General features: G+C 67.3%; 31 protein-coding genes and 1 pseudogene. 8 read left to right on the forward strand and 24 right to left on the reverse strand.

Going from position 1 to position 42,301, the window contains the following annotated elements:
* Positions 1–81: 81 nt before the first annotated feature.
* The 17 genes from HUW62_RS15810 to HUW62_RS15890 all read right to left on the reverse strand — a co-directional run bounded on the left by HUW62_RS15810 (position 82) and on the right by HUW62_RS15890 (position 25,184).
* The gene (locus tag HUW62_RS15810; protein ID WP_176434937.1) at positions 82–3,168 is read right to left on the reverse strand and encodes a POTRA domain-containing protein; all 3,087 of its coding nucleotides are present in this window, start codon (positions 3,166–3,168) and stop codon (positions 82–84) included.
* A gap of 11 nt (positions 3,169–3,179) precedes the next feature.
* Positions 3,180–7,112, reverse strand: a complete 3,933-nt coding sequence (locus HUW62_RS15815; protein ID WP_176434938.1) for a translocation/assembly module TamB domain-containing protein — start codon at positions 7,110–7,112, stop codon at positions 3,180–3,182.
* Positions 7,113–7,117: 5 nt separating this feature from the next.
* A complete protein-coding gene (locus HUW62_RS15820; RefSeq protein WP_163865364.1) occupies positions 7,118–8,065 on the reverse strand; it encodes an ExeA family protein in 948 nt (315 codons plus the stop codon).
* A gap of 24 nt (positions 8,066–8,089) precedes the next feature.
* The gene (locus tag HUW62_RS15825; protein ID WP_176434939.1) at positions 8,090–11,305 is read right to left on the reverse strand and encodes a tetratricopeptide repeat protein; all 3,216 of its coding nucleotides are present in this window, start codon (positions 11,303–11,305) and stop codon (positions 8,090–8,092) included.
* Between the two features lie 188 nt (positions 11,306–11,493).
* Positions 11,494–12,879, reverse strand: a complete 1,386-nt coding sequence (accC, locus tag HUW62_RS15830) for an acetyl-CoA carboxylase biotin carboxylase subunit (RefSeq protein WP_163865366.1) — start codon at positions 12,877–12,879, stop codon at positions 11,494–11,496.
* A 67-nt stretch (positions 12,880–12,946) separates the two neighbouring features.
* Positions 12,947–13,531, reverse strand: coding sequence for an acetyl-CoA carboxylase biotin carboxyl carrier protein (gene accB / locus HUW62_RS15835; protein ID WP_163865367.1), 585 nt, complete (start codon positions 13,529–13,531; stop codon positions 12,947–12,949).
* A gap of 29 nt (positions 13,532–13,560) precedes the next feature.
* Positions 13,561–14,142, reverse strand: coding sequence for an elongation factor P (efp, locus tag HUW62_RS15840; RefSeq protein WP_163865368.1), 582 nt, complete (start codon positions 14,140–14,142; stop codon positions 13,561–13,563).
* Between the two features lie 135 nt (positions 14,143–14,277).
* The gene (locus HUW62_RS15845) at positions 14,278–14,640 is read right to left on the reverse strand and encodes a hypothetical protein (protein WP_163865369.1); all 363 of its coding nucleotides are present in this window, start codon (positions 14,638–14,640) and stop codon (positions 14,278–14,280) included.
* Between the two features lie 32 nt (positions 14,641–14,672).
* On the reverse strand, positions 14,673–15,308 hold the full coding sequence (locus tag HUW62_RS15850; RefSeq protein WP_176434940.1) for a hypothetical protein: 636 nt from the start codon (positions 15,306–15,308) through the stop codon (positions 14,673–14,675).
* Positions 15,309–15,344: 36 nt separating this feature from the next.
* On the reverse strand, positions 15,345–18,074 hold the full coding sequence (pilQ, locus tag HUW62_RS15855; protein ID WP_176434941.1) for a type IV pilus secretin PilQ: 2,730 nt from the start codon (positions 18,072–18,074) through the stop codon (positions 15,345–15,347).
* Positions 18,075–18,130: 56 nt separating this feature from the next.
* Entirely contained in the window at positions 18,131–18,706 is a 576-nt protein-coding gene (locus HUW62_RS15860) for a pilus assembly protein PilP (protein WP_176434942.1), read from the reverse strand.
* Positions 18,707–18,749: 43 nt separating this feature from the next.
* Entirely contained in the window at positions 18,750–19,331 is a 582-nt protein-coding gene (locus tag HUW62_RS15865) for a type 4a pilus biogenesis protein PilO (protein ID WP_163865373.1), read from the reverse strand.
* A 15-nt stretch (positions 19,332–19,346) separates the two neighbouring features.
* Positions 19,347–20,030 carry a PilN domain-containing protein gene (locus HUW62_RS15870; RefSeq protein WP_163865374.1) on the reverse strand — a complete coding sequence of 228 codons (684 nt, stop codon included), beginning with the start codon at positions 20,028–20,030 and terminating at the stop codon, positions 19,347–19,349.
* Positions 20,031–20,057: 27 nt separating this feature from the next.
* Positions 20,058–21,140, reverse strand: coding sequence for a type IV pilus assembly protein PilM (gene pilM, locus HUW62_RS15875; protein WP_141642888.1), 1,083 nt, complete (start codon positions 21,138–21,140; stop codon positions 20,058–20,060).
* Between the two features lie 197 nt (positions 21,141–21,337).
* On the reverse strand, positions 21,338–22,756 hold the full coding sequence (locus HUW62_RS15880; RefSeq protein ID WP_176434943.1) for a sigma-54 dependent transcriptional regulator: 1,419 nt from the start codon (positions 22,754–22,756) through the stop codon (positions 21,338–21,340).
* A 66-nt stretch (positions 22,757–22,822) separates the two neighbouring features.
* Positions 22,823–23,944, reverse strand: coding sequence for a sensor histidine kinase (locus HUW62_RS15885; protein ID WP_176434944.1), 1,122 nt, complete (start codon positions 23,942–23,944; stop codon positions 22,823–22,825).
* A gap of 16 nt (positions 23,945–23,960) precedes the next feature.
* Positions 23,961–25,184 carry an A24 family peptidase gene (locus HUW62_RS15890; protein ID WP_176434945.1) on the reverse strand — a complete coding sequence of 408 codons (1,224 nt, stop codon included), beginning with the start codon at positions 25,182–25,184 and terminating at the stop codon, positions 23,961–23,963.
* A 217-nt stretch (positions 25,185–25,401) separates the two neighbouring features.
* Between HUW62_RS15890 and HUW62_RS15895 the strand changes: the two genes are divergently transcribed.
* The 4 genes from HUW62_RS15895 (at position 25,402) to HUW62_RS15910 (ending at position 28,740) form a co-directional block, all read left to right on the forward strand.
* A complete protein-coding gene (locus HUW62_RS15895) occupies positions 25,402–25,995 on the forward strand; it encodes a type IV pilin protein (protein WP_176434946.1) in 594 nt (197 codons plus the stop codon).
* An 89-nt stretch (positions 25,996–26,084) separates the two neighbouring features.
* Positions 26,085–26,999 (forward strand): pilus assembly protein PilG, encoded by a 915-nt coding sequence (locus tag HUW62_RS15900; RefSeq protein ID WP_255203455.1) that lies wholly within the window; start codon positions 26,085–26,087, stop codon positions 26,997–26,999.
* A complete protein-coding gene (locus tag HUW62_RS15905; RefSeq protein WP_176434947.1) occupies positions 26,996–27,976 on the forward strand; it encodes an ABC transporter ATP-binding protein in 981 nt (326 codons plus the stop codon). Before HUW62_RS15900 ends, HUW62_RS15905 begins: the two co-directional genes overlap by 4 nt.
* Complete coding sequence (locus tag HUW62_RS15910; RefSeq protein WP_176434948.1) at positions 27,973–28,740, forward strand: ABC transporter permease; 768 nt, start codon at positions 27,973–27,975, stop codon at positions 28,738–28,740. Before HUW62_RS15905 ends, HUW62_RS15910 begins: the two co-directional genes overlap by 4 nt.
* A gap of 51 nt (positions 28,741–28,791) precedes the next feature.
* Here HUW62_RS15910 and HUW62_RS15915 read toward each other — a convergent pair whose 3' ends face one another.
* Positions 28,792–30,570, reverse strand: a complete 1,779-nt coding sequence (locus HUW62_RS15915) for a tetratricopeptide repeat protein (protein ID WP_176434949.1) — start codon at positions 30,568–30,570, stop codon at positions 28,792–28,794.
* Between the two features lie 194 nt (positions 30,571–30,764).
* Here HUW62_RS15915 and HUW62_RS15920 point away from each other — a divergent pair, with 194 nt between their 5' ends.
* Positions 30,765–31,874 (forward strand): glycosyltransferase family 4 protein, encoded by a 1,110-nt coding sequence (locus tag HUW62_RS15920; RefSeq protein ID WP_176434950.1) that lies wholly within the window; start codon positions 30,765–30,767, stop codon positions 31,872–31,874.
* 29 nt (positions 31,875–31,903) lie between these two features.
* On the opposite strand, the gene HUW62_RS15925 is transcribed toward HUW62_RS15920, so the two are convergent.
* The 3 genes from HUW62_RS15925 to HUW62_RS15935 form a co-directional block, all read right to left on the reverse strand.
* Positions 31,904–32,482 carry a class I SAM-dependent methyltransferase gene (locus HUW62_RS15925; RefSeq protein ID WP_176434951.1) on the reverse strand — a complete coding sequence of 193 codons (579 nt, stop codon included), beginning with the start codon at positions 32,480–32,482 and terminating at the stop codon, positions 31,904–31,906.
* Between the two features lie 72 nt (positions 32,483–32,554).
* A complete protein-coding gene (locus HUW62_RS15930) occupies positions 32,555–33,214 on the reverse strand; it encodes a methyltransferase type 11 (RefSeq protein ID WP_176434952.1) in 660 nt (219 codons plus the stop codon).
* 31 nt (positions 33,215–33,245) lie between these two features.
* Entirely contained in the window at positions 33,246–35,078 is a 1,833-nt protein-coding gene (locus HUW62_RS15935) for a hypothetical protein (RefSeq protein WP_176434953.1), read from the reverse strand.
* Between the two features lie 188 nt (positions 35,079–35,266).
* Between HUW62_RS15935 and HUW62_RS15940 the strand changes: the two genes are divergently transcribed.
* From HUW62_RS15940 to HUW62_RS15950, 3 genes are all read left to right on the forward strand, one after another.
* Positions 35,267–36,253: a glycosyltransferase gene (locus HUW62_RS15940; protein WP_176434954.1), complete on the forward strand. Its 987-nt coding sequence runs from the start codon at positions 35,267–35,269 to the stop codon at positions 36,251–36,253.
* Positions 36,254–36,879: 626 nt separating this feature from the next.
* Positions 36,880–37,584 (forward strand): hypothetical protein, encoded by a 705-nt coding sequence (locus HUW62_RS49975; RefSeq protein ID WP_176434956.1) that lies wholly within the window; start codon positions 36,880–36,882, stop codon positions 37,582–37,584.
* 909 nt (positions 37,585–38,493) lie between these two features.
* A protein-coding gene (locus HUW62_RS15950) for an IS3 family transposase (RefSeq protein WP_240357198.1) occupies positions 38,494–39,680 on the forward strand; the annotation gives its coding sequence in 2 pieces (ribosomal slippage) (positions 38,494–38,788 and positions 38,788–39,680; 1,188 coding nt in all).
* 50 nt (positions 39,681–39,730) lie between these two features.
* Here the strand turns inward: HUW62_RS15950 and HUW62_RS48770 are convergent.
* The 3 genes and pseudogenes from HUW62_RS48770 to HUW62_RS15965 form a co-directional block, all read right to left on the reverse strand.
* A complete protein-coding gene (locus HUW62_RS48770) occupies positions 39,731–40,432 on the reverse strand; it encodes a transposase (RefSeq protein WP_368670422.1) in 702 nt (233 codons plus the stop codon).
* A 440-nt stretch (positions 40,433–40,872) separates the two neighbouring features.
* Positions 40,873–41,685, reverse strand: coding sequence for an ExeA family protein (locus HUW62_RS15960; protein ID WP_163871142.1), 813 nt, complete (start codon positions 41,683–41,685; stop codon positions 40,873–40,875).
* Positions 41,682–42,301: pseudogene (locus HUW62_RS15965) on the reverse strand (integrase core domain-containing protein); the annotation flags it as partial. The gene HUW62_RS15960 and the pseudogene HUW62_RS15965, both read right to left, overlap by 4 nt.

Here is a 42,301-nt window from a genome sequence, read left to right on the forward strand (position 1 = left end):
AGATGTGTATAAGAGACAGACCCCGCCCACCGCCACCACCAGCGCCACGAGCCATCTGGACGACGTGCGCATCCCGCCTCCTCAGAACGTACCGATGCTGAAGTGGAACTGCGTCCGCGCCTCGTTCACTTCCTCGTCCGGATCCAGATTGAAGCCCACGTCGAAGGCCAGCGGACCCACGGGCGTCACATACCGGAAGCCGATGCCCGCCGCGTACCGCAGCCGCTCCAAATCCAGCCGCGTCCGGTCCAACCACAGGTTGCCCGCCTCGAGGAACAACCCCAGGTCCACCGACGTGAGCGCCGGCACCCGCAGCTCCACCTTGCCCAGCGTGAAGAGCTCTCCGCCCTGGCTCCCCGGCACCTGCCCCGCGAGCACCGCCTTCAGCTCTCCCGAACATCCCGACGGGCTGATGAGCGAGCGGCAGTCCCGCAGTCGCTGATGCAGTGCCTCGCGCACGTCTTCCGGCAGCACGCCGTCCTCGCGGAAGCCTCGCAGGCTCGACGAGCCACCCAGGTAGAACAGCTTCGAGCCGATGGTCTGCGCGCCCGTCTCCAGCGGGACGATGGTCCCCGCGCGCGCCGACAGCGCCAGGCTCGCCCGTCGGCCCAGGGGGATGTAGCCGCTCAGGTTGCTCGACAGCTTCACGCCGTTGATGGGGAACGCCGCCACGGCATTGCCCGCCACGTCCGTGGGATTCACACTGATGCCCTTCGTGAGCTCCGCGCTGCTGATGAGCACCAACCCACGCCGGGGGTTCGTCGGGTCATCCCGGAAGTCGAGGGTGATGGACGGCCGCAGCGAGTGCAGCGCGAAGTCGCCGTAGGGATAGCGCAGCCGCTCCTGGTCGGCGCGGTTGAGCAACTCCAGCACGCCCGCGCGCGAGCGCAGCCGGTTGTTCTCCACTTCGTACGACAGCGAGACGTTGAACCAGGACGCCACCGCCCAGTCGAGCGCCGCGGCCGCCGCGAATCGCGAGGACACATACGAGGGCCGATGCACCCGCTCGGCAATCAGGTCCAGACGCGCGCCCACTTCGAAGGGCAAGAGGAAGTACAGGCGCGGCTGCGACAGCGCGAGGTTGCCACGGCCGCCCAGGCCCGCCAGCCCCTGGAGCTCCACGTCGCAACCCGCGGACGCCGCGCCTCCGGACTGCTCACAGGCGATGCGCCGGTCCGCGGACAGCGCCTCCGCGCTCCAGCCCGCGTAGTTCACCTTCCCGCGCGCCAGCAGGTTCAACCCCAGCCCATCCAGGTTGCGATACGTCGTGTCCAGGGTGATGCGCGGACCGTCGACGAGGAAGTAGCCGCCGGACACCTGCCCATCCAGGCGTGCCCGCTCGTGCACCGTCACCACCACGTCCTTGGATGGCTCGCGTCGGGTCGGGTCCGCGAGCGAGACATCCACCTGCCGGAACAGCCCCAACCGGGCCAGACGCCGCTGGCCCTCCGTCAGCGCATCCAGCGAGAGCGGCTTCCCCTCCTCCAAGTCGAGGTTGGCCATGATGAGGTCCGGGTCCGTGCGGGTCAGCCCCTGCACCAGCACCTTGCCCACCTTCACCTGGGGCCCCGCATCCGCGCGGAACACCACCGTCGCGGCCCGTCCATCTTCTCCGACGGACGACTCCGTGGTGACACGAGCGAAGAGATAGCCCTGCTGCCCCAGCCCGCGCTCCAGGACCAGGCGCGCCGCCTCCACCGCCTCGAAGCTCAGCGGCAGGCCCTTGTGCACCCCCAACCCCGCCCTCGTCGTGAGCGGCGCCGTGCCCTCCGGCAGCCCCTCGTAGCGAACGTCCACCACGCGCGCCTGCGGGCCCTCCTCCACGTCGAAGTCCGCCACCGCCGTGCGCGTCCGCGCATCCACCGACAGCCCGCGGAACACCACGGACGAGGACAGGAAGCCCCGCTCGCGGTACGCCTCGTTCATCTCCTCCGTCGCATCCAGCCACGCCTCTTCCACGTACACCGTGGACGGGTCCGGTACGGGCTCCAGCGCCGTGGCGCGACGGCCATGGCGCCCCTCCGCGTCCAGCGGGTCGTCCTGGAGCCGCAAGTCCAGCTCCGGCTGGAGCTCGCCCGCGCGAATGCGCTCCGCGAGGAACTCCCGCAGCGTCCCCGAGCCCAACGAGGCGTTCCCATGGAAGCGGACCTCTTCGACGCGCAGGGGCTGGCCCTCGTCCACGTCGAAGGCCAGCGCGGCCACCTCGCCATCCGGGCGAATCACCTCGCGCGAGCGCACCTTCGCGTCGTGGAAGCCACGGTGGCGATAGAAGGACTCCACCCGCCGCGCCAGCCGTCCGGCCACCACCTCGTCGAGCGGCTCCGCCGCGTCATGCGCCAGCACGTCCTCCAGAATCTCCGCGGAGAAGCGGTGGTTGCCATGGAAGCGCAGCGAGTACCGCGGCCCCGCCGACAGCGGCACCGCCACCGACGCGGAGCTCCCCTCCACCAGCACCGAGGGCGTGCCCACCTGCGCCCGCCAATGGCCCTCCTGCCGCAGCAACATGCGCAGCTGGTCCAACCCCGCATCCAGGCGCGCCCTGTCGAACACCTCGCCCGGCTGCATCGCCAGCACGCTCAACAGACGCGGCAACGGCAGGCCCGGGCTTCCCGAGAAGCTCACCTGGCGCACGAGCGTCGGCTGGCCCTCGGCGATGAGGAGCAACACCGCCACGCCATCCGTCACCGGCTCCTGCCGCGCCGTCACCTTCACCGAGTCGTAGCCCTTGCGCTGGTACGCCTGCAGCACGGAGGACACCGCGCCCTCCAGCTCCTCGCCGTCGAGGGGCCCACCCTCCAGCAGGCCACTGGCATCCAGCAGCTCCGCGTCCGACAGCACCCCATTGCCGTCGAAGCGCAGCCGGGCCAGCCGTGACACGGGTGTGAGCTGGAACACCAGCTTCACTCCACCGGGCACGTCCTCCGCGCTCGCCACCACGTCCGCGAAGCGCCCCGTCGCCCACAGCCGCTCCACCGAACGGCGCACGTTCCCCGGCGTCAACGCCTGGCCCTTGCGCACCGCCACCAGTCCGCTGAGTCCCTCCGCGTCACCGCCGCCCTGGAGGTGCAGCTCCACGGCCACCACTTCGGGGCCGGGGACGTCGACCTCGCGAAGCTGGGCTCGCGCCGGCCCCGCGCACAGGACGCAGAGCCACAGCACCAGCGCCATGGCGGCGCGGGCTACTCGACCTCCCAGCTCAGCTTCAGCTCGAGCCCGAGGTTGCCAAACGAGGCTTCGCTGTTCTCGTTGTCCCACTGGGCCTGCGCGGAAAGTCTGTCGTCGAAGCGGTACTCGGCACGCGCCCGCGTTCCTCGCCCACTCACCGGTTGAGTCATACCGATTTTAAGCTGCTCGCTGAGGAACTTCGACTCCAGTTGCGCGGTGGGCTCCGCTTGACGTGTGGCGTCGTTGTAGGTCGTGGAAATCTGGAGGGACAAATCCCGCAGCACCGGATTGCTGGGGAGGAACCGCTGGACCTGCCGATCCAACCCCGACACGTTGAAGAGGGCCTCGGCCGCCAGCCCGGCGCCCGCGCTCGCCGCTGTCTCCTGGTCCGACGAGGTGAAGCCCAGCGTCAGCAGGGAGACGATGTCGCCTTCCACCAGCGCCGGCTCCGAGGACAGGAGGACCTGGGGGTCCGTGGGCTTGCCGAAGGCGTGGAGCTTCACCACGTACTCGCGCACCTGCGTCTGGGCCTGGACCTCGAAGACGGGCTCCAGGCTGGTGGCGTCCTGGAACTCGAGCTGACCCTGACTGATGGTGAAGGGGTTGTTGCGGAAGAACGCCTGGCTGCCCTCCGCCAGCTCCACCCGGCCGAGCAGGCCCGGCCGCAGGTCCGTCCCCGTCAACCGCACGTCGCCCAGCATCCGCGCCTTGGCCAGGTTGTTGTCCACGCGCACATCCCCGAAGTGGACGTTCACATCCCAGATGACCCAGGGCTTCTGCTGCTCGCCCGTGACGGCGTTCGCCGACGAGGACGCCGCGTTGGCGCGCTTCTGCATGGACTTGAGCAGGGACTCCACGTCCAGCGCCTTCTGGTAGCGCATCTTGACGATGTCCATGCCTCCAGTGACGGTGAAACCCCGGGGCGGTCCCACCACCTGGAGCAAGCCGGAGAACGTCGCCGGCAGGTCTTCCGTCAGTCGGTAGGGCACCTCGTCGAGCTGCACCGTGAGGCCCAGCCGCTGCGGCAGGAAGCGCGCGAGCCGCACGTCTCCGCGCGCGGAGATGCGCCCCTCGTTGAGCAGCCCCTGGAGGTGCTCCAGCAGCACCCGCTGCCCCGTCAGCTCCACGCGCCCGGACATGCCTCGGATGTTGACGGGCAAATCCCTCATGGCGAGGCGCATGTCCAACAGCTCCGCGCTGCCCACCACGGACGGCGCGTCCAGCGTGCCCGTGGCCTCCGCGTCCACCGTGACGCGGCCCGTGGAGCGCTCCACCATGGCCGGCATGAGCGACTCCAGCAGGCGCAGGTCTCCACCGCCGCGCAGGGTGAAGGCGATGCCGCCGCGCGTGGTCATCCACCCGCCCAGGTTCAGGTCGACGTAGGGCCCGAGGAAGCGGAACGGCTGCACCTCCACCCGACCCTTTCCGTAGGAGAGGGAGATGGGCGCCGTGTTCTCGCCGCGCACATCGCCGCGGGACAGCACCAGCTTGTCCACCGTCGCGCTCAAGTGGGCCGCCTCGGGTTCCATCAGCGGCCCCTTGGCGGTGAGCGAACCGGACACCGCGCCCGACACGCCGGCCCACAGCGGCTCCGAGGGAAGCAGCGGACGAATCTCGGGCAGGGCCAGCGTCAGTGACGCGTCGTAGGGCCACGCGTCCTGCACCTTGAGCTTCACGCGCCCGTTGGCGTCCTGGAAGGGCCGTCCCCAGACCTCGAGGTCCTTGCCCACCAGTCGCCCGGTGAGGTCCATCGCGCCCAGGTTGCGGTCGGCGAACGTCACGCGCGGGGCGCGCAGCGTGACGTCGACGACGGGCAGGTCGGACGTGCCGGACACGACGCCATCCATCACCATCGTCCCCTGGATGCCCATGCGCCGCGCCAGCTCCGGCTCCACCGTCTCCGCCAGCGACAGCCCATCTCCGCCGAAGCGGTAGTCCAGCCCGCCGGCGAACAGGAGCGTGCCCTCCGCCCACGTGCGCCCCAGCGGACCGCGCAGCTCCGTGCGCTCCAGCACCATCGCCTTGCCATCCACGAAGCGCAGCCGCGCCGAGCCATCCCCCATGCGACGGCCGTAGTACGTGGTGTCCTTCACGTCGAAGGCCACCAGTCCCTCCAGCCGCTCGATGGGGCTGTCTATCTCCACGCGGCCGGAGGCCGTGCCGCCCAGCGTGCCCTGCATCACCGCCAGCGACGGCGTCAGGCCCGCCACCACGTCGATCAGGTCCTCGGTGCGTCCCTGGGGGACATTCACCTCGAGCTTCAGGTTGAGCACCCGCCCGAAGCCCACGGCGGCCTTGCCGTAATACTGCGTGCGCCCCTTCTGGCCGGTGAACGACGGGAAGGCGAGCACCCCATCGGAGTAGTTCAGCTTCCCTTGCAGCACGCCCATCGAGAAGCTCCAGAAAACGAAGTCGCGGAACGACAGTCCGGACTCCACCTTCACCTCCGACACGGGCCCCGTAATCGAGTACGTGGCGTTGCCCCGCCCCGCCCACTTCAGCCCCGCGATGTGGCCGAAGTCCGCGAGCTCCAGCTCTCCCTTGCCGTGGATGTCCAGCCCCAGTCCGTTGCCGATGAGCAACCCCACGTCGCCCTGGACGTGCGAGCGGCCCACGTCCGCGGAGACGTGGTTGAACGACACCCGGTCCGCTTGAATCTTCACCTGCGCCTGCGCGCGTCCCTTGTCGAACTCCAGGATGGTGATGCCGTCGGACGACGGCGCGTCATACGCCCGCGTGGCCAGCGTGAAGCGGCCGATGCGCAGGTCCAACGGACCTGACAGCGAGAAGCGCGGCAACAGGTTGCCCGTGAGCTGCGCGTCGAGCGTGGCTGGGAAGTCCACCCACGCGCCCTTGATGCCCGCCTTGTCCAGGATGCGCGCCAGCGACGCGTCCTCCGTCTTGAGCGTGAGTTCCAGGGGGAACAGCGGCGTCAGCCCCAGCTTGCCGGTGGCGCGCACCCGGCCGGCTCCCACTGGCACCACCACCTCCTCCACCCGAAGCTCGTCTCCCGAATACGACAGGCGCGCGGAGATGTTGGCCGGGCCGTACCTGTCGTAGCCCAGCCCGTTGCCCGACAGCTCCAGCGAAATCGCGGGAGACTCCGCCTTGCCGGCGATGGACACGCGGCTCCACAGGTGCCCCGTCGCGGGCTTCGGCAACAGCTTCGCCTGGGACAGCGTGCGCAGCGGGAGGAAGACCTGCGCGTCCAGCGCCAGGTGCGGCTCGCACAGCGAGTCCACCCGTCCCGACACCGTGGTGCTGATGTCATCCAGGGACACTTCCGCGCGCTCCAGCTCCAGCAGCGCCTCGTCGGGGTCCACGGCGCCGGCGAAGGCCAACCGCTGCAGCGCCAGCTCCTTGCCGTCCGGGCCCAGCCGCACGAGTCCCCGACGCGCCTCCGCGTCCAGCTCGATGACGCCCCAGCGCTCCGTCCAGCGCACGTCCAGGTCGGCGACTTCGACGCGCCGGCCCTCGGGCAGTGCCAGGCGCAGCTCCGCGCCGGTGATGTCCAGGTGAGCAATCCGCACCCGCTCGAGCGGATCCAGGAAGCAGCCCTCGGACTTCTTCGCCGGCTCCGTCGAGGGCTGGGACAAGTCCAGCGTCACGCGGGGCCGCTCGGCGCGCACCAGCGCGAGCGTCAGCCGGCCGGAGAAGGGGCGCAGGAAGCCGAACTGCACCTCCGCGGTGTCCGCCGCCACCAGGGGCGTGTCCTCGCCCGGCAGGAAGAGCGAGAAGCCGTGCACCACCACGCGCGAGCCCAGCGGATCCAACTCACAGCGGCCAATGCCCACGTCCAGCCCGAGCACGTCAGGCAGGTGCCGCCGCGCGACGGTGCAGGCCACTTCCCACGTCTGGGGCATGCGCAACGCGAGCACACTCCCCGATAGAACGAGGAGCACGAGCAGCAGCGCTCGAAGCGCACCGTTGCGGCTCTGTGTCGCCAAAGCCCCTAGAGCTTACCCAGCCCTTCGAGGTAGCGGTCTATCTCCGCCAGGTCGAGCTTGTTGTTCGACGCTCGGGGCAGGTTCGTCGCAGGGGCGGTGCTCGCTCGCTCGCTCGCTCCGGGAGCAGCCGCGTTGATGCCCTGGAGTCCCAGGTTCTTTCCGATGCGATGCACCAGCTCCGCGGAGACGGTCTCCGCGCGCGCGAGGAAGGCCTCGAAGAGCGCGTTGTCGCACAGCGTGTTGATGACACGCGGCGAGCCGGACGAGTGCTCATGCACCGCCAGCAGGGCCTCCGGAGAGAACGGCATGCGGGGGCAGCCCGCGAGCCGGAGGCGGTGCTTGATGTAGGCCTCGGTGGACTCGGCGGTGAAGGGCTCCAGCTTGTAGCGCATGGCCACGCGCTGGGCGAGCGGCGGGTCCAGCTTCAGGTTCTTCTCAATCTCGGGCAGGCCGAAGAACACGAAGGAGATGAGCTTGCGCTCCGGCACTTCCAGGTTGAGCAGGCCGCGGAACTCCTCCATCAACTCCCGCGTCTCCAGCATCTGCGCCTCATCGATGAGGACGACGGCCTTCTTGCCGGACTCGTAGATTTGCAGGAGCCGCTGGTAGAGCTGCGACAGGAGCGCGAGCTTCTCCTGCGCGGGGTTCTCCACGCCCAGTTGCAGGGCGATGCGCCGCAGGAGCCAGTTGGCGGTGATGCCCGAGTGGATGATGACCAGCAGCGCGGCCTCGTACTCGGACTCGGGCAGCGAGTCGAGCATGCGGCGGGCCAGCGTCGTCTTCCCCGCGCCGATGTCGCCGACGAGGATGGACAGGCCCTTCATGTAGCTCACCGCGTGCATCAGTCGGGTGAGCGCCTGCGAGTGCTGCGCGGAGTTGTAATAGAAGCGGCTCACCGGAGCGTTGGAGAAGGGCTCCTGCGTGAGGTCGAAGAAATCGAGGTAGGTCGTCATGGGCTCGCCGGACCTCGGGGGCAACTACACGTAACCGACCTTGCGCGCCTTGGGGGCGCCGGCCGCTGGCACAGGGGGATTCGCCACCGCCGCGGCGGGTGCTGCGCCATGAGACCTGGCGCCATTCACCGCGGTGGGTGCCGGGGTCGGCAGGGGGTCGTCTTCCGGCTCCGTACTCGCCGCGAGGCGGGACACCTGCGTGCCCACGTCGCGGTACTTCGCATCCATCGCCGCCACTCGCTGGTAGTGGAAGAGCGCCTTGCCGGGCTCGCCATTGGCCTCGTAGGCCAGCGCCAGCTCGAAGCCGAGCGCCTTGGCCGCCTCACCCGTCGCATACGGGCTCGCGAGCCCTTCACGGAAGGTCTCCACCGCGGAGCCTCCGTCGCCACGCAGCAGGTGCAGCATGCCCATCATCGTGAGGCAGTCCACCTCGCGCTTGGTGCCCGCGGAGCCCTGCCGGGCCACCTCGAACTCGTGGAGCGCGTCGTCCAAGAGGCCCATCTCCTTGTAGGCGATGCCCAGGTCGTAGTGGGTGTCCACGTCCTCGGGCTTCACCACCTTGGCCAGGCCCTTCTTGAACTCGGAGAACACCTCCTCCACCGAGTACTGGAAGTCCTCTTCCGCGGGCGCCGGGGCGACGGTGTCGTCACCCAGGTTGTCGATTTCGCCGGCCAGCTCCGCCGCCAGGTCGAACGCGTCGCGCTCCGCGCCCGCATCCGTCACCGGCTGCACGGAAGGCACGGAGATGGGCTCCAGCGGCTCCTCTTCGGGCGCCGCCCCACCGCTGGCCTCCATCGCCTCCAGCCGCTCCATCATCTCGGTGGCGCGCGCGTGGCCCGGGAAGGCGATGGTCACCGTCTCCAGGATTTCGCGAGCCTCTTCCAGCAGGCCCTGGTCCAGGAAGAAGGCGGCCTCGTCACACTCCTCGGCCGCGGGCTCTTCCTCGTCACCCTCGGTGGCGCCGTCGGCGACCAGCTCGGCGGAGGCCTCCTCGGGCTCCTCCACGGACTGGAAGTCGGTCTCGTCCTGAGGCTCCGAGCCGAAGTCGGCCTCGGCTTGCGGCTCCTCCACCGACTGGAAGTCGGCCTCGTCCTGAGGCTCCGAGCCGAAATCGGTCTCCGGGTCCTCCTCCGGCATGTCGTCCAGCGACACGATGGCATGCGAGGCGGTGGGCTCCTCCTCCTCGAACGGATCCCCCAACGAGGGCATGTCCGAGCCCGGTGCCTCCTCCAGCTCGTCGAGCATGGAGGCATCCAGCGGAGCGATGCCCACGCGCGTGGGCATCTCATCCACGTCCAGCGGGGCCTCTTCCACGTACACCGGCTGCTTGCGCGTGTTCGGCGCGGCCTCCTGGAGCAGGGCCCGCGTGGGGGCGCGCACCATCGTCGGAGGCGGCTCGTCCTCGTCTCCGAGCGACAGCGCCGCCATCGACGTGGCCTCGTCCTCCGAGTCCCCCAGCGACATGCCCTCGTCGCTGGCGTACGACGCATCCAGGTCCGCCGACTCGACGAGGGGCTCGTCCTCCGAGGACGCGAGGCCGGGCTCGTCCGTCAGCATCAGCCCGTCGTCGTCTCCGGAGACCAGCGTCTCGTCCGCGGAGTCCGAGGCCAGGTCTTCCGGCGCGGGCGTGTCGAAGATGTCGTGCTCACCCGAGGTGATGGCCTCGCCGACGAGCGCCTCCTCGCTGACGACGGTGGCGTCACTCTCATCGTCGATGACCTCGTCGGAGTCGCTCGAGGGCAGCGTGGCCAGCGCCAGCTCGTCGCCGGGCGGGTGCAGCAGCGCGTCCTCGGGAGGCGGCGCGACGAGCACCTCGTCGTCGCTGGAGTCCACGAGGATGGCGTCCTCGCCCACCGACTCCACCACCGTGGCCGACGGCGCCACCGCCACCGGGCCCTCCACGCGCAGCACCGACAGGAACGCCGGCACCTCCGGGTGGGAGGGGTTCTGCTGGAGGATGGTCGCCAGGTACGGCTGCGCGCGCGTCGAGTCCGCCGCGCGAGTGCACAGACGCAGCACGTTCAGCAGCTGCTCGGATGCCTGCGCCGCGTTCCCGGAGGCGACGTAGATTTGATACGCCTTCTCGTGCGCATCCAGGTTCTCCGGGTCCACGGAGAAGACCTTGCGCAGATGCTCCAGCGCTTTGTCGTGGAGCCCGTACTTCACGTAGACGTCGGTCTCCGTGAGCAGCTTGGAGAGCTGCTCGCGGGCCAGGCCCCCCGGCTGCTGCGCGGGCGGCGCCGCCACGGGAGCCGGAGCGGCCTGGGGCGCGGCGCGAGCGGCGGGCTGGGGCGCCGCGGAAGGCGCGGGCTGCTGCGCCTGTGCGGGCTGCGGCGCCGGTGCGGGTTGCGGCGCGGGAGCACGGCGCGCGAGCAGATCCGGGTCCTGCGGATCCAACACTTCAATCTGCGTCCAGACGGCCTCCGACTCGGTCTGCCGGCCGCGCTCCTGGTGGATCTTCGCCAGCTCCTTGTAGACGGACACCGTCTTCGAGGTCTGCCCCAGGCCCTGGAAGGCCTGCGCCAGGAGAGACAGCGTCTCCACGTCGCGACCATCCGCCTTGAAGCACACCTGCAGCTTCGCGAGCGCGCGCTTCTGGTCACCGCGTTGCAGATACGAAGACGCCAGTTCCTTCGCGAGCGGCAGGTTGTCCGGCTCGAGCGTGGACAGTCTTTCGGCCACGCGGGCCCAGTCTTCGCCGCGGCTGTTGCGCTTGAGGTATTCGGCGGCGCGCTTGAACTCCTGGATGGCTTCGCGCGTCATGTTCTCGCGGGCGTAGAGCTCCGCGAGTTTGATCTTCGACGCCACGTTCTCGGGGTCGAGATCCACCATCTTCTTCAAGGTATCGAGCGACGACTTGGTGTCGCCCGCCTTGTCGTAGTGGTTGGCGACGATCTGGAAGTACGCCATCGCCTCGGACATCAGCCCGAGCTGCTGGTGAAGCTCCGCCAGCTTGAGGTTCACCTCCAGCAGGTTCGGGTTGAGCTTGAGGACTTGCTTGTAGAGCGCGACGGCCTTGAGGAAGAACCCGTCGGAGGAGTAGCTCTCGGCGACCTTGGTGAAGAAGTGCGCCGCCTGGGCGTTGTCGTTCTTCTTGACGTACAGCTCGCCCATCTTCTGGAGGACCCGGATGTCTTTCGGGTCAACCTCCAGGACCTTCTGGTACTCCTTGATGGCTTTGTCGTACGCGCCCTTCGCGACCAGTTTCGCGGCGGCTTCGATGATCTTGTTCTTGTCCATCGAGCGTGGGCTTCCGGAAAGCCGAAACCCCTTGGAACTTCGCGGGTTTCTATCTTCAAAAGGGGGAGAGTCGGAGGCTAACGGAATCCTCCGACGCGGGTCAAGAAACAGCCCGGCTCCCCCCGGGGCCAGCTCACCTGCTCGCATGCCCGCCCCACGGGCGGGAACGCCACGTAGGCGGACGTGTGCTACGGCGTCTCTTCAACTGCTTTTTTCAGCCGGCGAGAACCCGTCTCGCTGGCCAGGAGCCGCTCCACGAAGCGCGTGTCGTAGTTGCCTTCCTGGAACGACTCGTCCGCCAGCGCCGCGCGGTGGAAGGGGATGTTCGTGCGGATGCCTTCCACGACGTACTCGCCCAGCGCGCGCTGCATGCGGCGGATGGCCGTCTCGCGATCCTCGGCATGGACGATGAGCTTGGCCAGGAGGCTGTCGTAGTACGGCAGCACCGTGTAGTTCTCGTAGGCGCCTGAGTCCACGCGCACCCCGTAGCCACCCGGGACGCTGTAGCCGGTAATCTTGCCGGGCCACGGCGCGAAGGTAATCGGGTCCTCCGCGTTGACACGACACTCGATGGCGTGCCCGCGCATCTGGATGTCTTCCTGCTTGAAGCGCAGCGGGTGGCCGTAGGCCATGCGGATCTGCTCACGGACCAGGTCCACGCCCATGACGAGCTCCGTCACCGGGTGCTCCACCTGGATGCGCGTGTTCATCTCCATGAAGTAGAACTCGCCGCGCTCGTCCAGCAGGTACTCGATGGTGCCGACGTTGTTGTAGCGCAGCTTGCGCATCGCCTCGACGGACACCTCACCCATCCGCTGCCGCAACTCCGGCGTGAGCGCGGGTGACGGGCACTCCTCGATGAGCTTCTGGTGTCGGCGCTGGACCGAACACTCGCGCTCGTTGAGGTGGATGACGTTGCCGTGCTCGTCGGCGACGATCTGGATTTCGATGTGGCGCGGCTTCTCCACGTACCGCTCGATGTAGAGGTCGCCGTTGGCGAAGGAGGCCACCGCCTCCGCCTGCGCGGTGGAGAACGCCTGGGCCAGCGCGCTCGGCTCGCGGACGATCTTCATCCCCTTGCCACCACCACCGGCCGCGGCCTTGAGGATGACGGGGAAGCCAATCTCCCGGGCGAACGCCTCCGCCTCGCGGGGGTCCTTCACCGTGCCGGGACTGCCGGGCAACAGCGGCATGCCCGCCTCGCGCGCCGCCTGCCGCGCGCGGACCTTGTTGCCCATCATCCGCAGCATCTCCGGACGCGGACCGATGAAGCGGATCTTGCAGTTCTCACACACCTCGGCGAACTCGGCGTTCTCAGAGAGGAAGCCGTAGCCGGGGTGGATGGCGTCCGCGCGGGTGATTTCGGCCGCGGAGAGCAGCTGCGGGACGTTGAGGTAGCTCTCCTTCGACGCCGGAGGACCAATGCAGACCGCTTCATCGGCGAAGCGGACATGCAGGGCGTTGGCGTCCGCCGTGGAGTGCACCGCCACCGTGGCGATGCCCAGCTCCCGGCAGGCGCGGATGACCCGCAGGGCAATCTCCCCGCGGTTGGCAATCAGCACCTTCTTGAACACGGGGGTGTCTCCTGAAACGGCCGGCTCGGGCGCGCGCCCCGCTGGATGCGAAGGCGCGCGCGCCGCGTCAAGCCGGCTCGATGCGGAACAGCGCCTGGCCGAACTCCACCGGGCGACCGTTCTCCACGAGGATCTCCGCCACGCGGCCGGACACCTCGGACTCGATTTCGTTCATCAACTTCATCGCTTCGATGATGCAGAGCACCTGGCCCTTCTTCACCACCGAGCCCGCGTCGACGAAGGCGGGCTGATCCGGCGCCGGCGTCCGGTAGAACGTACCGACGAAGGGGCTCGTCACGACGTGGCCGGGCTTCTCCGGTGCCTTCTCGGCGACAGAGGCAGCGGCGGTAGGAGCGGGGGCGGCCGGGGCCAGCCGGGGCGCCGACGGAGCCGCATACTCCACGGCCGGGCCCACCTGGACGGCCGAGGGGGCCGAGTGGTGGACGATGGTCGTCTCCGGGGCGTGGCCACGACGGATGAAGAGCTTCTCTTCCCCGCGCTTCCACACCAGCCTCGTCACGTCCGAGGCCTCCAGGATGTTGACGATTTCCCGCAGGGCATCCACGTCCAGGGACGTGTTGCCCGCGTCTCGCGCGCTCGAAGGCGTGCTGGTGGGCGCGGACGCCCGGGTCGACTTGCGCTTCGTTGCCATTTCTCGCGTCCCTCCGAGCGGAGTCTGCGCTAGCCCGCGGTGGCCACGCGGGTCAGGTACTTGCCCCCGTCGCGCGTGTCGATCTTCAGGACGTCGCCCTCGTTGATGAACAGGGGCACGTAGACCTCGAAGCCGGTCTCCAGCGTGGCGGGCTTCAGCGCACCAGACACGGTGTCGCCGCGCACGCCCGGGTCGCACTTGACGACCTTGAGTTCCACCGAGTTCGGGAGCGTCACGGCGATCGCCTTCCCGTTCCAGAACAGGATGGTGGCGTCGATGTTCTCCTTCAGGAAGTTCTTCGCGTCGCCGAGTGCCTTCTCGCTGATGAAGGTCTGCTCGAAGTCGCGCTTGTCCATGAAGTAGTAGTCGTCACCCTGGACGTACAGGTACTGCATGTCCTTCTCTTCGATGTCCGGCTTGCCCACCTTGTCGCCGGACTTCAGCGTGGGCTGAAGGACGCGACCGGTGGTGAGGCTGCGAATCTTGGTGCGGACGAAGGCGGACCCCTTGCCGGGCTTCACGTGCTGGAACTCGACGATGACGAACGGCTCGCCGTCGATTTCGATCTTCATGTTGTTGTGAAACTCGGACGTATCGATGACACCGGCCATGGGGACCGACTCCTTCAGACTCGAAATTACGGAAGCTTGAAAAGTCGGGGGTGTCTAGCCCATGCCCCCTTCCATGGGAAGGGGAAACCGGCGGAGCGGCGCGTCGTCCGGACGACTGGTTTACAGCGGACGAGGCTACAGCTCCGCGCTCACCTTGGGGGCCGTCACGCGCAGCACATAACGGCCCTTTCCGTAGTTGCCGTCCGCGCGCAGCGCCAGCACCAGGAAGTACTCCGGCGACACCAGCCGCATCAGCGTCAACACCTTGTCGCTGTTGACGCTGACCTCACTGACCGCGCCCGTCTTGAGCGTCTCCGCGGCGTTGCGCAGCTGCGTGAGGAGGTTGGCGTATTCCACCCAGGCACCATTCAAATCCAGCTCGCTCGTATCCTCGCGCTGGAAGGTGTCCACGGAGATGCCATCGAAGCCCATCACGCTACAGGCGAGGGCTCCATCCACCTGGTTGACCACTGACTCGAGGTGCGTGCGAAAGGACATGGGCTCTCAGGGCTCCTGGGTGGACGCGCCGTTCAAGGCGCTTCGCAGGTCGGAACGGCGCCGTTCTGCCCGCGCTGGTCACACTGCGCGATCCGGGCCGAGGGGACCTCACCCGGCTTGGGGCAGACGAAGTTTTCCGTCGTCACGGCGATGGCGTAGGAGAGTTCGTTCGTCTCCACCGAGCCCCCCGTGATGGTGTGGCCACGAACCCGCAGGGTGACGAGCACGTCGACGATGGCTCCACCCGCGGTGGCACTCAACAGCGCGTTCTGTGCGTCGCGCGTCAGAATCTCCATCAACACGGTCGAATCTTCGTTGGCCCGGAAGGCCGTGTAGATGGGCAGCGTGACGCTGGGGATGTTGAGTTCCGGCTCCGTCCGGTAGCTCAGGTCAAGCTCCGTCAGGTAGACGGTGTTTGAGTCGGGGTCCGCCACCTGCCCCTCACCCACCACGATGGGCGTGGAAGTCAGGTTGGAGGCGACGACGAACCCCAGGCTGTAGTTGGTGGACAGGTCCATGTTGAGCGACCCGCTCAGCAACGACCGGTCCTCGGGGACCGTGCAGTCCTCTTCCGGTGGCGTGGCCCAGAGGAGTTGGAGCTTCGGGATGTTGTCGACACAAGAGACCGTGCCGAACGCCAGCAGCGCGGCGAGATAGATGGGCTTCATGAGCGAACGCTCTCCTGCATGAAGAGGCGCGGTGCCTTACAGGCTCTGCGCGATGGTCTGCCGGTTGAGGATGCGGGGCGTGATGAAGATGAGCAGTTCCTGACGCTCATCGCGCTCCGAGTAGTTCTTGAACAGGAGGCCCAGCACCGGAATCTTCGAGAGGAAGGGCACGGCGTTGGTGGTCGTGGCACCCCGGCGGACGTAGATGCCGCCGATGACCGTGGTGTCCCCATCCTTCACCAGCACCTGGGTGTTGGCTTCCTTGCGCTGGATGGACGGCTGACCATTCGCTCCCGTGTTGGACTGGTCCGGCTGGTTGTTGGAGGCGTTGATGGACATCAGGATGCTGCCGTCCTGGGTGATGTGCGGCGTCACCTCCAGGGACAGGCGGGCTTCCACGAAGGTCGTGTTCACGCCACCGGCCGAAGTCTGGCTGAACGGGATGGACACACCCTGGCTGATTCGCGCGGTGTTGTTGTCCAGCGTCGTCACGCGGGGCGCGGAGATGGTCTTCACCGTGCCCTCGTTCTCCGCCGCGGACAGCCGCAGGTTGAGCTGCAGCGCGCCACCCGCGGAGCCGAAGACGAACCCGAGCGCGCCACCGGCACCCTCAGCCACCGCCGCCGGCAGGTTCACCGCGAAGTTCGGCGCGGCGGGGAGACCCGCGGCCGTTCCCGGCGTGCCGCCCGTGACGCCGATGTTGTTCGGGAAGATGAGGCCCGTGGGATTGCCCGTCGCCGCGGAAGCGCGCGCCTGGCCACCCCACTGCACGCCGAGCTGACGGCTGAAGGCGGTGCTCGCCTCCACGATGCGGCTCTCGATGAGCACCTGCGGGGTCTGCGTGTCCAGGCTGCGCACCAGCGCGCGGGCCTTCTCCGTGTTGGAGCGCACGTCCTTGACGATGAGCACGTTGGTGCGCGTGTCCACCGTGACATTGCCGCGCTCGCTGAGCACGTCCTTCACCCGCGCGGCCATCTCGCCCGCCACCGCGTAGTTGACCGGGATGAGGTTGACCAGGAGATCTTCCTGCTGCTGGAGCGACTTCTTGCGCTCCTGACGCAGCCGGGCCTCCTCCTCCAACGTCTTCAGCGGGGCGATGCGGATGATGTTGCCGAACTCCTCCTTGCCCAACTGCTTGGTGCGCAGGATGAGGTCCAGCGCCTGGTCCCAGGGAACGTTGCGCAGGCGGATGGTGACGCGACCCGAGACATCGTCCGCGACGACCACGTTCTTCTTGGAGATCTCCGCGATGACCCGCAGGAGGTTCTGGATGTCGATGTCCTTGAACTCGAAGGAGACGCGCTTGCCACGGTAGCGGGCCTGCTGCGGCGCGCCCTCGGCGGCGTAGGCGGGCGCCTCGGCGGTGAAGCCGGCGGTGCGCTGCGCCACGGAGACCTCGTCCGTCTTCACGCCCTTCACGTCCAGTCGCCAGGAGAGCGTCCCGCCGTTCTGGCTGACCTTCTCCTCGATGGCTCCGTCGGCGGCGACGACCACGCGCACCTTGCGGCCCTCACCGGGGACGCTGAAGGCACTGATCATCTTCACCGGCGTCTCCAGCGCGCTGGTGTCCAGGCTGCGCTCCAGCTTCTTCGGCAGCCGGGCGTTGTCCAGCGTCAGCACCGCGCTGCGCGGGTCGGGACGGTCCACCTTCCAGGCGGCCGTGCCAGACAGCTTGAGCACCACGCGACCACCTGCCCCACCCTCCTGGAAGGACAGGTCCTTGACCTCCACCAGCGAGGCCGTGACAGGCGCCTCCACCGGCTCGGGCGCGGGGCGCAGGGGCTCCACTTCAGCCACCGATGCGACGACCTCTTGCGGCGCGGGCGACGGCGCGGCCTTGCGGGCCACCGCGCCCCCCAGCACCACTTCCAGGCCCTTGTCGGCCCGGTCCACCCGGTAGGCGGGCATCTTGCCGCGCACGTCGAGCACCAGCCGGACCTTGTCCGAGTGGGCACCCACGCGCACTTCCCTCAACGTCGCGCCATTCACGCGGGGCGCACGGGCGGAGAGCCCCACGCCATACAGGTCCACGGCGAGCCGCGGCGGGTCCGCCAGCTCCAGCACCTCGTAGCGGGCGATGTCGCCGTCCGCGCGGATGCGGAGCGTGTCGTCGGAATAGGCCAACTGGGTGATGCGTTGAGCTGGCTGAGCCACCTCTCGCTCATCCGCCTCGGCGGCGACGACGTTCTCTGGCAGCGCGGGCTTTTCAGCGGCGGGCTTCGCCGGCGCTTCCGACACCATGACGGCGGCGGGCGCGGCGGGCTTGACCTCGGCGACCGGTGCGGGCGTCGGGGCGGCGGGAGCCGTGGCGACAGGAGCGACAACGGGCTCCGGACGCTTGGCCTCGGCGGCGGGCATCGCGCCATCCACCGAAATCACCACGCGGTTTCCATCCGCCCGGACGTCGTACTGCGACGCCTTGTCCAGCGCCAGCAGCACCCGGCCGACGCTCGCGCGCTCATCCGAGAACTGCGACGCCACGACTCCGGCCACGGGGCCAGAGCCGTCGTGGTGGCCCTTGATACCCGTCGCGTCAGCCGACGAGAGGTCCACCACCAACCGCTCCGGACCACTCAGCCGGAACACGGTGAAGGTGGGGGGCCGGGTTCCGGTCACCACCACCTGGGCGCCCGAGCCGGTACGGGACACATCCAGGTCCCGAAGCGTATTCAGTTCGGCGCCATTGCTGCTGGCGCCCGCAAGGACGACCGCGAAAGCGGTCGCCAACATCCACTTGCCCCTCGTCACAGCGCTCCTCTCGAGCATGCGTCCCCTCACCAAGTTGGAAGCGGGCTGCCGCCCGCGGGCGCGCCACGGGGGCGCTACTCCCCGTAGTTTTTGCCCGTCATCAGATTGTAACTAGGGTCCTGCCGGTCATCGGCCTTGAGCTGCAGAGTCACCGGATTCTTGATGATCTCTCCGTTGCCCGAGAAAACCTCGGTCACCGTCAGCGAATCGCGGAGGATTTGCGTGACCTTCCCACCCTGGCGTCCAACCCGGGTGTTGCGGCGCACGATGTGGCCTCGACCCAACGGGTCTTCGACCATCGCCAGTGGATTGGCGTCACCCGTGACGACCGCGACCAGCTTCAGCTGGTCCAGGTCGAACGCGCACAGAGGCTCCGTGCACGTCGTGACGGGATTCACCTGGGCCACCGGGCCCAGCTCTTCCAGCGGACTGCGGAACGGATCCCGCTTCCCCACCGGGTTGTAACTGTAGATGTATGGCGCCGGCGCGGCGGCGGCGTCGACCGGCGTGGGCGCCGTCTCCGCGGGTGCCGCGGCCTTGGCCGCGGGAGGTGCCGCGGCCACCGGCGGAGGGGGCAGAGGTGCCTCCTCGCAGGCAGCGAGCGTCAGCGCGAGCGCGGCGGTCGTCATGGTGGCCTTGAACATCTTCATCCTCAATCCCCTTGTCGCCCTACTTTCCGGACGGATCAAGTTTCTAGTTCTTGGTCTCGACGAACCGGAAAGTCGTCGCCAGGAAGCTGCTCTGCAGCACGACCTTCTCGTTCTTCAGGGTCGGCTGGCCCAGGTTGATGTTGTTGACGTTCACGATGCGGCGCATGTTCGCCATCTCCTGCAGGAACATGGCGATCTCATGGTAGTTGCCGCTCACCGTCATGCGGATGGGGATGCGGGCGAAGAATTCGCCGCCGCCCACGTACTCGCGGTCGGGCTGCACCAGGGAGATCTCCAGACCGCTCTTCTTGCCGATGTCGTTGATCTGCGCGAGCAACTCCTCGACGTCCTTCTTCTCCGGCAGCTCCGTGAGGGCCTCGGCGAGCTTCTGCTCCAGCACGTCCATCTCGCGCCGACGCTCGTTGAGGTTCTGGGCGATCTCACTCTTCTCCGCCAGATCCAGGTCCAGCGCGCGCCGCTCGGTCATCTGCCTCTGGATGCTCTCATCCGTGGGCTGGATGAGCAGGAAGAAGTTGGCGACGGTCATCAGGATGATGAGCGCTGCCAGGCCGCCGAACTTGACGGCCGGGGACGCCTTGACGAATTGGTCCAGGTACTTGTCCATGGGCAGTGGCCTCGCTCAGATGGCGTAGTTCGCGGTGAGGGTGATCTTGAAGTCGACCAGGGCGGGCGCGGCCAGAGGCCCGGTGGACGCCTTCGTCTGCACGGCGCTGGTCAGGTCGATGTTGGTGAAGAACGGAGTGATTTCCCCGGCGGGGAACTCCTCGATGGTGGCTTCGGCCGTCAGCAGCTCCACGCGGGACGTCTTCGAGTCGCGGCGCTGATCCACCAGGCGGCCCATGCCCTTGGGCGTCCACACCACGCCGTTCAGGCTGCGCATGAACTCGGCGACCTCGTCGTGACTGACGGCCGAGCCGTCGATGGCCACCGCGCTGGCGGCTTCGACGAAGCCCTTCACCCAGACCTTCTTCGGCGTGGCGGAAGCCAGCGCGTCCATCATCCGGACCGGACCGTTACGGCCCTTGCGCAGCGAGTCCAGCACGGCGAGCTTCTTCTCAACTTCCGTCTTGCGGGCGTTGATGTTCCTCACCTCGCCGATGACCTTCTCCAGCTCGGCGATCTTCGCGCGAGTCTGTTCGATGGCCTGGGCGTTGCGCTGGAACTCACTGTCGCGGTCGTCGTACCAGAGGTAGTTGCCCACGGCGGCGCCGATGAGCGCCAGCGCGAAGAGGACCAAAATCTGCCGGCCCTTCTGCTGGGTCTGAACCTTCCGGACGGGAAGCAGGTTGATGCGAATCATCATGTGCGTCGTCTCCAGGAAGTGGACGGTCTAGGCCAGCTTGTCGCCAGGACGCCGGAGCGCCAGTCCCACGGCCACCGCGGCCATGGGCGCCACGTCCATGATGAACGCGGGGTCGAACTTGCGGTTGTCCACTTCAATCTTGCGGAACGGGTTGAGGATCTCCACCGGCACCCCGGTGCGCGCTTCAATGGTCTTGAACAGGGCCGGAATCTTCGCCGTGCCACCGGACAGGTAGACCTTGGTGAAGTTCGAGTCCGCCGCGGTGCCCGCGTAGAAGTCCAGCGAGCGCTGGATTTCACCGGCCACCTGCTCGGCGACGCTGGACAGCACGCGCTCGACTTCCTGGGGCACCACGGCATCCGCGTCCGCGCGGTTGCCGCCGATCTTCAGCGCTTCCGCCTCCTCGTAGGAGACGTTGAGCTGCTTCTGGATCTCCTCGGTGAACTGGTTGCCACCGATGGTGACGTCACGGGTGAAGACCGTCACGCCGTTGGCGATGATGTTGATGTTCACCACCGAGGCGCCCGCGTTGATGAGGACGACGGTCTCCTTCTCCGGCAGGTCGTAGTTGACGGAGAACATGTTCTGCACTGCGAAGGCGTCCACATCCACGACCACCGGGGCGAGGCCCGCCTCGGAGACCACCGTGGTGTAGTCGTTGATCATGTCCTTCTTGGCGGCCACCAGCAGCACGTCCATCTGCCCGGTGGCGTCGTTGCCGCCCCCGTCGAGGATCTGCGTGTCGATGTTCACGTCCTTCACATCGAACGGGATGTACTGCTCGGCCTCCCACTGGATGCTCTCCTCGAGCTCCTCCTGGGACATGCGGGGCATCTGAATCTTCTTGATGATGACCGAGTGGCCGGACACCCCGATGGCGACATCCTTGCCCTTCACCTTCAGCTCGGACATCAGCTCCTGCACCGCCTGGACGATGGCGGTGGAGTTCATCAGCGCGCCATCCACGATGGCCTCGGGAGGCAGCGGCTTCATGCCGAAGCTCTGCAGCGCGAAGCCCACCTCGCCCCGCTTGCGCTGCTCCTTGAGCAGGATCATCTTGATGGAGGTCGATCCGATGTCCAGACCGAGTGCCAGTTTGCCCTTCGCCATGCTTGACTCCGTCGAGAGGCGTCCAGCGTAGCACTGGCCGTCAACCCCTCCTAAAAAGTACCCGGAGCCCGCCTGCTCTCCGTTCGGCCGGGACCCCTGCGTCCAAACTGCGCCGGGCCCCCCACCACGGTCGCGGAGGCCCGATTTTCCGGCTCCGGACGCGTTCCGTCAAATGCCACCCGGCGGATTCCCCTGCCTCAGCTCCGCTCGGCCTCCGCGTCCGGGTCGATGCCGTACTCCTTGATCTTGTACAGCAACGCCCTGTGGCTGATGTCCAGGACCTCCGCCGCCCGGGTCCGGTTCCCCTTCGTCCGTCTCAAGGCCAACCGGATGTAGGACTCCTCCAGCTCCCGGATGGCTCGCTTGAGCGACAGGTCGCTACCGACCTGTGGCATCGCTCCGGCGTTGGAGCCCGTCGGTCCGGGTGCGGGAGCGGCCCACAGCCTTTCGGGCAGGTTGGATGGAAGGATGTGCGGGCCATCCGCCAGGAGGACCGCCCGCTCCATGGCGTTCTCCAGCTCGCGCACGTTGCCCGGCCAGGCATAGGCGGACAACAACGCCTCCGCCTCTGGGGACAGTCCTTCGACGGGCGACTCGCGGTTGAGCTCGCGGTTGAAGCGGTGGATGAAGGCATTCGCCAGCAGGGGCACGTCCTCGCGGCGTTCGCGCAGGGGCGGCACCCTCACGTTCACCACGTTGAGGCGGTAGTAGAGGTCCTCGCGGAACTCGCCCTTCTCCACCAGCTTGCCCAAATCCCGCAGCGTGGCCGCCACCACGCGCACGTCCACCTTCTCCACGCGGTTCTCGCCCACCGGGCGGATTTCGCCTTCTTGCAGCACGCGAAGGAGCTTCACCTGCGCGGGCAGCGGCAGCTCGCCCACTTCGTCCAGGAAGAGCGTGCCGCCGTCCGCCTCCGAGAAGAGGCCGCGCTTGGCCGTGCGCGCATCCGTGAAGGCGCCCTTGGCGTGGCCGAACAGCTCGCTCTCGAGCAACCCACCAGGAATGGCGCCGCAGTTGACGGCGACGAAGGGCAGCGCGGCCCTCGGGCTGCGCGTGTGCAGCTCCCGGGCAATCAGCTCCTTGCCCGTCCCGCTCTCCCCACTGATGAGCACCGTGGTGTCCACCGGCGCCAGGCGCGCCACCTGCTTGAGCAGCGCATGGAGCGACTCGCTGCCCCCGAGGATGTGCCCCTGGGGCGCGGAGGGCAGACCGCCCTGCTTGAGCCGGCGATTCTCCCGCAGCAGCCGCTCGCGCTCTTCGGCCTTGCGCAGGACGAAGACAATCTCCTCGGGCTTGAACGGCTTCTGGACGTAGTCGTACGCGCCCGCCGATACGGCCTCCAGCGCCTGCTCCTGCGAGCCATAGGCGCTCATCACCACCACGGTGAGCGCCGGGTGCGCGGCCTGCGCCTCGCGCAGCAGCGTCAGCCCGTCCTTGCGTGGCATGCGCACGTCGGAGACGAGGACGTCGTAGTCGCGCGTGGCCAGCTCGCGCAGCGCTTCCTCTCCGTCCGCGACGGCACGCACGTCGTAGCCCTTGTCGGTGAGCACCAAGGTGAGGATGTGCCGGATGGAGGGCTCGTCGTCGGCGACGAGGATGGTGCGGAACAGGGACATGGGGGCCTTCCGGCATCATCCTCCAGTCCTGGGGAGGGAGATAGCTTCTGGCCGGACGGCGCCCGCTCACACGGCGGGCAGGGACACGGTGAAGCGCGCGCCACCTTCAGGCAGGTTCTCCGCGCCCAGACGACCGCCCATCACCTGCGTCAGTCGCAGCGACACCGCCAGCCCCAGCCCCGTGCCCTGCCGTCCCTTCGTGGTGAAGAAGGGCTCGAACAGCCGGGGCATGACCTCGGGAGGAATCCCCGGACCCTCGTCCCTCACCATCAACTGGACCTCGCCCTCCAGGCGGCGGGTCACCACACTCACGCTCCCCTGCCCTCCCATGGCCTGCGCGGCGTTGAGCAGGAGATTGATGAGGATCTGCGACAGCGGCCCTGTCTCCGCCCGGGCGAACACTCCCGGCTCCAGCGCCAGGTCCACCGACACACCGGCGAGCTCGGGCGCGGCGCGGACCAGCCGCACACACGTCTCCACCACCGAGCCGACATCCACCGGGCCGGGCGACGACGTCTCGGGACGCCCCAGGTCCAGCAGGCCTCGGACGATGCGGTCGATGCGCTGCACTTCGTGATCGATGCGCTCCAGGTAGTCCTTCAGCTCCGCCGTGGGCGCCTTCATCCGCGCCAGGGAGAGGTAGCCGAGGATGCCGGCCAGGGGGTTGCCCACCTCGTGCGCCACGCCCGCGGCGAGCCGGCCCACCGTGGCCAGCCGCTCGGCGGACACCAGCTCCGTCTGGGCCCGCGACAGGCGGAGGTTGGCCTCCCGCAGCGACTCGACCTGGGAGCGCGTGAGGGCCTGCTCCGAGCGCAGCGCCTCCGCCAGCCGCTGCAACGCGCGCTGCATCCTCGACAGCAGCGGCCCGCCTTGCGTGGGCGTCAGGTGCGGATCCAGCTCCAGCCGCCCCAGTTGTTCCACCATGGCCTCGGCGGAGCGCAGCGGACGGCCCACCGTCAGGTCCAACACCACGTACGCCAGCAGCGTGAGCGCGACCAGGTCCAACCCCAGCGCGAGCGGAAGGAAGCCCCGCACCTGTGCCAGCACCTCCGCGTCCGGAGTGCCCGGAGACACGAGCCGGCGGCCCAGCTCCAGCAACCGGATGAGGACGGGCTGGAGCGACAGCCAGGAGAGTCCCGTGCAGAGCGAGCTGAGCAGGAACGCCACGCTGGCGATGCGCCACTTCATCGCCCGTCCGCGCGTTTCACGGCGCGCCCCCGAGCAGCATGGCGATGTCCATGGGCAGCACGCGCGCCAGCCAGGGCCCGAGCAGCATCACCTCCAGCCCCGCCAGCGCCAACCAGGGACCAAAGGGGATGTTGGTGGGTCCGGGCACCCACTCCTCCTCCTCGCCCGTCTCGTCATCCATGGGCGCGTCGGGAATCGGCTGGAACAGCAGACACCAGGGCACCAGCAACACGCGCTTCCAGAGGGGAATCCCCGGCCGGGTGAACTCCCACGTCATCGTGGACTCGGGCTCGGAGGACTCCTCCGTGTTCACGGGTGCCGCCGTCGTCTCGCCGACTCCGAGGGGAGGCGCGTTGCTCAATGGGACAGAGGGGGGCGCCGCGCCTTCGTGCGGTGTGACACGTTCGTCCCCCAGAGGCTGAGCTGAAACAGGGGCCGCGCCCTCAGGAGGCGTGACACCCGGAGCGTCTGGAGGTGGGGCCACGCCCTCGGGAGCCTTCATGGGTTTGGCGTCTGGAGGAGTCGACGGTCCCGCGCGCCCGGTGAGTCCGAGCATGGCGATTCCCACCACCGCGCCTTGCAGCGAGGACAGGAAGAGGATGCCCAGCAGGGCCCGCCAGGACAGGAAGGCGCCCAGCAGCGCGACGAGGAACTTGTCGCCACCGCCCAGTGCTTCCTTCCGGAACACCTTCCAGCCCACATACTCCATCAGGCGGAAGGCGAGGAAGCCGATGACGGCCCCCAGAGTGGCGTCCACCACCGCGTCCGCGCCCCTGGGCACCGCGAGAACCAGTCCCGCCGCGATGCCCGGCACCGTGAGTGAGAACGGCAGGATCCAGTGCGCCAGGTCGATGAAGGTGAGCGGTATCAGCAGCCCCACGAGCACGAGCGCGGGAAACAACTCATACGTCCACCCGAACCTCCGAAGGCACGCCAGGAAGAGCAGCCCGGTGAGCAACTCCACCAGCACGTAGCGCGGGGAGATGGGCGCGTGACACGAACGACACCGAGCTCTCAGCGCGAGCCACGAGAGGACGGGGATGTTCTCGTACCACGACAGGACATGCCCGCACTTGGGGCAGCGCGAGCCGGGGCGGACGATGCTCAGTCCTTCGGGGACGCGGGCGATGACGACATTGAGGAAGCTGCCGATACACAGGCCGAGGACCAGGAGGAAGGCGGTGAAGAGCGGCCCGGCCCAGCCCGGCACGAGGGAGAAGTCCGTCACGGAGCCGGGCATCCTAGCGTCGCGGCCCGGGGAGGACAGCATCGCGGATCGACGATTTCCGTCAGGCGCGGTGACAATTTTTGGCAACCAGGGGAACGAGCGGACGGGATCCGACACGCCCGTTTGTGAGAATTCATCGGGTTGGGGCAACTGTTGGCCATGGCACCGTTCGTGCTATGAACGCAGGCAGTCGTTCAACCCCCCTCTGCACCTGCGGAGCACTCCCGACATGCTGAACCGTCTCCTGAAGAAGAAGGGTGGCTTCACCCTCATCGAGCTGATGATCGTGGTCGCCATCATCGGCATCCTGGCCGCCATCGCCATCCCGAACTTCATCCGCTTCCAGGCCAAGTCCAAGCAGTCCGAGGCCAAGACGAACCTGAAGGCCATCTTCACGGCCCAGAAGGCGTACTTCGGCGAGAAGGACAAGTACGTCTCCGACTTCAAGGTCGTCGGCTTTGATCCCGAGCCGGGCAACCGCTTCAGCTACTCCATCAACGGCGCTTGCAACGCAGCGCAGGCTGCGACCCCGACGGGTCGTACCTACACCGCCGGTTGCATCGGCCAGGACAGTGCGCGCTTCACGCAAGTCCCGACCGTTGGCGCGCAGCCTCTGGCCGCCGGCGTGAGTGGCAACTGCCCGAACTGCGACTTCAGCGCCGTCGCCGTCGGTAACGTCGACAACGACAACCTCGCCGACACGTGGGGCATCACCTCTTCGGCCACCTCGGCCACCGTGCTCCAGGGCACCTGCGGCATCGACAACAACAGCATTGGCGGCGGTGAGCCGGGCAACGCGTACAACGACGTGAGCTGCCCTTAAGTATTACGTCAGCCCTGGCTCGATCAGGGCATCATGCGATACCAACGGGGCGCCCGAGTTGACCGGGTGCCCCGTGTACGTTCAAAGGAATGATGCGCAAGCTGCCACCCTTGCTGCTGGCTGCAGGCCTGCTCCTGCTCGTCCTGCTGTCCAGTCAGCCCCGACCACCGCTCTATCTGGGTGAACGCCCCGTCCTGCCTCGCGCTGGGTTCCTCAAGGCGCTGTTCAAGGCGCAGCTCGGGCTGGTCACCGACTACTTCTGGCTGCTGACCATCAACCGGGTCGGCTCGGCCAGGACCCTGACCGAGTACCGCGACATCTACTACTACGCGGACCTCACGACGGACCTCGATCCTCGTTTCGCCAAGGTCTACACCTTCGCGGGCATCACCATCCCCATCCACCTGGAGCGCGAGGAGTACGCGAACGTCAAGGAGTCCTCGGCCATCTTGCGCAAGGGCATTGCCAACACGCCCGAGGACAAGCGGATCCACTTCCAGCTCGCCTACAACCTCATGTTCTTCGAGCGGCGCTACAAAGAGGCCGCGGCCATCATCGAGGAGCTCGCGCGGCTACCCGAGTCACCGGCCTGGTACTCGGGCCTGGCCACCCGGCTGTACGCGCAGGCGGGCGACTTCGGCACCAGCCTGGGACTGGCGCAGATGATGCGCGACGGCGCGGAAGACGAGGAGACGCGCGCCTATTACGAGCGCCGGGTGAATGAGATCCTTCAGGAACAGTTGCTCCAGCGGCTCGACGATTCCATCGAGCGCAACAAGAGCCGCACGGGCAAGCTGCCCGTCAACCTGGAAGCGCTCGTCACCGCCGGGGACCTGAGCGAACTGCCCGCCGATCCCCTGGGTGGCCAGCTCTTCCTAGGAGCGGACGGACGCAGCTATTCCACCGCCGCGCGGTTCCGGTTGGAGATCATCCACAACGAGAAGACAGAGGACGGGGAACGCCTCGTTCCCAAACCCCTGGACGCCAAGAGGCAAGAGCCATGACCGCCATCAGCCCTGACGCCCCGCCCATCCAGGTCCGCGGCCTGTCGAAGACGTACAAGGTCGGCTTCTGGTTCAACCGCACCGTTCGAGCCCTCCAAGGATTGGACCTCGAAGTGGGGCCAGGGCAGATCTATGGCCTGCTCGGTCCCAATGGCGCCGGCAAGTCCACCACCATCAAGATCCTGATGAACCTGGTGCGCCCCAGTGGCGGCACGGCGCTGCTGTTCGGCCAGCCCGTGGACCGGGCGGCGACGCGGCGACTGGTGGGCTTCCTGCCGGAGAATCCCGCGCCGTACGAGTACCTCACCGGGCGAGAGTTCGTGACACTTGCCGGACAGTTGTGCGGCATGAGCGGCCACGACCTGGACCTTCGAGTGAAGGAAGTCCTCGGCGCGGTGGAGATGGGCGCAGCGGAGAAGCTCCAGATTCGCCGCTACTCCAAGGGCATGGTCCAACGCGTGGCGCTCGCGCAGGCGCTGGTGGCCAAGCCGAAGATGCTCATCCTCGACGAGCCTACCAGCGGCCTGGACCCGGTGGGACGCCGACAGATGCGAGACCTCATCCTCGCCGAGCGGGACAGAGGCACCACCGTCCTGTTCTGCAGCCACATCATCCCGGACGTGGAAGCCCTGTGTGACAGGCTCGCCGTGCTCGTGGGGGGTCGGCTGGTGCGCGAGGGCAGCGTGCGGGAGCTGTTGTCCGCACAGGTGCCCACGGTGGAGCTGGTGGTAGAAGGGCTCAAGATGGACCAGGTGAAGAACCTGGGCGTGGCCCTGGAGTCCTCCCAGTCCCTGGATGGCCGCGTGCTGTTGCAGGTGTCCGACACGGACAGTCAGCGATTGCTGAGCCAGGTGCTGGCGGCGGGGGGCCGCGTCAACAGCCTCCAGGCGGCGAAGTTCTCCCTGGAGCAGCTCTTCATGGACGCCCTCAAGGACTCCGGACGAACAACGAGTGTCGGTGGGGAGATCAACACATGAGCGCGTTTGGCGCGATGGTCTGGAACGGGTTCCGGGAGGCACGCCGCAACCGCGTCACGGTGGTGGTGGGCGCGTTCGCCGCGGTGGTGCTGCTGTCGTCGACCCTGGTGACGGAAGTGACGGTCGCCACGTTCGACCGCGTACTCACCGACTTCGGCCTGGGGATGATGAGCCTCATCCTCGTCTTCCTCACCATCTTCCTGTCGAGCGGTCTCTTGAGCCGCGAAATCGAGCGGCGCACCATCTTCCTCGTGGTGAGCAAGCCCGTCTCTCGCACCCAGTTCCTGCTGGCGCGACTGGCGGGCAACATGCTGACGATCGCCGTGCTGATGACGGCGATGATGCTCATCTTCGCAAGCCAGCTCGTGCTGTTCCAGGTGGAGCTGAACTCCGTTCAATTCGTCGCGGCGGCGGGCCTGTGGTTCGAGCTGCTCGTGCTGACCAGCGCGGGCATCCTCTTCTCCAGCTTCGCGGGCCCCGCGGTGTCGGCCATCGCGACCACCGGCATCTACTTCGCCGGGCACCTGGCCAATGACCTCTTCGACATCGCCAACCGGCTGGATGATGGCGCCGTGAAGTCCTTCGCGACGGCGCTCTATTACATGCTTCCCAACCTGGAGCGGATGAACTTCCGTCCCCAGGCGACCTATGCCTTGCCCGTCGATGCGTCGACGTTCTTCTCGGGCGTGGGCTATGGCCTTGGCTGGGCCGCGTTGTTCACCGCCGCCGCCATCTTCATCTTCGAGCGCCGCGACTTCCGCTGAGCCCGCGCGGCAGGCCGTCCCGTGCCCGACACCCTCGGGCGCGGGCGTGAGTCACGGCGTGGCACCCGCCGCCAGCCGAGCCTGACGCAGCCCCTGACGCGCGGCCTCCGATTCCGGCTGGAGGCGCAGCGCCGTTTCGAGCGCGGGCACGGCCTCCCCTGGACGCCCCAGTTGAAGCAGCGTGCGGCCCAGCTCCAGGTGCGAGTCCGCGCGCCGGGGCGCCAGCCGCAGCACCTCCTGGAAACGCGCCACCGCCTCGTCCAACCGACGGGCCCGACGCAGGGCGAGCCCGAGATTGTGGAGGACCACCGGTTCGTTGGGACGAAGCTGGAGCGTCCGCTCGAGTTGGGGAATCGCAAGGTCCATCCGCCCCATGAGGGCATAAGCCACGGCCAGGTCGCTCTGTGGCTGGTAGGCCCTGGGCAACGCCGAGGCAGCGGCCTGGAGCTGCGGGAGCGCGTCCTCCACACGACGTGCCTTCAAGTAGGCCGCGCCCAGATAGGCATGGATGCTCGGCTGATCAGGCGTCTTCTCGAGAGTGGCCTCCCACAAGGCGATGTCGTCGCGCCAGACGGGGATGCGGGCCAGCGTCAATGCGGCGAATACCGCGACGCTCCCTCCCGCCACCAGGGCCATGGCCCTCGCCTGCCCCGGCCAGCGCTCCAACATCCACTTCAGCCCCACCGCCGCCAGCAGGCAGAAGCCGACCGAGGGCAGGTAGAGGAAGCGCTCAGCGTAGGCCTCCACGCCGCGAAGCTGCATGAAGAAGATGGGCAACAGCGGCGCCAACAGCCACACCGCGCCCGCGAAGGAAGGAGCCACCGCGCGGCGCATCCGCCACATCAGCCCCAGCAAGGCCAGGAGCAACACCGAGCCAAGCACCACCTCACTCCCCTCGGGAGAAACACGGGAAGGAATCGTCACCATGAGGGGATGGGGCCAGAAGAGCTTGCCTCCCAGCTTCCCCGCGAGCGCCAGCATATGGAGCGGATACAGCCCCGTGCTCCCTGTTCCCGTCGGCACGGGGAGCGACAAGCCCACGGCGTTCATCCGGAGCGCCGCGTAGCCCAGCACGCCCAGGCCCAAGGGGACATACCGACGCAGCCATCCGCGCGGGCCCGGCGGCGTCACGGTGAGCCCCGTCGCTCGGTCCGTGGCCCACAGCACCACGGGGAACACCACCGCCACTTCCTTGAACAACAACCCCGCAGTCCACAAAAGCGCCGCGCCCACGCCCCGTCCCCATGAGGACGGCCCCTGCACCATGACTCGCACGGCGAGCAGCACCAGCAGCGTCGCCGCCACGTCCATGCAGCCGCTCACCCAGGCCACCGACTCCGTGTGCACGGGATGCACCGCGAACAAGAGCGCACCCGCCAGCGCGGCCCAGGTCCCCGCGGGCGACAGCGTCGCGTCCTTGCTTCGCAGACAGGCCCGCGCCAACCAGAGGACCAGGACGGAGGCCGCCGCATGGAGCAGCGTGAGCACCAGGTGGAAGCCCCACGCCGAGGTGCCGAAGACGGCGCGCTGCGCGAAGAAGAGCACGTGCGCGAGCGGCCGGAAGTAGCTCTCCGCGGGGCTCCGGTCCGACGCGGCGGTGGGCCCGTCGTCGAACGGGAACAGCGGGTGCTGGAACGCGTTTCCCAACGCGCTCCACGAGCCCAGCCAGGGGTTGTCCACCACCAACTGCGCGTCGTCGTAGACGAACCCGTTGAACAGGGTGCCGGCATAGACGAGCACCGCCGTCACGGCGACGAGCAACGCCTGCGTTCGGGGCTGGAGCGGCATCGGGCGGAGGTCGGCGGAGTCCATCGGCGTCACGCGGGCCATACTACCGGCTTCACCTCCCGAGGGTGACGCATGCCTTGCTCGCACCGGGGGCAAGGCGGCTGCCGGGCGGCTCCATGTCGGTCCGGGCCGAGCACCCGCGCGGGCAGGCAAGTCTTGCAAAGACGCCCGCGAGCCTGCGGCTATATTCGCGCCGCCACGTGCCCGACGAGAGGGCGCCGTCAGGGTCCAGGTCCATGCGAATCCTCGAGGTCTCCAACTTCATGCCCCCGCACCCGGGGGGTATCGAAATCATGATCGACACCCTGTTCCAGGGACTCCAGCGTCGCGGGCATGACGTGAGGTGGATTGCCGCCTCCACGCCCCTGGAACCCGGAACGACAGGGCCCTTCGTGCGCGTCCCCGCGTGGAACTGGCTCGAGCAGAACCTCCATGTCCCCATGCCGCTCTGGGCACCCTCCGGCTGGCGGCTGCTCGATGAGCAGGTGCGCTGGGCGGACGTCATCCACGTCCACGACTGCCTCTACTTCTCGTCCTCGCTGACCACGGCGCTGACGCGAGGACGCCGCAAGCCGCTGCTCGTCACCCAGCATGTCGGCGAGGTGCCCTACGGTGGCGTGCTGGACTGGGTGCAGGCGGCGGCCTACCGGACGCTCGGGCGCACCCTGCTCAGCGCCGCCAGCGAAGTGGTGACCTACAGTCCCCACGTCGTCGACTACTTCCGGAAGGTCGGCGTGAAGAAGCCGCTGCGCATCATCCCCCTCGGCTTCGAGCCGCGCTTCCAACCGCTCTCCCAGGCCGAGCGACTCGCGGCGCGGCGCGAGTTCGGCCTTCCGGAGAAGGGGCGCCTCGTCCTCTTCGCTGCGCGCCTCGTCCCCAAGAAGGGCGTCACGCGTGTCGCGGAAGTCCAGCGCCAGCTCGCCGCCGAAGGCGTGACGCTCGTGGTCGCCGGAGATGGCCCCCTGGCCAGCGACATCGCGGACCTTCCGGACACGGTGCACTTGCGACAGGTGGACCATGCTCGCATGCACCTGCTCTATGGCTGCGCGGACGTGCTGCTGCTGCCCTCCGTTGGAGAGGGACTGCCCCTGACATTGCAAGAAGGGATGCTGACGGGGCTGCCCGCGGTCGTGTCGAAAGACCCCTCGTTCGTCGCCAATGTCGCCGACGCGCCGGGTGTCGCGTTGGTGGAAGGCAAGGAGGCGCTGGTGGAGGCCGTGCGCGCCACCCTGGCGCAGCCACCCTCGCGAACCGAGGTCGCCCATTGGGCCCGCGAGCGCTGGGGGCTGGAGCGCTTCATCACCGAGTACGAGCGGACGATGGAGACACTGAATCAAGCCCCTTGAGCTTCACACTCCGGGGCGCCTGCTCCTGCTCAAGGGGCCTGTGCGCGTCGCCACAACCCCAGGAACTGGAAGCGGTTGAAGATGCGCAGCGGACCCCGCTCGCACTCGGCGGGGTGGATGAACGCCTGAAGCACGAATCCCGCACTCGCCATCACTGGCAGCCAGGACCACTCCCGCTGGTAGCGATAGCGTGAGGGGATGCCAAAGCGGCGATTGCCCAGTTCGTCCAACGCGCACAGCGTCAGATATCCGGCGGTGCTCCGATAAGTATGATCCTTGAGCAGCAGGTACTCCCCCGTGCAGCGGAGCACCTCCACGAGTGCCGCTTCAGGGTCTGGAGCGTGGTGCAGCACGTCGATGCTGTAGACGAGGGGAAAGGCCCGGTCCTCGAAGGGAAGCGTGCGGCCGTCATACAGCAGCGGCTCGACGTGGGCCCCCTCCCGGCGCTGGACATCCACGGGGACCACTTCACGCACCCAGCCGCGCTCGACGACGTGCTGCGCGAACCAGCCGTCGCCGGAGCCGAAATCGAGCGCGCGCTCGAAACGAGGCAACCCCGTGAGCACCTGCCCCATCAACTCCAGCACGTTTCCTCGGTAGCGGCTCATGTTGGCGGGACGCGCCCTTCACGGAAGTGGTGGCAGAACCCAGGTCGCCGGACCTCGGCCCTCCGGTTGAACCTAGGCATGCTCGAGCACCACACAGGTCACCTCGAACGGCCGCACGAGCCACGGCCATAGCCACTGCCGGAGCGAGGCTCGAGGCGCTCCGGTCCCCGCCCCCTTCCCCGGATTCAGCAGTCGCGAGAGCGCTCCCGGCAGGTCACTCAACACGAGGTCACCCAGACGCCCACAGGGCACTGTCGCCGAGGCTCTCAAGCGCATGTCCGGGAAGAGCGCCGCCAGCTCCGACACCGAGGGGCGGAACATCGTGTCGATGGGGTCTGGATGCCAGGGGAACGCGTGAGGCACCGAGAGCACCAGCACGCCCTCGGGGGCCACCAGGTCCGTCAATCGACGCGCGAAGGCCGCGCGGTCCTCGACATGCTCGAGCACACTCGTGCAGCACACCGAGCGCGCTCCGTTCTTCGCGAGTCGGGCCACGCAGTCGGGGTCCATCAAATCACCCACCACGTCCACCCCGTCGTCCGCCTTGAGGTCCTGGTGAAGCACCAGGCCCCCTCTCCGACGCAGGGGCGCGAACAACTCCTGGTCAATCCAGGGCTGTTGGACCTCCCGAAAGTAGCGCGTGGAGCTCCCCACGTTGAGCAACGGCGAGACGCGCGACAGGTCCAGGGAGGCAACCTGGCTCCCCAACCAGCGGGCTTCCTGCTTCAACATGAGTGGCTCCGGGGTGCACCGTGTCCGAGCTTCATCGCGGCTCCTCCGGGAAGTCCTCGGGACGCTCTCTCACGGTGGGGGGAAACATCGCGGGCGTGGCCTGCGCGAGCGGGACGATTCGCGGCACGCAATCCCTGCCCACCGACATCAAGAAGCCGGAGCGGGCTGGGTACACCTGCTGGAGGAACTGCCTGTCCCTCTCCACGGTGATGTGGTTCACCCACAGGATGGCGTCGTCGCGGTCCGGGCTGTTGTTCTTGCGGAAGAAGACGAAGTGATTGGCGGGCGACGACGTACACGGCGGCGCGAACCCCGGAGGAACGAAGACGACCGAGTTCTCCGGCACCTCGCGCTCGACCGCCTCTCGTGGACGCAGGATGTCCGCGACGAGCTTGCGCAACGTGATGATGCGGGGCGGCAGGTACATCGTGGCGCAGACACACACCAGGCCCACCACCGTGGCGGGGACGACGGCCCCCATGTCCCAACGAACGGCCCACTGCCAGAACGTTCGCAGCCCTCCGGTGGAGAGCAGCACCAGGGGAAGCATCAGCTCCGAGTAATGGACCGGCCCGAACGTATCCACGCCCGGGTCAGCGACGGGCAGGTGGGCGATGCAGAAGCTGACCGAGGCCGCGAACAACCAGCGGGCAGGAGTACCTCGGGCCAGGAACACGAACACGACCCCCAAGGGCCAGCCGAAGGAGTCCAGGCTCAAGCGAAAGAGCGCCAGGACCAGCCTTCCCGCCGCGAGCACCCAGGAGGTGTCCGTGAAGAAATACAGGAAGGCGTCGCGCTTCACCTGGGAGGGTCCGAAAGACACGAAGCGATAGCCGTTCGCCTCCGCGTAACGAGCGGCCGCATGGTACCCGGTCTGCCAGGGCGAGCCGTTCATCTCCTGGTTCGCGAGCAGGAACAGGGCGCCCAGTGGAACGGCGACGAACACGAAGGCCAGCGCATGCTTCCAGCGCTCGGCTCCAGGCATCCGCCAGGCTCGCAGCGCCCAGAGAACCACGAGCGGGGCTCCCAAGCCCAGCCCCACGGCCGGGCGCGTCCAGAAGGCAAGACAGAACAAGAACGCCACCAGGGCGCTCGCTCCGGGCCGAGCGGAGTCTTGCAAGCGTTCGACCCAGTAGAGCAACCACGTCAGGGCGAAGATGGCCGCGGTATGAGACATCATCGTGGCCGCGCCCACCATCGTCAGGGGCGACACCAGATAGAGCACCACCGCCACCCGTCCCCACCCGCCTCCCCACCAGCGACGCGCCAGGAGTAACATGCCGATGGCCGTCGCCCCCGAGAGCACGGGGTTCACGAGCCACGGAACCCCGAGCTTCACCCCCCACGCCAGCAGGAAGGGCCAGCCCAGGAAGTACTGGCTGTACATCTTCCCGTCATTGAGGAGGAAGGCGTTGTCGAAGAACAGCTTCATCGGTGGCGAGGGAACCCACAGCCGGAACGATGCGAGCAGCTCCGCGGCGAACCAGTAGGACGTCTCGTCATCGGTCACTGGTGCGTACCGCAGCACCGAGGCCTGGATGGCCAGCGGCACGAGCATCCCCAGGAGGCCCGCCAGCACCACGCTCCTCCGGTCGGGATAGTCGCGCCAGGCGAGGCGCCAGGATGCCAACCGCTCCGCCGACACCGCGCGCACGCCCGCCGCCGCCACGAAGCCCACCATGGGCACTCCGAGAAAAGCGATGAGCGCCGCCATCGCCAGCCAGCGATGCGTGGGCATGTTGATGCTGCCCAGGTTCAGCACGAAGCCATTGAACTGGGACTCCCAGAACGCCCAATAGGCGAGCGCACAGGCGCACGCCGCGGCGAGAGGGAGCAACGGGGCGCGGTATCGGGCGGGGAGCATCGAGTGGCGTCGAGGATGGTCCGTGGCCCGGAGCGTTGTCCATGGAAGAGTGCCCCCATCCGGGCGCTCGTCGGGAAGGCACGGCGGAAGGCGTCACGCGGAGGAGCGCCCCGACGCAAGGTGCTCCTGGGATAGACTGGCTCCCCGCCGAACGGTGACGCCAGAGTCACCCTCACGGAACAGGTGCCATGCCCCAGTCGCCCCCGCGTATCGCGGTCATCCTCCCCTGCCACAACGAGGCTCCCGCCATCCGGGAAACCGTGCTCGCCTTCCAGCGGGCCCTCTCCACCGCGACCATCTTCGTCTACGACAACGCCTCGACGGACGGCACGAGCGAGGTGGCCCGCGCGGCGGGCGCCGTCGTTCGAAGCGAGGGACGTCGTGGAAAGGGCAACGTCATCCGGCGCGCCTTCGCGGATGTCGACGCGGATATCTACGTCGTCGCGGATGGCGACGGGACCTATGACGCTTCAGCGGCTTCGCGACTGGTGGGGCTGCTCGTCGAGGAGTCCCTGGACATGGTCATCGGCACTCGCATCCACAGCGAGAAGGAGGCCTACCGCGTGGGCCACGTGGCGGGAAACTGGCTGTTCAATCAGGTGGTGGCCCAGCTCTTCGACAAGGGACAGAGCGATATCTTCTCCGGCTACCGCGTCCTCTCACGGCGCTTCGTGAAGTCCTTCCCTTGCATGTCCGAAGGCTTCGAAATCGAAGCGGAGATGAGCATCCACGCACTCCAACTGCGCATGCCCGTGCGGGAAATTCCCACGCACTACTCGAAGCGGGTGGAAGGCACCGCCAGCAAGCTCAACACCTGGCGAGATGGGTTCCGGATTCTCTCGCACATCCTTCGCTTGCAGCGACTTCATCGCCCGCGTCAGTTCTTCGGCAGCCTGGGTGTCGCCATCATCCTCCTGGCCCTGGTGCTGGCCATTCCCATCTTCACGACCTTCATCCAGCAGGGGCAGGTGCCTCGGTTTCCAACGGCCATCCTCGCCATGGGCATGGTGTTGTTCGGCTCGCTGCTGGCATTCCTCGGCTTGATTCTGGAGAGCACCAGCCAGCTCGCGCTGGAGACGAAGCGGCTGAGCTACCTCGCCATCCCCGCAGCATCCGCGTCATCCCAATCGATGGGTCCGCCCGTCCCCCGGGACTCGAACACCCAACTCGGCTGAGTCTGTCGCCCCTCTCCCTGAGCCTCAACGAGATTTCCGATGAGGTCCGTCCACGACCACCACGGGAAATAGACGGCTTTTCGCGAGGCACTCTTCACGCTGGCGCACCCAATCACCCACCGTGGTGGTCGGCGACGGCCTCCCCTCAAGCTTCAGGTGGGCTGAAAACCGCAGGGAATGTCGACTGGGCGGAGCGGCTGGTGGCGACCCTGTTTCAGGCGCCTTCAACTCAACAGCCCGCTTCAGAATAGAATGTCCTTCACTCGCACTTTACGAAGCTCAATTTCCGGGAAACCCAGCCAATTCGGACCCTGGATATGAATTGCGAAACCACTCTTGGATAGAGTGGCTGAAGTGGTGTATATCTTTATCCGCTGGTAAACCGACTAGGACAGCACATGAAAAAACACCCACTGGACTGGCTGAGATCCAAACTGCAGACCGTCTTAATCATTGCCGCCACACTGTTCGCGGGATATCCGATCACTGGATTGGCACAGTATCCATGCACTTCGGCATCGGGTTGCTTTTATGAATGTTCAGGCCCGACTTCGACCTTTCCCAACGGCGCCATCCATAAATGCAGTTGCGACGGCGAGGGCATGATCGGACCGAATGGTTCGTACATGGGGGCCTCGTGTTACAACATCGGTTCAAATTGCGCACCGTGGGAAGCCTACCCCAACTCCACGGAGAACTGCACCAACGCTTGGTCGTGCCAACCAGGGCAGTCGTGTACAGCCTCCAATGGATGCACCGGCGTGTGTGCATATACATCCCCGTCTGAATTCTACAGCGGCTCTCCGGTTGGATGTGTCGCGTCCCCCAGCAGCCCAACGTGCGGCAACGTGTGCTGTGGCGGTAACGAGATCTGCTCAAGCGGCATCTGCAAGCCTCGATGTGGCGACTCGCCCTACGATCCGGCGACGCAGTGCTGCGAGAGCAATGAAGTCTTGCCAAAATTCGAAATAGACGAACTCGCCGATTGCCCCCACCGAACCCCTCGCCCTGGATGGACCCCTACTGTCAATGGATGCGGTCCAGATGGACTTGGGTGGCTCGTTCCCGACGTGATGTACAGAACCAATTTTAGACCATCCTGCGACATACATGACACATGTTATGGAACCTGCAACAGCGACAGAGGGGCCTGCGACATCGCCCTCAGAGATCAAATGTCCGCAGCATGTCGGGCCAGACACACGAACCCCAGTTCAGTATACAGACAGGACTGTCTGGATGTTGCAAATGAATTCTATGAAAAAGTAAACGAGAAGGGGGCCGGCTCTTTCGAGGATGCGCAGAAAACGGGATGCATCTGCTGCCAATAAGCGCGTCTCAAATCAGACCAAATGGTGACACCGACATGATCAAGAAAAGCCTAACAGCCTCACTACTCATTGCCATGATCGTTTCGTGCTCTGAAAAGACGGAACAGCCTGCCGATGCCCAGACCGCGTCTCGCGCGCGGCTCAATGTAGATATTTCCGGAGCATGGGTTGGGGTTCGCACAGGGCCGGTTGACTCAGCGGGCATCCGGTTTGTAATCACTGACGCCGCCGGCCAACTAACTGGGACCATGTATTATCAGGACCCAAGCAGCGAACAGTACGTGGAGACAGGCGCTTTGGTGGGAACCAGCAATGGAACCGCCGTTCAATGGACGGCCGGGCGCACTTCTGTTTCTGGCAATGTAAGCGGAGCAACAATCTCGGGTACATTCACCCATGCCGCCAGCGGGGGGGACCCTGCATTGGTGACGCAATTGGAGTTGCAGCGTTCTAACTGTGTGCCTGAATCCGATGTGGGATTCTGCTCGCGAAATGGATTTGAATGTGGCGTCGCCGTCGGTGCAGACAATTGTGACGTCAGGCGGCTGGTCGAAACCTGTGGGGGCTGTGCTGCGGGGCTTACGTGTAGCGGGCAGAATGAGTGCCAGTGACGACTGACCCCCAGGTGAGTTCGCCAACAATTGACCTGTAGCTTCCGCAGGAGCGAAACTCGCGGTACCGCACCGGATTTTTGAGACACCTAGTTGGTTGAAACCGGGCCGCATGCTTTGCCTGCATCAACTCTCGCCGAGCCTGACTCGGCGAGAGGAAGTCGTGACACACCAGCAGCCAGTGCTCACTGGCCTGGAGGGCCCAGTCCAACAAGGCCATCAGGAGGTCCTCCACAGTGGAGAACATGAGTCTGCCCCAGTTCCGTGGACACCCGAGATGTGATGAAGGGGTCCAGGGATGTCCACGGATACGAAGCAGAGAAGGAAGCGCCGCAGCTTCACCGCCGAGTTCAAGGTGGAGGCTGTCCGGCTGGTGCTGGAGGAAGGCAAGACGGTGGGCCAGGTGGCGAGAGACTTGGACCTCACCGAGACGGCCCTTCGTACCTGGGTGGAACGAGCCAGGGCGGACCGGGGCCAGGGCAAGGCGGGAGCCCTGACGACAGCCGAGCGTGAGGAGCTGGCGCGGCTGCGCAAGGAGAACCGCCAGCTGCAAATGGAGCGTGACTTCCTAAAAAAAGCAGCGGCCTTCTTCGCGAAGGAGGGCTCGAAGTGAAGTTCGAGTTCATCGAAGCGCAGAAGGCCCACTTCCCCATCGAGCTGATGTGTCAGCAGTTGGGGGTGGCCCGCTCGGGCTACTACGCGTGGCAGAAGCGACCGGAGTCCTCGCGGCAGAAGGCAGACCGGGCATTGGCAGTGGAGGTGGCGGCCGTCCACCAGAAGAGCCGCGGCACCTACGGTAGCCCCCGGGTGCACGCGGAGCTGCGAGCCGCAGGCCGGTACGTCAGCCGCAAGCGCGTCGCACGCCTCATGTGCCAGCAGGGCTTGGCCGCTCGCAAGAAGCGTCGCTTCGTGCGCACCACGGACTCACGCCACTGCCAGCCGGTGGCGCCCAACGTGCTCGCACGAGACTTCTGCGCCGACCAGCCCAACTGCACCTGGGTGACGGACATCACCTACGTCTGGACGAGGCAGGGCTGGCTCTACCTGGCAGTAGTGCTCGACCTCTTCTCGCGCCGAGTCGTCGGCTGGGCCATGAGCGAGTTCATTGACCGCCACCTGGTGCTGGACGCACTCGACATGGCGCTCAAGGGTCGCCAGCCGCCGCGAGGGCTGCTGCACCACTCGGACCGGGGCAGCCAGTACGCCAGCGAGGATTACCAGCGGGCCCTCGCATCCCGAGGCATCGAGTGCAGCATGAGCCGCAAGGGCAACTGCTGGGACAACGCCGTGGCCGAGAGCTTCTTCAGCACCTTGAAGATGGAACTCGTCCACGCGGCGGACTTCGCGACGCGCGACGAGGCCCGCTCCGCGCTCTTCGAGTACATCGAGGTCTTCTACAACCGTCAGCGTCGCCACTCCTCGCTGGGCTACGTAAGCCCGGTGGAGTATGAGCGGACAGCCTCACCGGTTGCGCAGGCAGCATAACCACGCTGTCCACGGAACCGGCTCTCCCGCACTTCGTGTGGACCGTAGGTTCAGATGGTGAGCAGCACTCGACGACGGAGCAGATCGAAGTTGGCGCGGCCATACATCTGACGCTTGAGAAGCTTGAGCTTCGTGATTTGGCCTTCGGCCTGGGCGTTGCTCCAGGGAGTGGTCAGCGCGGCCCGGACCGCATCGCCGTCCTGTTCGAGGCCCTCCGCAAAGGTTTCCACCGCGCGGACCCCGCACGCACGCGCCTCGCCCAACCACGCTTCGAAGCGCCTACAGGACCGCGTTGGTTTTGCTTGTTGTGAAACGCCCCGCGAGCGCACGAGTTCGCAGAACCGCCGGGCCAATGCGACGACACGCGACGCTTCCTCGTCCTGCTCGATGCGCGCCAACGTCGCGGTCTCCGCGGAGGTCAACTCCGAGGGCCTCTTCACGCACAACCAAGCCAATTGCTTCGGCGAGCAGAGCGCGTCAGGGCGTATGCCATTCGACCACCAGTTGCCGCCAGGGTAGCCGCGCGCCCCTGAGCGAGGCCGAACGGTCCGTTGCATCTGGAGCCAACGGTGGACCTGCCGCGAGGTGCCACGAAAGCCTTGGGCGCGAATCTCCCGCCAGAGTTCGCGGCCGTTCTCACACCCCGAGACTTGTCGCCGCGTCAGGTACTCCAGATAAGGGTCGAGAATGCTCGGTCTGGGCACGCGCGCCGCGCGCTCAGGGAAGACTTCGGCGGCGGCGTATTTGCGCACCGTCCCGCGAGCAAGCCCCAGGGTGTGACTGATTCTCAGCAGGGGCTCCCCGGCCAGGTGACGCCTCCGTACGGCTTCGAATGCAGCGACACGCCGGGAGCGGCTCTCCTCTCGGGCGTGGGCTTCGGCGTGAGTTCGCGAGAAACTGGTGTGACGACGTGCGGGAGGAGTGTCTGCGCTCGACACGGCTGGTAGCGCTCGAAGGCGGGGGTGCGCGCTGGTCATCCAGCGTTCCATCATTTGCCGTCCATTCAGCAGCAAGTGCCAGCGGTCCGCCACCTGCTGGGCCTCTGGAGCCCCCAGCACCGCCGCTCGTGTGTACTCAGTCGACCGGTCTCTGGCTGTTGCGAGGCAGGCTGGTTGATGGACTAGCGCTCCGCCTGGTTGATGGGCATCACCGAGCGCGAGCGTCAGCGAGCGCGCTCGGTGATGGGAGCGGCCTACAGAGCGGCGGCGTCGGTGTCGAGCACGCGTGCGAGTACGTCGCGCTCGACGAGCTTCTTCTTGCGACGCGCGGCCTCGCGAAGCGCAGTGGTCGCGAGCCGGTCGATGTCGCGGTGAGCGCCGGAGGCAGCCTCGTGGAGCATCGCCATCGCGTCGGAGGCGAAGAGCTCTCGCTCGCAGCCCGCGTTCTTCAGGCGCAGGCGGAGGTACTCCGCGGTGTCATCGGGCCCAAGGGCGTCGATGGCGAGCCGGCGTGCGAGGCGGGAGGCGAGGCTCCGGTTGCGGCGCATCGCGAGCCGAGAGTCGAGTTCGGGCAAGCCGACGAGGATGAGGGAGAGGAGCGCCTTCGAATCCCACTGGTAGTTCAGGAGGATGTGGAGGTGGTCGAGCACGTCCTGGTGGAGCAGGTGCGCCTCGTCGAGGAGGAAGACGGGGTGGACACGCTCGCGACCGAGTTCCTCCACGTGGCTGGAGACGGCGTAGAAGACAGCGGCGGCGGTGGCGGACGGCGTGAGTCCGAGGGCAAGACACAGCTGGCGGTAGAAGTCGCGGCGGCCCAGCGTGGCGTTGTGGCAATAGGTGAGGCGGAAGCCCGCCTGGGGAAGCCGGTGACGCAGCGCGCGCAGGACGCACGTCTTGCCGACACCGGGCTCGCCCACCAGCATGACACTCTGCCGCTCGCGCACGGCTTCGCAGAGCTCCTCGACGAGGCCCGTCTTGGAGGCCGGCAGCCAGAGGTCCGCGTCGGCAATCTCCTTGGAGAAGGGCGCCTCGGAGAAGCCGAAGTGGGTGACGTAGGCGGGCGTCATGACTCACCTGCATCGCGATGCCGAGGAGGACGTCCGACGGCGCGGTCGAGCAGAGCCAGGGGCGGGTCAAACGCGGGGTGTGGCCGGTACGTCTCGTCGTGGACGGGAGGCCGACGCAGCGGCCTCTTGCGGCGCGAGTTCTTCACGGCGTCGACTGGGTGGAGGGTGTAGCGCTTGCCTTCGAATTCGGCCCAGGGCGTCTCCCCCAGGTCGACAAGGCAGCGGCACAGGTACACGAGGCGCCCGGCGAGGTGGCCTGCGTCGAGCTCGTAGTCGGCACCGTCGACGACGACGGTGGTGTCGCGACGCACGCGTCGGCGGGTACGGGTGGTGAGGGCCTCGCGCAGCTTCGCCTCGTCGAAGCCATCGGGCGCCCGGGGCGCGGCCTCGAAGACGGTATTGGGTGTCGCGCCCATGAGGGCCGCGTGCGAGGTGACGTGGTAGTGCGCGTCGAGGAAGGCGCAGAGGCGGACATTGACGTCGTGCAGCGAGGCGACGGGCCCGAGGAAGTCGAGGCAGCCCTCGCGCAGCGTGCGCCAGAAGCGCTCCATCTTCCCGCGGGCGGGGGCGTCATAGGGCCTGGCGTGCAAGAGCGACGTGCCGATGCGAGCGCACG

The sequence above is a fragment of the Myxococcus sp. AM011 genome, from assembly GCF_013372595.1.
GTDB classification, from domain to species: Bacteria; Myxococcota; Myxococcia; order Myxococcales; family Myxococcaceae; genus Myxococcus; species Myxococcus eversor.

What these genes read in the sequence shown, in the direction of transcription:
- HUW62_RS15810 (WP_176434937.1), bottom strand. Translation starts at nt 3,168, where the DNA reads ATGGCGCTGGTGCTGTGGCTCTGCGTCCTGTGCGCGGGGCCGGCGCGA.
- HUW62_RS15820 (WP_163865364.1), bottom strand. Translation starts at nt 8,065, where the DNA reads ATGACGACCTACCTCGATTTCTTCGACCTCACGCAGGAGCCCTTCTCC.
- HUW62_RS15825 (WP_176434939.1), bottom strand. Translation starts at nt 11,305, where the DNA reads ATGGACAAGAACAAGATCATCGAAGCCGCCGCGAAACTGGTCGCGAAG.
- accB (WP_163865367.1), bottom strand. Translation starts at nt 13,531, where the DNA reads ATGGCAACGAAGCGCAAGTCGACCCGGGCGTCCGCGCCCACCAGCACG.
- efp (WP_163865368.1), bottom strand. Translation starts at nt 14,142, where the DNA reads ATGGCCGGTGTCATCGATACGTCCGAGTTTCACAACAACATGAAGATC.
- HUW62_RS15845 (WP_163865369.1), bottom strand. Translation starts at nt 14,640, where the DNA reads ATGTCCTTTCGCACGCACCTCGAGTCAGTGGTCAACCAGGTGGATGGA.
- HUW62_RS15850 (WP_176434940.1), bottom strand. Translation starts at nt 15,308, where the DNA reads ATGAAGCCCATCTATCTCGCCGCGCTGCTGGCGTTCGGCACGGTCTCT.
- pilQ (WP_176434941.1), bottom strand. Translation starts at nt 18,074, where the DNA reads ATGCTCGAGAGGAGCGCTGTGACGAGGGGCAAGTGGATGTTGGCGACC.
- HUW62_RS15860 (WP_176434942.1), bottom strand. Translation starts at nt 18,706, where the DNA reads ATGAAGATGTTCAAGGCCACCATGACGACCGCCGCGCTCGCGCTGACG.
- HUW62_RS15865 (WP_163865373.1), bottom strand. Translation starts at nt 19,331, where the DNA reads ATGGACAAGTACCTGGACCAATTCGTCAAGGCGTCCCCGGCCGTCAAG.
- HUW62_RS15870 (WP_163865374.1), bottom strand. Translation starts at nt 20,030, where the DNA reads ATGATGATTCGCATCAACCTGCTTCCCGTCCGGAAGGTTCAGACCCAG.
- pilM (WP_141642888.1), bottom strand. Translation starts at nt 21,140, where the DNA reads ATGGCGAAGGGCAAACTGGCACTCGGTCTGGACATCGGATCGACCTCC.
- HUW62_RS15880 (WP_176434943.1), bottom strand. Translation starts at nt 22,756, where the DNA reads ATGTCCCTGTTCCGCACCATCCTCGTCGCCGACGACGAGCCCTCCATC.
- HUW62_RS15885 (WP_176434944.1), bottom strand. Translation starts at nt 23,944, where the DNA reads ATGAAGTGGCGCATCGCCAGCGTGGCGTTCCTGCTCAGCTCGCTCTGC.
- HUW62_RS15890 (WP_176434945.1), bottom strand. Translation starts at nt 25,184, where the DNA reads ATGCCCGGCTCCGTGACGGACTTCTCCCTCGTGCCGGGCTGGGCCGGG.
- HUW62_RS15895 (WP_176434946.1), top strand. Translation starts at nt 25,402, where the DNA reads ATGCTGAACCGTCTCCTGAAGAAGAAGGGTGGCTTCACCCTCATCGAG.
- HUW62_RS15900 (WP_255203455.1), top strand. Translation starts at nt 26,085, where the DNA reads ATGATGCGCAAGCTGCCACCCTTGCTGCTGGCTGCAGGCCTGCTCCTG.
- HUW62_RS15905 (WP_176434947.1), top strand. Translation starts at nt 26,996, where the DNA reads ATGACCGCCATCAGCCCTGACGCCCCGCCCATCCAGGTCCGCGGCCTG.
- HUW62_RS15910 (WP_176434948.1), top strand. Translation starts at nt 27,973, where the DNA reads ATGAGCGCGTTTGGCGCGATGGTCTGGAACGGGTTCCGGGAGGCACGC.
- HUW62_RS15915 (WP_176434949.1), bottom strand. Translation starts at nt 30,570, where the DNA reads ATGGCCCGCGTGACGCCGATGGACTCCGCCGACCTCCGCCCGATGCCG.
- HUW62_RS15920 (WP_176434950.1), top strand. Translation starts at nt 30,765, where the DNA reads ATGCGAATCCTCGAGGTCTCCAACTTCATGCCCCCGCACCCGGGGGGT.
- HUW62_RS15925 (WP_176434951.1), bottom strand. Translation starts at nt 32,482, where the DNA reads ATGAGCCGCTACCGAGGAAACGTGCTGGAGTTGATGGGGCAGGTGCTC.
- HUW62_RS15930 (WP_176434952.1), bottom strand. Translation starts at nt 33,214, where the DNA reads ATGTTGAAGCAGGAAGCCCGCTGGTTGGGGAGCCAGGTTGCCTCCCTG.
- HUW62_RS15935 (WP_176434953.1), bottom strand. Translation starts at nt 35,078, where the DNA reads ATGCTCCCCGCCCGATACCGCGCCCCGTTGCTCCCTCTCGCCGCGGCG.
- HUW62_RS15940 (WP_176434954.1), top strand. Translation starts at nt 35,267, where the DNA reads ATGCCCCAGTCGCCCCCGCGTATCGCGGTCATCCTCCCCTGCCACAAC.
- HUW62_RS49975 (WP_176434956.1), top strand. Translation starts at nt 36,880, where the DNA reads ATGGGGGCCTCGTGTTACAACATCGGTTCAAATTGCGCACCGTGGGAA.
- HUW62_RS15960 (WP_163871142.1), bottom strand. Translation starts at nt 41,685, where the DNA reads ATGACGCCCGCCTACGTCACCCACTTCGGCTTCTCCGAGGCGCCCTTC.